The sequence below is a fragment of the Pseudomonas sp. NPDC087342 genome (assembly GCF_044744265.1).
In the GTDB taxonomy this organism is placed as follows: domain Bacteria; phylum Pseudomonadota; class Gammaproteobacteria; order Pseudomonadales; family Pseudomonadaceae; genus Aquipseudomonas; species Aquipseudomonas nunensis.
Genome location: NZ_JBIUXZ010000003.1, coordinates 227,004 through 284,674, shown reverse-complemented (window position 1 = coordinate 284,674; position 57,671 = coordinate 227,004). Strand labels below are relative to the sequence as shown.

At 49.1% G+C, this 57,671-nt stretch carries 44 protein-coding genes and 4 pseudogenes (2 of these 48 cut by a window edge); 36 read left to right on the top strand and 12 right to left on the bottom strand.

What is annotated here, in order from left to right; genetic code table 11:
- The 3 genes from ACIOYV_RS11675 to sfnG form a co-directional block, all read left to right on the top strand.
- Window positions 1-161, top strand: partial view of a MetQ/NlpA family ABC transporter substrate-binding protein gene (locus tag ACIOYV_RS11675; RefSeq protein WP_401323817.1) — the final stretch only. 655 nt of this gene lie to the left of the window's left edge; 161 of the gene's 816 nt are visible here — the last part of the coding sequence; its start codon lies off the left edge, out of view; its stop codon occupies window positions 159-161.
- A gap of 55 nt (window positions 162-216) precedes the next feature.
- Window positions 217-1,311 carry a methionine ABC transporter ATP-binding protein gene (locus ACIOYV_RS11670; protein ID WP_401323816.1) on the top strand — a complete coding sequence of 365 codons (1,095 nt, stop codon included), beginning with the start codon at window positions 217-219 and terminating at the stop codon, window positions 1,309-1,311.
- A gap of 155 nt (window positions 1,312-1,466) precedes the next feature.
- On the top strand, window positions 1,467-2,549 hold the full coding sequence (sfnG, locus tag ACIOYV_RS11665; protein WP_401323815.1) for a dimethylsulfone monooxygenase SfnG: 1,083 nt from the start codon (window positions 1,467-1,469) through the stop codon (window positions 2,547-2,549).
- A 159-nt stretch (window positions 2,550-2,708) separates the two neighbouring features.
- On the opposite strand, the gene ACIOYV_RS11660 is transcribed toward sfnG, so the two are convergent.
- From ACIOYV_RS11660 to ACIOYV_RS11650, 3 genes are all read right to left on the bottom strand, one after another.
- A complete protein-coding gene (locus ACIOYV_RS11660; RefSeq protein WP_401323813.1) occupies window positions 2,709-3,761 on the bottom strand; it encodes a DJ-1/PfpI family protein in 1,053 nt (350 codons plus the stop codon).
- A 133-nt stretch (window positions 3,762-3,894) separates the two neighbouring features.
- A complete protein-coding gene (locus tag ACIOYV_RS11655; protein ID WP_401323811.1) occupies window positions 3,895-5,097 on the bottom strand; it encodes a multidrug effflux MFS transporter in 1,203 nt (400 codons plus the stop codon).
- 236 nt (window positions 5,098-5,333) lie between these two features.
- Window positions 5,334-6,044, bottom strand: a complete 711-nt coding sequence (locus ACIOYV_RS11650) for a DJ-1/PfpI family protein (protein WP_401323809.1) — start codon at window positions 6,042-6,044, stop codon at window positions 5,334-5,336.
- Between the two features lie 73 nt (window positions 6,045-6,117).
- Between ACIOYV_RS11650 and ACIOYV_RS11645 the strand changes: the two genes are divergently transcribed.
- Window positions 6,118-6,720, top strand: a complete 603-nt coding sequence (locus ACIOYV_RS11645; protein WP_401323807.1) for a TetR/AcrR family transcriptional regulator — start codon at window positions 6,118-6,120, stop codon at window positions 6,718-6,720.
- 381 nt (window positions 6,721-7,101) lie between these two features.
- Here ACIOYV_RS11645 and ACIOYV_RS11640 read toward each other — a convergent pair whose 3' ends face one another.
- Window positions 7,102-7,506 (bottom strand): DoxX family protein, encoded by a 405-nt coding sequence (locus ACIOYV_RS11640; protein WP_401323805.1) that lies wholly within the window; start codon window positions 7,504-7,506, stop codon window positions 7,102-7,104.
- A 77-nt stretch (window positions 7,507-7,583) separates the two neighbouring features.
- Here ACIOYV_RS11640 and ACIOYV_RS11635 point away from each other — a divergent pair, with 77 nt between their 5' ends.
- The 17 genes from ACIOYV_RS11635 to ACIOYV_RS11555 all read left to right on the top strand — a co-directional run bounded on the left by ACIOYV_RS11635 (window position 7,584) and on the right by ACIOYV_RS11555 (window position 27,155).
- Window positions 7,584-8,519 (top strand): LysR family transcriptional regulator, encoded by a 936-nt coding sequence (locus ACIOYV_RS11635; RefSeq protein WP_401323803.1) that lies wholly within the window; start codon window positions 7,584-7,586, stop codon window positions 8,517-8,519.
- A 927-nt stretch (window positions 8,520-9,446) separates the two neighbouring features.
- Window positions 9,447-10,238, top strand: coding sequence for a histidinol-phosphatase (hisN, locus tag ACIOYV_RS11630; RefSeq protein WP_401324025.1), 792 nt, complete (start codon window positions 9,447-9,449; stop codon window positions 10,236-10,238).
- Between the two features lie 395 nt (window positions 10,239-10,633).
- A complete protein-coding gene (locus ACIOYV_RS11625) occupies window positions 10,634-12,133 on the top strand; it encodes an aldehyde dehydrogenase family protein (RefSeq protein WP_401323801.1) in 1,500 nt (499 codons plus the stop codon).
- 158 nt (window positions 12,134-12,291) lie between these two features.
- On the top strand, window positions 12,292-13,041 hold the full coding sequence (locus ACIOYV_RS11620) for an electron transfer flavoprotein subunit beta/FixA family protein (RefSeq protein ID WP_401323799.1): 750 nt from the start codon (window positions 12,292-12,294) through the stop codon (window positions 13,039-13,041).
- Window positions 13,041-13,982 carry an electron transfer flavoprotein subunit alpha/FixB family protein gene (locus ACIOYV_RS11615; protein ID WP_401323798.1) on the top strand — a complete coding sequence of 314 codons (942 nt, stop codon included), beginning with the start codon at window positions 13,041-13,043 and terminating at the stop codon, window positions 13,980-13,982. The genes ACIOYV_RS11620 and ACIOYV_RS11615 overlap by 1 nt, the downstream gene beginning before the upstream one ends.
- A 245-nt stretch (window positions 13,983-14,227) precedes the next feature.
- On the top strand, window positions 14,228-16,348 hold the full coding sequence (locus tag ACIOYV_RS11610; RefSeq protein WP_401323796.1) for a methyl-accepting chemotaxis protein: 2,121 nt from the start codon (window positions 14,228-14,230) through the stop codon (window positions 16,346-16,348).
- Window positions 16,349-16,436: 88 nt separating this feature from the next.
- Window positions 16,437-16,628, top strand: a complete 192-nt coding sequence (locus ACIOYV_RS11605) for a 4-oxalocrotonate tautomerase family protein (RefSeq protein ID WP_401323795.1) — start codon at window positions 16,437-16,439, stop codon at window positions 16,626-16,628.
- Window positions 16,629-16,703: 75 nt separating this feature from the next.
- On the top strand, window positions 16,704-17,051 hold the full coding sequence (locus ACIOYV_RS11600) for a RidA family protein (RefSeq protein WP_401323793.1): 348 nt from the start codon (window positions 16,704-16,706) through the stop codon (window positions 17,049-17,051).
- A gap of 685 nt (window positions 17,052-17,736) precedes the next feature.
- Window positions 17,737-19,353 (top strand): GMC family oxidoreductase, encoded by a 1,617-nt coding sequence (locus ACIOYV_RS11595; RefSeq protein WP_401323792.1) that lies wholly within the window; start codon window positions 17,737-17,739, stop codon window positions 19,351-19,353.
- The gene (locus ACIOYV_RS11590; protein ID WP_401323790.1) at window positions 19,350-19,787 is read left to right on the top strand and encodes a hypothetical protein; all 438 of its coding nucleotides are present in this window, start codon (window positions 19,350-19,352) and stop codon (window positions 19,785-19,787) included. Before ACIOYV_RS11595 ends, ACIOYV_RS11590 begins: the two co-directional genes overlap by 4 nt.
- A 63-nt stretch (window positions 19,788-19,850) precedes the next feature.
- Complete coding sequence (locus ACIOYV_RS11585; RefSeq protein WP_401323788.1) at window positions 19,851-21,602, top strand: dihydroxy-acid dehydratase; 1,752 nt, start codon at window positions 19,851-19,853, stop codon at window positions 21,600-21,602.
- Window positions 21,599-22,483 (top strand): dihydrodipicolinate synthase family protein, encoded by an 885-nt coding sequence (locus ACIOYV_RS11580; RefSeq protein ID WP_401323786.1) that lies wholly within the window; start codon window positions 21,599-21,601, stop codon window positions 22,481-22,483. The genes ACIOYV_RS11585 and ACIOYV_RS11580 overlap by 4 nt, the downstream gene beginning before the upstream one ends.
- A 72-nt stretch (window positions 22,484-22,555) precedes the next feature.
- A complete protein-coding gene (locus tag ACIOYV_RS11575; protein ID WP_401323785.1) occupies window positions 22,556-23,710 on the top strand; it encodes a PotD/PotF family extracellular solute-binding protein in 1,155 nt (384 codons plus the stop codon).
- A gap of 127 nt (window positions 23,711-23,837) precedes the next feature.
- A complete protein-coding gene (locus tag ACIOYV_RS11570; protein ID WP_401323783.1) occupies window positions 23,838-24,785 on the top strand; it encodes an ABC transporter permease in 948 nt (315 codons plus the stop codon).
- Window positions 24,786-24,788: 3 nt separating this feature from the next.
- Window positions 24,789-25,583 carry an ABC transporter permease gene (locus ACIOYV_RS11565; protein ID WP_401323781.1) on the top strand — a complete coding sequence of 265 codons (795 nt, stop codon included), beginning with the start codon at window positions 24,789-24,791 and terminating at the stop codon, window positions 25,581-25,583.
- A 1-nt stretch (window position 25,584) separates the two neighbouring features.
- Window positions 25,585-26,733: an ABC transporter ATP-binding protein gene (locus ACIOYV_RS11560; protein WP_401323779.1), complete on the top strand. Its 1,149-nt coding sequence runs from the start codon at window positions 25,585-25,587 to the stop codon at window positions 26,731-26,733.
- A gap of 77 nt (window positions 26,734-26,810) precedes the next feature.
- A complete protein-coding gene (locus ACIOYV_RS11555; RefSeq protein WP_401323777.1) occupies window positions 26,811-27,155 on the top strand; it encodes a cupin domain-containing protein in 345 nt (114 codons plus the stop codon).
- 71 nt (window positions 27,156-27,226) lie between these two features.
- Here ACIOYV_RS11555 and ACIOYV_RS11550 read toward each other — a convergent pair whose 3' ends face one another.
- On the bottom strand, window positions 27,227-28,150 hold the full coding sequence (locus tag ACIOYV_RS11550) for a LysR family transcriptional regulator (RefSeq protein ID WP_401323775.1): 924 nt from the start codon (window positions 28,148-28,150) through the stop codon (window positions 27,227-27,229).
- Between the two features lie 285 nt (window positions 28,151-28,435).
- Between ACIOYV_RS11550 and ACIOYV_RS11545 the strand changes: the two genes are divergently transcribed.
- A complete protein-coding gene (locus tag ACIOYV_RS11545) occupies window positions 28,436-28,999 on the top strand; it encodes a TetR/AcrR family transcriptional regulator (RefSeq protein ID WP_401323773.1) in 564 nt (187 codons plus the stop codon).
- A gap of 267 nt (window positions 29,000-29,266) precedes the next feature.
- On the opposite strand, the gene ACIOYV_RS11540 is transcribed toward ACIOYV_RS11545, so the two are convergent.
- The gene (locus ACIOYV_RS11540) at window positions 29,267-29,980 is read right to left on the bottom strand and encodes a FadR/GntR family transcriptional regulator (RefSeq protein ID WP_401323772.1); all 714 of its coding nucleotides are present in this window, start codon (window positions 29,978-29,980) and stop codon (window positions 29,267-29,269) included.
- A gap of 3 nt (window positions 29,981-29,983) precedes the next feature.
- Window positions 29,984-30,748 (bottom strand): SDR family NAD(P)-dependent oxidoreductase, encoded by a 765-nt coding sequence (locus ACIOYV_RS11535; RefSeq protein WP_401323770.1) that lies wholly within the window; start codon window positions 30,746-30,748, stop codon window positions 29,984-29,986.
- A gap of 707 nt (window positions 30,749-31,455) precedes the next feature.
- Between ACIOYV_RS11535 and ACIOYV_RS11530 the strand changes: the two genes are divergently transcribed.
- Window positions 31,456-32,955, top strand: a complete 1,500-nt coding sequence (locus ACIOYV_RS11530) for an aldehyde dehydrogenase family protein (RefSeq protein WP_401323769.1) — start codon at window positions 31,456-31,458, stop codon at window positions 32,953-32,955.
- A 114-nt stretch (window positions 32,956-33,069) separates the two neighbouring features.
- Window positions 33,070-34,833, top strand: coding sequence for an aconitase X (locus ACIOYV_RS11525; protein ID WP_401324023.1), 1,764 nt, complete (start codon window positions 33,070-33,072; stop codon window positions 34,831-34,833).
- A 113-nt stretch (window positions 34,834-34,946) separates the two neighbouring features.
- Here the strand turns inward: ACIOYV_RS11525 and ACIOYV_RS11520 are convergent, their stop codons facing one another.
- Window positions 34,947-35,921: an ornithine cyclodeaminase family protein gene (locus ACIOYV_RS11520; protein ID WP_401323767.1), complete on the bottom strand. Its 975-nt coding sequence runs from the start codon at window positions 35,919-35,921 to the stop codon at window positions 34,947-34,949.
- A gap of 105 nt (window positions 35,922-36,026) precedes the next feature.
- Between ACIOYV_RS11520 and ACIOYV_RS11515 the strand changes: the two genes are divergently transcribed.
- The 5 genes and pseudogenes from ACIOYV_RS11515 (at window position 36,027) to ACIOYV_RS11495 (ending at window position 43,160) form a co-directional block, all read left to right on the top strand.
- A complete protein-coding gene (locus ACIOYV_RS11515; protein ID WP_401323765.1) occupies window positions 36,027-36,803 on the top strand; it encodes an AraC family transcriptional regulator in 777 nt (258 codons plus the stop codon).
- A 286-nt stretch (window positions 36,804-37,089) separates the two neighbouring features.
- On the top strand, window positions 37,090-37,887 hold the full coding sequence (locus ACIOYV_RS11510) for an SDR family NAD(P)-dependent oxidoreductase (protein WP_401323763.1): 798 nt from the start codon (window positions 37,090-37,092) through the stop codon (window positions 37,885-37,887).
- Window positions 37,888-38,494: 607 nt separating this feature from the next.
- Entirely contained in the window at window positions 38,495-39,958 is a 1,464-nt protein-coding gene (locus tag ACIOYV_RS11505; protein ID WP_401323762.1) for an APC family permease, read from the top strand.
- A gap of 363 nt (window positions 39,959-40,321) precedes the next feature.
- Window positions 40,322-40,618 (top strand): annotated as a pseudogene (locus ACIOYV_RS11500) (SDR family NAD(P)-dependent oxidoreductase); the annotation flags it as partial.
- Window positions 40,619-41,003: 385 nt separating this feature from the next.
- Entirely contained in the window at window positions 41,004-43,160 is a 2,157-nt protein-coding gene (locus ACIOYV_RS11495) for a penicillin acylase family protein (protein ID WP_401323760.1), read from the top strand.
- A gap of 200 nt (window positions 43,161-43,360) precedes the next feature.
- Here ACIOYV_RS11495 and ACIOYV_RS11490 read toward each other — a convergent pair.
- Window positions 43,361-44,152, bottom strand: a pseudogene (locus ACIOYV_RS11490) (LysR substrate-binding domain-containing protein); the annotation flags it as partial.
- A 5-nt stretch (window positions 44,153-44,157) separates the two neighbouring features.
- Here ACIOYV_RS11490 and ACIOYV_RS11485 point away from each other — a divergent pair.
- Window positions 44,158-44,624: pseudogene (locus tag ACIOYV_RS11485) on the top strand (PLP-dependent transferase); the annotation flags it as partial.
- A gap of 167 nt (window positions 44,625-44,791) precedes the next feature.
- Here ACIOYV_RS11485 and ACIOYV_RS11480 read toward each other — a convergent pair.
- Complete coding sequence (locus ACIOYV_RS11480) at window positions 44,792-45,718, bottom strand: LysR substrate-binding domain-containing protein (protein ID WP_401323758.1); 927 nt, start codon at window positions 45,716-45,718, stop codon at window positions 44,792-44,794.
- A 354-nt stretch (window positions 45,719-46,072) separates the two neighbouring features.
- Between ACIOYV_RS11480 and ACIOYV_RS11475 the strand changes: the two genes are divergently transcribed.
- The 5 genes and pseudogenes from ACIOYV_RS11475 (at window position 46,073) to ACIOYV_RS11455 (ending at window position 54,300) form a co-directional block, all read left to right on the top strand.
- Window positions 46,073-46,237 carry a hypothetical protein gene (locus ACIOYV_RS11475; protein WP_401323756.1) on the top strand — a complete coding sequence of 55 codons (165 nt, stop codon included), beginning with the start codon at window positions 46,073-46,075 and terminating at the stop codon, window positions 46,235-46,237.
- A 256-nt stretch (window positions 46,238-46,493) separates the two neighbouring features.
- Entirely contained in the window at window positions 46,494-47,642 is a 1,149-nt protein-coding gene (locus ACIOYV_RS11470; protein ID WP_401323754.1) for an efflux RND transporter periplasmic adaptor subunit, read from the top strand.
- 10 nt (window positions 47,643-47,652) lie between these two features.
- Window positions 47,653-50,823, top strand: a complete 3,171-nt coding sequence (locus ACIOYV_RS11465) for an efflux RND transporter permease subunit (RefSeq protein WP_401323752.1) — start codon at window positions 47,653-47,655, stop codon at window positions 50,821-50,823.
- The gene (locus tag ACIOYV_RS11460) at window positions 50,820-52,244 is read left to right on the top strand and encodes an efflux transporter outer membrane subunit (RefSeq protein ID WP_401323750.1); all 1,425 of its coding nucleotides are present in this window, start codon (window positions 50,820-50,822) and stop codon (window positions 52,242-52,244) included. Before ACIOYV_RS11465 ends, ACIOYV_RS11460 begins: the two co-directional genes overlap by 4 nt.
- Window positions 52,245-53,453: 1,209 nt before the next feature.
- Window positions 53,454-54,300, top strand: a pseudogene (locus tag ACIOYV_RS11455) (GGDEF domain-containing protein).
- Between the two features lie 344 nt (window positions 54,301-54,644).
- On the opposite strand, the gene ACIOYV_RS11450 reads toward ACIOYV_RS11455, so the two are convergent.
- A complete protein-coding gene (locus tag ACIOYV_RS11450) occupies window positions 54,645-55,931 on the bottom strand; it encodes a CitMHS family transporter (protein ID WP_401323749.1) in 1,287 nt (428 codons plus the stop codon).
- 107 nt (window positions 55,932-56,038) lie between these two features.
- On the bottom strand, window positions 56,039-56,965 hold the full coding sequence (locus tag ACIOYV_RS11445) for an SMP-30/gluconolactonase/LRE family protein (RefSeq protein WP_401323747.1): 927 nt from the start codon (window positions 56,963-56,965) through the stop codon (window positions 56,039-56,041).
- 324 nt (window positions 56,966-57,289) lie between these two features.
- Between ACIOYV_RS11445 and ACIOYV_RS11440 the strand changes: the two genes are divergently transcribed.
- Window positions 57,290-57,671, top strand: the 5' end (the start) of a protein-coding gene (locus ACIOYV_RS11440) for a hydroxymethylglutaryl-CoA lyase (RefSeq protein ID WP_401324022.1). Its footprint extends 560 nt past the window's final position; 382 of the gene's 942 nt are visible here — the first part of the coding sequence; it begins with the start codon at window positions 57,290-57,292; the stop codon falls past the right edge of the window.

Genomic DNA, 57,671 nt, shown 5'->3' with positions numbered 1-57,671 from the left:
AGGGTCAGGACGGCAAAAATATTTGGGGCGAATACTTGGTCACCCGTCCTGAAAACGAGCATGACAAGGCAATTAAAATTGTTGCGGAAGCATTGAACAGTGATGCGACGCGAGATTTTATTAAGACGCGTTATCACGGTGCCATTTACCCTGCGTTCTGAGACGTAGGCTAATTGACCTGGTGAAGACGACTAATCACCTTTAAGAGCCCCCTGTATGGTCTATCCCCAAGAAGCCCAGCATCCTGAGGTTAAGATTCGCCTTAGAGGTGTGGGTAAGCGTTACCCCAATGGCGTCCGCGCATTACGCGATATCCAACTGGATATCTATCAAGGAGAGATATTCGGGATTATTGGGCGCAGCGGCGCGGGCAAATCTTCGCTGTTGCGGATGCTTAATCTACTGGAATCCCCTAGCGAGGGAGAAATAATAATAAGCGGGGAGGATATTAGTCACTTCGAACACAAGCGTCTGCGTTTACTGCGCCAACGCGTGTCGATGGTCTTCCAACACTTCAATCTCATGTCCTCGCGAACGGTCGCCGAAAACGTCGCCCTGCCTTTACGCATGATGGGGGTCTCCCATGGAGAGCGTCAGCGGCGCGTCGCCGAGCTTCTTCAGCTCGTCGGTCTAGAAGCGCGTAAAGATGCTTACCCGGCGCAATTGTCCGGAGGTCAAAAGCAGCGGGTTGGGATCGCTAGGGCCCTAGTACTACAACCGGAAATCCTGTTGTGTGATGAAGCAACATCCGCGTTAGACCCAGAGAGCACTCAGTCAATCCTGACCTTACTTGACGATATTAACCGCAGACTGGGTCTAACAATTGTCTTAATCACGCATGAAATGGGCGTAATCCGAGATATTTGCGACCGCGTGGCGGTTCTCGATGATGGGCAAGTGGTCGAGTCTGGTGAAGTCTGGCAAGTATTTGGAGCACCTAAGCACGCAGTGACTCACTCATTGCTCGGGGCGCTTGAACATGTACAAAAAGAGAATGGTTTACGTAAACGCGATGGCCTGACTCTAGATTTGTTCTTTAACGGCAGCGCCGGGCGAGAGCCTAGTCCTTATGCCATTGCTTCGGCACTAGGCAACGACGTTGTGCTTTTGCAAGGTTCGGTTGAGCGTATTCAAGGCCGCTCAATTGGCCGACTGCGATTCTGGACAGAGGCGGATCCGAGTCAATGGGACGCAATCGTCACCAGGGCAAAACGTGTTGCTGATGAAGTAGAGGTGAGGAATGCCTTTGACTCGCTCATGTATGAGAAGTCGGATGCGCGGATCACTTTGGATCGGATCGAAGTTGCTTGATCTACCTTTTCACAAAGACTCGGTAGTAGCGACTCTTTAAAGAAAATTAGTGGTTATCAATATTGGTATCTCTTGCCCTTAGGCGGATTAGCTGCTGCCTGAAGGTGTGACGTTTGCGTTAATGATTAATTGGCGGTCGGAGGGCTTTGACTAAAATGGCTATTGAATTCGGATATTGGGCTCCCAATCTAGGGACTTCGTTAGTGGCAACGCGCATTGTCAACAGAACGCGTTGCGACTTTGCCGGCAACCAGGATTACGCCCGCATAGCGGAGCAAAACGGCTTCAAATATACCTTGCTTGCTACACGTTTTGTGTCGTCACTAGAAGGAGACGAAGGCACATACGACTCGATTGTGATGGCTGCTGGTATTGCGGCAACCACCCAGTCACTAGTCCCCATCGTAGCTGTTGCGACCGGCCTAGCTCATCCGGCCGTGGTGGCCAAACAACTCATTACATTGGATGAAATCAGCCAAGGGCGCGCAGCGATCAACGTAGTCAGTGGTTGGCTTAAGGATGAATACACCGCTTTAGGGCAACTGTGGCTCGAGCATGGCGAAAGATATCGCCGTACCGAAGAGTTCATTCAGGTTCTCAGAGCGACCTGGGCCGAAAGCAATGCTAACTTTTCCGGTGACTTCTTCCGCATCAGAAATGCTGATTTTCGTCCCAAGCCTACCACTAAGGGGGCTATTTCAATCTTTCAAGGCGGTAACTCTGAAGCTGCTCGGCAGATGGCCGCTCGCCATAGCGACTATTACTTTATGAACGGAGCTTCGTTAGCCTCCATCTCCGAGCATATTGCAGAGGTTCGTGCGCTAGCGGATGAGCAGGGACGTACAGTGAAGTTCGCAGTCAATGCGTTTGTTATTTCTCGCCCAACGGAACAGGAGGCCCGTAAGGTACTGGAAGATATTATCGAGAATGCTGATGTCGATGTGGTCGAACGCTTTCGGAAGTACGTCCGCCAAGCAGGGCAGTCAACGTCTGATAAAAAAGGTATGTGGGTCGACTCCAGCTTTGAGGATTTGATTCAGTTTAACGATGGCTTCAAAACTGGCCTCATTGGGACACCTGATCAAATTGTCAAACGGATTTGTGAATTGCAAGCCGTCGGTGTGGACATGGTGCTTGCAGGCTTCCTGCACTATGACGACGAGCTAATTGATTTTGGTCGTCAGATCATCCCGCTGGTTCGTGAGCTTGAAAGTAACGTTGTGATTGAAAATGCTTAAACTTAATCGCTCTCAAGACCTCAACCGCGGATGAAAATGGAGATCCACAGATTTTAATCAGAAAATGCCCATGCGTAAGGCATGCAGGCATTTTCTGTATTCATGGAAAATAAAGGGCATGAGTGGCTTTTGTACAAGTTTTGTGATCTCGTCCTTGTGCTAGTTTATTATTCTCTTTCCTAGTAGTTTGGATGCTGGTAGTAAGCCAGCTTTTACAGTTCCGGTCATATCATTAAGCTTTACGCGAACTGCGAATTTAAGATTCAGTTTCATGGGCTTGGTAATCTGTTGAGTCCAACGTAGTTGGTCATCTGAAAAATAGATTTCGTTAAAAGGAATTACTTCATTCTCATGACTGGCAGTGCCTTGGATGGTGCCGTTTTTTATAGCAATAAAAAGTTTTATTTTTAGTGCGCCAACAGGTGTATTAATTACGGTATCCCAATCGCCAGAATATTTTGAAATCGAGTCTATGGCGCTGGGTAATGTAATAGCCTTTACTCGCAAATCGTTACGTTCTTTTTCATTCTCCGGTTCTGCCAAAGCGGGCAACATCCCTAGTGCGCGCCAAGGCGTACCCCGTCGTTCATATTCGAATAAGCGTTCGATATCGTGTGCGATACGAGGTCCTAAGAAGCGTTCAACCAGATACAATGCCAAATCTAAGCCTGAAGTAACGCCGCCACTGCTAATCAAGTCTCCGTCATCCACTACTCTTGCGGTTATCGGGTAGACCCCTAAGGATTCTAATACGGGCATTCCTAAGTGATGAGTCACAGCATTACGTTTTTCTATAAGCCCGGCCATCGCCAAGACCAATGAACCACCGCAGACCGTTGCAACAGTAATGTCGGGGTGAGCAAGTGCTTCACGCATGATCGAATTGATATCTGTCTGCGCTGCTTGATTTAGTAAAAAAGGAATAGATTCGGAACTACTACCTGATGTTTTTCCTGCCGCCCCTGGCAGCAGAACGATATCTGCACTGTCGAGTGACAGTACGCCTTCTGCTGGAATTAATAATTTGCTAATGCCACATGGAACCTCTCGTGCTCCCTCCGCTGTAACAAAACTTACTCGCAAAGCACCTTCAGTCGCATCCGCTGCAGCAAGGAATACTTCGTAAGGCGCGATAGCATCTAATAAATCAAAGCCGTTAAATAACACGATTTGTATGCGAAGAGGTGATACGGGTGAAAATAATGTAATCACTGTTATGGCTCCATCTGTAAAGTTCGTAAAGGACGACTGGAATAAAGAGTTTCACTTCGGGGGCAGATGTTTGACATCGATGGGACTCATCTCAAAGCGGTCATACGCTCTCATACGGCGTAAGACGGTTATATTATTCAAGAAGAGCCCGTCGCCTTAACATTGGCAGACAGTGACTGACTGTAGCGAGTAATGCGCATCCGCTGATAACGGCCGCGAGTGGTTTAGCGCTTTCATCCGCGAGTTGACTAAGTAGAACGCCTGCAAACGCTCCAGCGCCGAATTGAATTGATCCCATAAGCGCGGATGCTGCGCCAGCTGCATTCGGATGATTATTGACCGCCTGCATTGCCGTGATGGGCGCGATTGATCCAAGGCATGTGGTGATAAAGAAGAGAAGTGTGACCGTGACTATTAGCCCGTCAGCTTGCAACAACGTTGTCGCCAATAGAGTCATTGACAGCATTAAATAAACCGTCGTTGCAACGCCGATGATGCGGTCTGCAGCGAATCGGCGTAGCAGGGGGGCGGTAAACTGTGCCGAACCTATGAGTGCTAAGGCATTCAATCCAAATAACGTGCTGTAGATAGTTGGCGAAAGGCCGTGTAGCGAGATGAATACTTGGGGAGAGCCCGCGATGTAAGCGAAAAATCCAGCTTGTGCGAATGCTCCAGTCATGACTGCTCGCAGGTAAGTCTGGTCGGCGAGTATTCGCGGATACATATTGAATGCGGAAGTTAGGTTCGCCGCGCGATAAGTAGGGGAGAGCGTTTCCTTCATTAGCAGCGCGATAACAAGCAAAGCGATGATTGCAAAGCCCGCCATAAACCAGAAGGTGATAGGCCACGGCGATAGGGAGATGAGACCAGCGCCCATACTGGGAGCGAGTATCGGAGATACGCCAAGAACCAATACAATCAACGAAAACAGGCGTGCTGCCCTTACTCCCGATTCCAAATCACGCGCTATTGAACTGGCAATGACCATTCCAGCGCAGGAGCCGAGTCCCTGGAGGAAGCGCCATCCGATTAAAGCCTCTATTGATTGAGAGAGTGCAGCCCCTGCTGATGCGACGAAAAATATTGTGAATCCGATAGCCAGAGGGCCACGTCTTCCAAATCGATCGCTGAGCGGTCCGTAAAAGAGTTGACCCAGTGCCAGGGCTACAAAGTAGCTGACAAGGCTGATCTGGATTCCGTTTGCACCAGTCGCAAGTGCCTCTTGTATTTCCGGAAAAGCTGGAAGATAAAGGTCTATGCCGATAGGCCCTGCCGCCGTAAATAGCCCTAAAAGCAGAGCAGTTCGTGCGAGCGATGGAAGGGGTGTCCTGCGCATTTTTGAAACACCGGTTAGGCTGGAAAAATTTTGCCAGCCCCTTAGCGGCTCGCGTTCTTTGTCTTAAACATCATTTACACCGTGCAGGTCGTCGCGCGCTTTGTATTGCCCACAAACTTGCCAGTGGTACGAAGCTCGCGATGGACACATGCCTCTTTTGCACCCAAGGAATCCTCCCATTTCCCGAGCACATTTCAGAAACCACTCAGTTGATGGGCCTGGATCTCAACATGAGTTCAAACCGCAGCCAGATGCCGGTCCTTAAATTTTTTGATAATGCTTAGGCCCTCGGCATTTGGCGCTTCTAATATCCTATTAACGGTCGCCACAATTTCGAGGTCTGCAACGTTAGGCGTGCCACAGTTGAAGGGAGGCTTAGGGTCGTACTCCATCATCAGCTGCGAGCATTTCGCCGCGGTCTCACCGCGCAATTTCGCGAGCAGAGTCAGTCCAAAGTCGATGCCCGCCGTCACACCACCGCCGGAAATTCTGTTGCGGTCTATTACGACGCGCTCATTCACGACTTCTATCCCCAATGCCTCTAGCATCGACACGGTAGCCCAGTGTGTAGTCGCCTTGTATCCATCCAATAAGCCGGCTGCGGCAAGCAGAATTGAACCAGTGCAAACCGAGGTAATGTACTTAGCAGTTTCGCCATGCTTCTGTAGGAAGCTGATAATTTTTGGATCCTCAATCGCGTCAAAGGCTCCACTGCCACCTGGAACGAACAAGATATCGAGGTTTGTTGGGCACTCTTCGAAGGTGAGCGTCGGCAGGATTGCTATGCCGGAATCGCTCATGACTGGCCGAAGGGTTTCTGATAGCAAGTGGATTGGCCCGTGCCCGAACAACGCCAGCTGGGGGCCGGCAAGGTCGAGCAACGTCATACCAGGGAAAATCACCATACCGATTTGCAAAGGTGCGATTTCGTTCTCGTGCTCTCTCATGCTGCTCTCCCGGTGGATAAGTGATTTATGGTTTGAGGTTGAATAAAAGCACGATCGGTCGTATTATTCAAGAATGAAAAAAACATCGCAGAAAACGTACGACCGTATCCTCAACGAGGGGCTCAACATGCTGACGGTGACAGGCTTGTCAGGCGTTACCTTCGGGGCATTGGCTGAGGCCCTGGGCATGTCAAAGAGCGGCTTATTTGCCCATTTCCGCTCCAAGGACGACATTCAATTACGCCTGCTAGAGCATGCCGATTCGCTCGCCGCGTCTGAGGTGATAGCGCCTGCAATGTTGGAGCCGCCTGGTCTCCCACGCCTAGATGCGTTGATGCGTAACTGGCTGGGGTGGACGCGGCGAATTGGGTTGCGAGGGGGGTGTCCCATTGCTTCTGCGTTCTTCGAACTTGACGATCTAGAGGGGGGCGTTCGAGAGCATGTTCGTAAGGCGGAGGCGGGGGCGCAGGCTTTGCTGTCCAGTCTTGTCAGCGAGGCCATAGCTGAAGGGACGCTGCGAAACGATGTTGATGTTGATCAGATGGTCTGGGAGCTGCGCAGCATTTATCTTGGTCATCACGTATCAAGTCGCTTTCTCTATGAGCCGCTTGCCGACGAGCGTGCCATGTTCGCATTCAAAGCTCTCGTGGATCGGTATCGCCGATCTCCCGAATAGTGTCCGTCTTAGGGTGCACAATTAAGGCGCCGCGTGACGCTATCCATCGTTGAGATCTTTCGGCTTCACATGGTGTGCATCTAGCAACTCCTCTGCCCGCGTTCATGTAGAAATCATCACTGGCAGTCCCACAGGAGCTTGCTTTAAAACACCAGGTGAAAGCTACCTTCCGTAGCGGAGGATGTATAAGCAGTGTCTTGGTTTAGGGAAAAAACAGCACCAACTGGCGGTTAGCTAGCTCGTACAGGCCTAGGACAAAAGGCACTGGTACCTACATCAAGCCAATCGTCTGTCAACCGTACGAGATTTCCGCAGCGATAACGTCCCATTTTCGCCTATGGGACGTAACTCGTGAATGACTACGAACGAGAGGGCTAGCGATTAGATTCTTCTGTTCGGGGCAGTTCGCTTGTCGCTAGTTTTTATAGCTGTTGTATTTGTCCGCAGCCTGAAGGCAATAAACCAGCACAGGCCGCCGAGCAAAATTGCCGGTGCCGGGGATCCTCCGATGACTAATAGGTGGGTTATTACCGCGCAAGTCATTGTAGATCCGAGTAGTAGAGCGCCGAAAAAACCAGTGGTGGGTATTAGTAGAAGTAGCGCACCGACAAGCTCTATGCATGCCGTCAAATAGCGAAACCACTGCCCGATGCCAATCTGCTCGAACACCGCGACCATGGGTGCAAAGCCTGCAATTTTTGCAGTGGCCGCGGCCACGAAGGCTATGGCAACGAAGATACGAACTGCCCATACGATACGGTTCGTTGTAGTTACGGAAAGTGTCATCCAGCACCTTGTTCAAATTGGAAAAGATGCTCAAGGATAATCAGGAACGTGTGCTTTGATTAGTCGCTAGAGATGGCTTGAACTCCTCCATTATTGGAAGCAATACCGTGCTGGATCTAAATGAAATCGCTATGTTCATCCAAGTGGTGCACGAGGGTAGTTTTGCCGGCGCAGCGCGGCGAATGGGAATCCCGGCCAACACTCTAAGTCGCCGTATCGGTCAATTGGAAGAGCAGCTAAGTGTTCGTTTGTTGCAGCGCTCCACGCGAAAATTGGCACTTACCGACGCCGGACGTTCCCTTTATGACCTTAGCGCGGCCCAAGTCAATGATTTAATAGATGTAGGCCGCTATTTGGTAAGTGAAAATCTTGCGCCATCTGGCGCCGTGCGGGTCGCAGCTCCGGCGGATTTTTTTGATGTATATATGATGGAATGGATCGCCGACTTCCTCAGGCAGTATCCTGGTATCCAATTGGATTTTCTACTCAGCGATAGCCGAGATGATTTGATTGATAAAGGCATCGACGTCGCGTTCAGAGGTGGTGAATTACCAGATTCAAATCTGATCGCACGTAAAGTTGGCACGGAGTTTCAGATATTAGCGGCGAGCCCCGACTATCTGCAAAATTATGGAAGCCCTCAGTCTGTGGAGGAACTTACCTCACACCAATGTATTCGTCATACTAGAACTGTAGGTAATACTAAATGGGTACTCGATGGGCCGACAGGCCTACATGAAGTTGAAGTTACCGGCCGTTTTTGCGCTAACACGGCACAATCTCAACTAAAGGCCGCATTGGCCGGTTTGGGAATTTGTCTCCTGCCGCTGCGATTTTTGAATGATCACCTGCAAAGCGGCCGTCTAACTCATATTCTGCCTGAAATAGGACGTTTCAATGTCGAATTTTACATCGTTTATCCGAGTCGTCGTCAGGTACCTCTAGCAGTTGCCTGTTTTGTTGAGAAAATTGTTGAGCATCTGCAACACAAGACTACAACATCCTCTCGATGACCCATCATGCCATTGCCAGATAACTCTGTAAATTTTGCAGATCCGAGTGTAGGGTGCAGAAAGTTGAATGATATGCCGATCTGAACCGAATCCAACCGTAAAAATTTTTCTGAATGAAAGATCGGCGTTTTGATAGCTTTCACGTTGAGACGTTGCACCTTAGGTCGCTCTCTAGCGCACCGCATTCACTCACTCCGCCTCAGGAGAGTTTCACGAACACCAGTGCCACCTGCTGGGTGGCCGATGGCCAATTTTCCAGCATCAACATCCCGAATTGCGGCTGGAGCTGTCAATCGCCGATCACAACGAGAAATTACTAGCTCGTGAAGCCGGTGTGACGATCCGCATGTTTGCTCCCCCACAGACCGCCTTGTTAGCGCAGAGGCTATGTCATAGCCCGTTGAGCTTATACGCCCACGTCGATACCTGGCACAGAATGGTACGCCACTCAATCGCGAGGACTTAGACAATCATCGTCTGATCGGTTATGACCGAGATCTTGCTCCACGTGCAAATTGGAAGACACAAGGTTTCACGCTACCCAATGAAGAGTTAGCATTCCTTTCTGACTACGCAATGACCCGCTTGGCAGCTTCGCGCAGCGGCATGGGAATCGGCTTATGCTACGCAGCTCCGGCAGGTCGCGAGCCTGAATTATGTGCCCTGTCAAGAGGTGCTGCTAAGCCTTGATCTAGGATTATGGATCGTTATTCACAGCGTCCAACGTCAGCAGCAAAATCTACGCCATCTGTTTGACTACTTGTTCTTCGTTTTGCTAACGGCGTTGCAGTTGCCGCATAGTTGTAATTCGGAGCACTCATGCCTTCCTTTGCCAGGCAAAGCATAATTTGGTTCGACGGCAGTGTCGGAACGTTTTGGTGGGTACTTTTTAGATCAGTCAAATTCTCCACAAGCTTAGGGAACACCATGTCTATGACCGCTGATGAAATTGCAGAATACTTAGCTTTTGCCGAACAACTCGCCGATGCTGCAGCGTCGGCCATCAAGCCGTTCTTCCGCGCGCAATTGGACGTAGAGGATAAGGGGGGGCGTCTCTTCGATCCGGTAACGTTGGCTGACAAAGCTGCAGAGAGGGTGATGCGAGAGCAGATTTTGGCGCGATACCCCGAGCATGGTGTATTAGGGGAAGAGGAAGGCACTACGCTAGGAAAGAGTCGTTTGACTTGGGTGCTCGATCCTATAGATGGCACACGAGCATTTATTACCGGCTTGCCGCTTTGGGGAACGTTAATTGCCCTGAACGATGGTTACCGACCAGTCGTTGGCGTTATGAACCAGCCATTCACCGGTGAGCGTTACCTCGGAAGTCACCTTGGTTCCTGGTGCAATGGTGCCCAGCTAAAAACACGTAATTGCCATAGTCTCGCCTCGGCCACGCTAATGTGCACCACGCCAGACATGTTCGACACGCCCGAAAAATCAGCTGCATTTAAGTCTATCTCTTCAAAAGCGCAACTGGTGCGATTTGGCGGTGACTGCTACGCGTATTGCATGCTGGCCTCAGGATTTGTCGATGTGATCGTTGAGGCTAGTCTGCAATCCTACGACGTCCAGGCGCTAATACCTATCATTGAGGGAGCTGGCGGGATAATTACCACCTGGGATGGTAGCTCTGCACAAGATGGGGGCAGCATCGTCGCATGCGGTGATCCTAGCCTACATGCCGAAATTGTTGATCTACTTAAGCACGCCAATTGACTCGGAGCTGACCAAGGCTGATCACGGAGCTAATAACGGAACAGCGCGCTCGGTTTGCTCTCTAATTTAAATCTCGATTCGGTTATAACCAAAAGCCCTCGAATGAGGTTTAATAGATTAATCAACGAGACGCTTTTCCGCCCTGTTGTTTCCCTTGCAAAAACGCTTGGCGACATCTGCCTTTTGAGCCAACCTATGCCATTTTTCAATATCTGAAAGCCCATATGGGTGTTTGTCGTTATTTCTGCTGTCCCGGTAAATTGCTGACCAATCGCTATTGAGGGGATTCTCCCGCGCAAAGCGAACGGCTTCGTCGATTGTCTTCAGGGCTCTACCAAAGGCCCTTCTGAGGCAATCGATGTACTTGCTCAAACCGGAAGATCGCAGGAGTCAGCATGAGTGTTTCAATTGAAGAGAAAAAAAATGCCCAATTACTGGCGCGCGTAGCCGACATCGCTCGCAGTGTAACGTTTGGCCACGTTATTGACGGGGTTAGCGAAGATAACGGTCCAGGAAAAAACATTGATGTCCTGAACCCAGCTAATGGCGAATGCATTGCTCGAATCGTAAGTGGCACTGCCGAAGACGTGGATAGGGCCGTAAGCGCCGCTCGAGCAGCGTTCCCCAAGTGGAAAGGGTTGCAGCCTTCTGACCGCGCTAAGGTGCTCAATTCCGTAGCGGATGCCCTAGACGCAAATGTCGACGATCTCGCTGCTCTGGAGTCATTGAATGCCGGAAAACCTTGGATGGTTTCGCGTGCAGAAACACAAATGGGAGGTGAAGTATTCCGCTTCCTCGCCGGCGCGGCCCGCGCGCTGCAAGCACCCGCTACCGAAGAGTACGTAAGTGGTTACGTCTCGATGATTCGACGCGAACCCGTCGGCGTTGTCGGAGCGATCACACCCTGGAACTATCCTCTCCTGACTGCGGTGTTCAAAATCGCTGGTGCACTTGCTGCTGGCAACACCATGGTTCTGAAACCGTCCGAGCTGACACCACTGACAACCGTGTATTTCATGCGGCTTGTGGCTGATATTTTGCCACCTGGTGTCTTGAACATTGTCTTGGGGGCAGGTTCCGTTGTCGGGTCGGCAATCTCCCAGCATCCTGATATTGATCTGGTTTCCATCACAGGCAGCGTCGTTAGCGGACAGCGCGTCGTAATCGATTCAGCTAAATCGCTCAAACCCACGCACCTGGAGCTTGGTGGTAAGGCGCCTGTTGTTGTGTTTGAAGATGCAGATTTAGACAAGGTTGTAGAAGCCATCCGAACGGGAGGATTTTGGAACTCTGGTCAAGAGTGTGGAGCTGCAACACGGGTAATCTGCGCAGCATCTATCAAAGATCTTTTGACAGCTCGTCTTGTAGAGCGCATCTCGACCATCCAAACGGGGGCTGTGACGGACGGTGAACAGATTGAGATGGGGCCACTGATCAGTAGACGCCATCTGGATTCCGTTGCCGGCATCGTGTCCCGAGCGAAGCAAGACGGAGCGACGATTGCTTTGGGTGGCGAACCTACACATGGCCCGGGTTACTTTTTCCCCCCAACCGTGATCACTGATATCAAATACGGAAGTGAGATCACTCGAGAAGAAGTCTTCGGCCCTGTCATCACGATTGAGACGTTTGATGATGAAGCAGACGCAATCAAAAAATCGAACGACGTGGCATATGGGTTGTGTGCGTCTGTTTGGACACAAAATGTTGGGCGCTCTCTTCGTATGACAAGCGCATTGAATTTCGGAACTGTCTGGATTAACACTCATTTGGTCTTGCCAGTCGAAATGCCTTGGGGTGGGTTCAATGCGTCAGGACATGGCCGAGAGCTGTCGACGCTTTCATTGGATGACTTTTCTCGAACAAAACACGTCATGATTTCAATGTCCTCATGAGTGCGTGTTTTTTCGTGAGATTCGTTGTAAGAAATCGCATGTAATAGAAAGTAAAGCATCAGAGCTGATGTGCGCTGATATAGAAAGCAGTGCACATCTCTCTTTGCGTTACCTGAAGTAATTATTCTAAAAAAAAGCGATATATTCGGGAGAATTTCTTGAAAATATTAGTGCCGATAAAACGTGTAGTCGACTTTAACGTTAAGGTGCGTGTTAAAGCTGATTGTAGTGATGTTGATCTTACGAATGTTAAAATGTCGCTCAACCCGTTCTGTGAGGTAGCGATTGAAGAGGCTCTGCGTTTAAAGGAAGCTGGATCTGTAACAGAAGTAGTTGCGGTTTCGATTGGGCCAGACTGCGTGCAGGACCAGATCCGTACGGCTCTTGCCATGGGCGCGGATAGGGGTATTCATATAAAAACAGATGAAACTCCGGAGTCCTTTTCTGTCGCTAAATTACTCGCAAGTTTGGTAGGCGTGGAGCAGCCTGATATTGTCATATTGGGTAAGCAGGCAATTGATTCTGATAATAATCAAACCGGCCAAATGTTAGCGGGTCTGGTGGGTTTCTCACAAGGCGCATTCGCGTCGAACGTTACGGTGATTTCCAACGAAGTCAAAGTTGATCGTGAAGTGGATGGCGGGCAACAGACGGTGTACTTGAAGTTGCCAGCTGTTCTGACAGCAGATTTAGCTCTCAATATCCCAAGATATGCATCCTTACCAAATATCATGAAGGCTAGAAAGAAACCTTTGGTGACAGTCACGCCTTCTGAACTGGGTGTAGAGCTAATAATTCATCAAAAGCTTTTGCGCGTGGATATTCCAAGCGAACGGGCATCCGGAAAAATTGTGTCATCGGTGGATGAGCTGATTAACCAACTTAGAAACGCAGAGAAGGTGATCTAATGGCGATCCTGATTTTTGCTGATCATAACAATACTCACCTAAAGTCTACGACCTATAACGCCGTAGGTGCGGCGGCTATTATCGCGCAAATGACTGGTGGTAATTTAGAGGTCGTTGTGAGTGGTAGCAATTGCGGTGATGCTGCGAAGGAAGCTGCGGCAATCAAAGGCGTTTCCAAGGTATGGGTGTTAGACGAAATTTTTTTCGAGGGGCAACTCCCGGAAAACGTAGCTCCAGTTCTCGCCAACCTGGCACGGAGCTACACACACTTGGTCGGCTCCTCAAGTTCGAATAGCAAAAATATTTTGCCCCGAACAGCGGCACTGCTCGGCGTTGCACAGATTTCGGAAATAATCAGTGTAGAGGCGCAAGATACGTTCAAGCGCCCAATATATGCCGGCAATGCCATTGCTACTGTTAAATCGCTTGATCCAATCAAAGTGATTACGGTGCGTACCACTGCATTTGCCCCTACTACTGCTACCGGAGGATCAGCTGAAATTGCTACGGTGGAGGAGGGAGTAGATAGAGCCTTGTCTCGATTCGCTGAAGAGCGGAGTGCAATTTCTGATCGTCCAGAACTTCAATCGGCTAAAGTGATCGTATCCGGAGGGCTCGGTGTAGGCAGTAGTAGTAACTTTTCTCTAATTGAAAAACTTGCTGATAAGTTTGAGGGTGCTGTTGGGGCATCACGAGCGGCAGTAGATGCTGGTTTTGCGCCAAATACGCTTCAAATCGGGCAAACAGGAAAAGTTGTCGCCCCCGAGCTTTATTTTGCAGTCGGTATTTCCGGGGCTATTCAGCATCTGGCGGGTATGAAGGATTCCAAGATAATTGTCGCTATAAATAAGGATCCAGAAGCTCCGATTTTCAAAGTAGCAGATTATGGACTTGTGGGCGACTTGTTTGAAGTTTTACCAGAACTTGAGAAAAAGCTCTAGATTGCAAACCAAAAGATTTTGAGGCTTTTATTTAGTTTTTGCTTTCTGAAATTCATTAATTAAGTTGCCTTGCGACACCTCACGAATTTCAGAAGTTGGTTCTTGCTACTATTGAAATGGCATCAGCAAAATGATTTTGCCAAATGTGGTGGTTGAGTCCACGGATTGTTTTTGATTACTAAGCTTTTGATAGGTGATGATGGTCGTCATTGAGTTCGTTGATTTTTGCATTTTAAGGGGGAGTAATGCGCTTATCAAATTTATCTATAAAAACGAGAATCACTGTACTCGCTGGCCTTTGCATGATTGGAGTTGTATCAGCTATTGTATATGCTTCGGTAATAAAAATTCAATCAGTGTCTGACGTAACTGAAGTGTCTAGTTCAAAAGAACTAAAAAAACAAGCAATTGACCATTTGCATAAAGTCAGCGAGGCAGAGGCAGGAACTATAAGTCGGCGTTTTTCTGAAAGCACTATTTTTTTGGAAACGTTGGGCAGACAGATTATGTCTACTCGTAAGCAGTCGTTGGCGTCGAGTGAAGATCTGACAGTGTTACGAAAAAAGATCTTCAACATGATTCTAGAACAGGTATCTGCTAACTCTAATGTATTTGGGGTAGGCGTGACATTCGAACCTAATGCATTTGACGGACACGATAAGGACTTCATCAGCAAAAGTTTTCAGACCGGTAATGAGATCGGTCGTTACGCTTTCTACGCGTCGCCACAATCTAAAAGTAACACAGTGCCAGAGTCCGAGATAATCGATAATGGGTTACCAGGTACTTATTGGTATAGTTGTCCTTTAAAAGAAAAGCGACTATGCGTCGTGGATCCTTATACATATACAGATCCTGCCGGTAATGCGACTCTGATGACGACAATTTCTACTCCACTTTTTGATGGAGATAAGTTGGTTGGGGTGATCGGGTTGGATCTTGCGCTGAGCAGCTTGCAATCTTTAGCGCAGAAAGCTAGTGATGAACTTTATAAGGGTGCTGCTCAGGTTACATTCGTGAGTTCGGAAGGTAGTGTTGCTGCCCGGAGTAATGACGCCAAGGTATTAGGAACAAGCCTGAAGCTAATTGAACCTGAGGCTTCTGAAGAGATTATCTCAAGACCTCAGAAAAATAACGCTACCATCCTCGACAACGGTTCTGAAATTTCAGTTATTTTCCCTTTTTTGCCCGTCCAAGAGGGTAGGAACTGGAGCGTTCTAATTCAGGTGCCGACTGATATTCTTTTAGCGTCGGTACATGAATTAAAAGGAAAATTGAGCGAGATGAAGACATCAGCAACGATAGATTTGTTAGCTGTCGGTTGTATGGCGGGCTTTGCAGGACTAATTTTGATCTGGCTTATGTCTTTTACCGTTACTCGCCCTATACTTCAAGTGGCTAAAATGCTTGAGGATATTGCTAGCGGAGAAGGGGACCTGACAAAACGTTTAAACTATGTAGGGAAAGATGAAGTTGGTCGGTTGGCGGGCTGGTTCAATAGGTTCCTTGATAAGCTACAACCTATAATAATTGAAATTGGGGAGTCGATTAGAAATACTAGGCTTACAGCGGGCCAGGCTTCAGACATTGCTAACGAAACAAGTAGAGGGATGCAGGAACAGTTCAAAGAAGTAGATCAAGTTGCCACCGCTTCACAAGAAATGAGCGCTACATCGCAAGACGTTGCCAGAAACGCAGCGCTGGCAGCTGATGCCGCTCGGAACGTTGATAGGGCCGCGCAGGCAGGAATGGACACTATCGTTAGAACAACTGAGTCCATAAATGCGCTAGCTGCTCAGATGAAGAGTGTGATGGTTGAGGTCAGTCAGCTAGAAAAAAACAGTGAAAAAATAGGAAATGTTCTAGAGGTCATTCGTTCGGTAGCCGAGCAAACAAACCTTTTAGCGCTGAACGCGGCGATCGAAGCGGCTAGGGCAGGTGAGTCAGGTCGTGGATTTGCGGTCGTAGCCGATGAAGTAAGGAACCTTGCCAGGCGGACGCAAGATTCTGTAGTGGAAATTCAGGAAGTAATTGAAACCTTACAGTTACGTACAAAAAGTGTAATTAAGTCTATACAAGCTAGTCATGTGCAGGCTGATGGAAGTGTTCTGCAGGTAGATCAAGCCGTCCAATCGCTGCAAGCTATCAATGAAGCTGTTGAGGTCATACGTTTGATGAACTTGCAAATTGCAAGTGCAGCCGAGGAACAAAGCGCCGTATCAGAAGAGGTAAATCGTAACGTATCAACAATCCGGGATGTCACCGAAAGGCTCACTCTGCGTTCAGAGGATTCTGCCAGCGTCAGTGAAACATTGAATACACTAGCTAACAAGCAGCAGTCGCTAATGAATAATTTTCTTGTTTAATTGCTCTGCTTGCGTAGTGTAAAGGTTAGTGAGCGCCTCTAATAATACGGCGCATATAAATTTATGACCATCTTACGAGATATAAACTATGCCGATAGTTACGATTCAATTGTTGGAAGGACGGTCAGCGGCGATTAAAGAAAAAATAGCACGCGAAGTCGTCAAAGTTTTCGAACTAGAGTTACACCTAGCCCCTAATGACACTACTGTTGTTTTTCAAGATGTGAAGGCTGAGGACTGGTTCGCTAACGGCGCGTCCTTGAAAAAAGGTAGCAGTTGAATTGATGAGTTTCATCAATTTTACGTAAGCTTATTCTTAAGCTTCGGTTCAAAACATATAACGGAGGTTTTATTTGTGAGTATTATACGCAAGCAAATTGGTGAAAGAATGAGCCAGGCTGCCATTTACAATAGAGTTGTTTATTTGGCGGGACAGGTGGGGAATCCGGAAGGTTCGATCTCCGAACAAACCGGTGAAGCACTATCAAGAATCGATTCATTATTGAGCGAGTCTGGTTCCAGCAGAAATAGCATTCTTAGTGCAACCATTTTTTTGGCTGATATTTCAGATTTTAAGTTAATGAACGATGTGTGGGACGAGTGGATTCGCCCAGGGTTTACTCCTGCCCGTGCTTGTGCTGAAGCGAAGCTTGCACATCCTTATCTAAAGGTTGAAATAATTGTGATTGCAGCTGTTGAATAGTTATAAGTTTTTAAGTCTCAAAGGCCGATGACGTCGTGCTTTTGAGACTTAATAATAAGATAGGTTTATCAGAGAAATTACGGTGGAAGGCAAGTCTGATGTATTGCTGGTTTGTGTATTCATGTTAAACAAGCGCGGAACAATTAAACATCGTCAATAAATCTTCGCGAAGTCACCTCTTTTGATTTTCAGCGAAGCATTTAGCATCGATATCGTTGCCATGCTTTCTAGCAGTCATTCCCACCCCCCCATAGCCAGCTCGCCCCCCTCATGTCTCCTGCTATTTATTGCTACCAACCTCTAGCCCATGCATGGAGCAGTAGACATCTTCATAACGCGAAACCCGGCCAAATTCATCGTGGCGTAAGCCCATGACGATGGAGAAACAAGCGAGTGGTCGGAGCTGCTAAATTTTCTGTGATTCGGTCCCTGTATGAAAATTTAAGCTGCGCTGTCGGGGCCCGGAAGAGAGAATTTTCTCCGTTGATTTTATCATTAGGAGGCTCTAAAGCGGGCCTTTGAGCGGATTCTGCAGATGTAGTTCTGGAGAGAAAATTTGAGTCTGGTGGTATAACAAAATTCGATAACTGCATGTCCATATGGGTGTTTGTCGGGATCGCTCGCGAGCGAGTAGATTGGGCCATGCGCTTCATTTCTACTGTGAATTTAATGCGAGACGCTTTCAATGACCCATTCATATGATGATGTTGATGTGGTGATCGTCGGAGCTGGCCCGTCAGGAGCCGTATCTGCCCACACCCTAGCGAGTAAAGGGTTCAAAGTGCTTTGTTTAGAGCAAGGCGATTGGGTCAGCCCGGCCGACTATCCTGGAAATAAGCCTGAGTTTGAACTTCTCCTACAAAAAAAATGGAGTTGGAATCCGAATAAACGTGAGCGGCCTGAAGACTATCCAATGAACCTCGATGGGACGGATGTCACTCCTATTATGTTTGCCGGAGTCGGTGGGTCTAGTCTCTTGTACGGCGCTCAATGGTTGCGTTTGTTGCCATCGGATTTTCGCGTAAAAACTCTTGATGGAATTTGTGATGACTGGCCGATTGATTACTACGACCTTGAACCTTACTACAATCGCGTCGATGCGTTTTTGGGTGTGGCGGGTCTAGGAGGAGATCCTGCCTACCCGCCGCAGGATTATGAAATGCCTCCACACCCATTGGGCAAGGGTGGAATGGTGGCTGCGAAGGGATTGAACAAACTTGGCTGGCATTGGTGGCCTGGTACTCAAGCAATCCCGACTTGGAAATTCAAGGCGATGGAGAAATGCGTTCGCTGGGGTGTCTGTGAAACAGGATGCCCAGCGGGTGCCAAGGCTTCATTCGACCTTGGTTATTGGCCGCATGCGACGGCTGCCGGCGCACAGCTAGTGACCGGAGCACGCGTACGTAAGATCACCACTAATGACCAAGGTCTCGCAGATTCGGTTATCTGGATCGATCGAGAAGGTGTCGAACACACCCAGCGAGCAAAGATCGTCATCATGGCAGCCAACGGTATTGGTACTGCTCGACTATTGTTGCTTTCGGCTTCCAATGCGTTTCCTGATGGGCTTGCTAACTCCTCCGGACTTGTTGGCAAAAACTTGATGTTGCACCCCAATAATGAGGTGCTTGGCTTATATGATGAAGATATCGAAAGTTGGAAAGGTCCAGCTGGCCAGCTAATTTACTCTCTTGAATTTTATGAAACGGATAAAAGTCGCGGCTTCTATCGTGGATCTAAAATGAATTTGATGCCGGTTCCAGGTGTTTTGCGACTTGTATCTACTCACGAAAATCTTCCGTTCGAAGAGCGGTGGGGATCTGCGCTGCATGACATCACCAAATATGCAGGTCACGCGTTGAGTTGGGCAGGGAACATCGAGGATTTACCTGAGGAAACCAACCGGGTGATTCTGGACCCAGTTTTAAAAGACAGTGATGGTATTCCTGCTCCTCGTATTGAATATAAAATTTCTGAGAATACGCAGAAAAACCTTGATTTTGCTCTTGAGCGAATGGCTGAAATGCACTTGGCTGCCGGGGCCAAAAAGATCTTTAAAACACCACTGTGGCGGGAGGCCCCGGGGCATATTTTAGGCACTGCACGTATGGGGGACGATCCCAAGGCATCTGTTGTAAATAAGTATGGACGGAGCCACGACGTTAAGAATCTATTTATTGTTGACGGAAGCGTTATGGTTACCAGCGGTGCAGTCAATCCAACTGCGACCATTGCAGCGCTCGCGCTGAGAACTGCTGAGCATATTATCGACACGGCTGCTGAAATGGGGGTGACTGTATGAGTCGCGTATCTATCAGCTCCGAAGCCACAAATGCTTTAACTAGTTTGGCAAAAGTTTTAATTCCGGGTACTGATACAATGCCTGCAATCGATCAGTTACCAATGTTTGAAAGTTTAATTCAGGTAGCTGTGAAGTCTTGCGGCTATACTGATGAGCAGATTGAGCTAGCCATTTCTAACATTCCAGGCGATGTTGATTGGGTAAGTGCTAAAAAATACTCCGAGGAAATGCCGGAAAGTTTTAATATCGCGGCAACGTTAGCATCTGCCGCATACCTGATGGCACCTCCTGTGCTCGAAGGTCTCAAATTTCCTACTGATCGTCGGCATCCAGCCGATGTGGAGGATTTCCTTCAAGAATACGATACGGGAATTCTTGAAGAGGTTACTAACCGCGGCCCGAGATTTAGGCACACAGAGCGAACGCCTAAGTAATTGATTGTAATCTTTAATTAAATGACTTTCCATCCAGTAGCTCGTGATTAGTAGGTTGGTGCTATGTCTAATTCAGATGATAAAACTAATAAAAAAACGCTGCGTAGTCGTGCGTGGCACGAATCAACGGGAGTGGAGGGCTTTCTCCAGCGATCTTCTCTGAAGGTTCAAGGCTTGCGAGAAAAGGATTATCAAAAGCCAATTATTGGTATTTGTAATAATACCAGCGACTTTAACCGTTGCCATACGCATTTTGGTGGAATGGTTGAGGGCATCAAGGAGTCAATCCTCCAGAGTGGTGGCTTGCCACGTATTTTTAATACGATGACCATGGGCGCGGATAATACAATGCCGCTCGGTTCTTCGTTCATGCACCGAAACTTGCTGGCAATGGAGATTGAGCAAACAGCTGATATTTACTCCATCGATGGGCTCGTCATGCTGGGTGCTTGTGACGAAACGATACCAGCTATGTTGATGGCTGCTGCATCTATAGACCTTCCTACTATTCTATTGCCAGGCGGCCCATCATTCAGTGGATTCTGGAGGGGGCGTGATGTCGGCTCGGGTACCGATTTCCACAAAGCATTGGAAGCTGTAAAGCGCGGTGAGTTGGACCTTAAGGACATCACATCCCTCGAAAATTCATTGGAGCGTAGTCCTGGTCACTGCAGCACTATGGGAACCGCCGCGACCATGGCAGTCATCGCTGAAGCAATTGGAATGGCACCTTCGGGAAGTTGCGCTATCCCAGCTGTGGACTCCCGTCGCATCGCTATGGCGCGTGATGTTGGCGAATACATCATGCAGTTGGTGGCTGATGACCTTCGGCCATCTCAAATTATGACCGCTGAGGCATTCGATAACGCTATCCGAGCGTTGGCTACCGTAGACGGTTCAAGCGCTGCCGTAATGCATTTGTTAGCAATTGCTGGGCGCCTTGGCATTGATCTGCAGTTAGAGCAGTTTGATCGTATTTCCACCTCTACCCCGGTGCTGCTCAACTTGCGGCCGGCGGGGGAGTACTACATGAACGACTTCTTTAATGCTGGCGGCGTCCCTGCGATGCTCAACGCGTTAGGACCGCTAATCCACAAAGATGTTATTACCGTAACCGGTAGGACTTTGGGGGAGGAGATCGCCGGCGCTCAAATTGAAGATCCTCGTGTTATCGGGACTTTAGATAAACCAATCTCTGAACCGCGCGGCATCTCTGTACTGCACGGGAATATCGCACCAGATGGAGCGATCATTCGTGCTGGTGTGGCCTCTCCAGACCTTCTCGTACATCGTGGTAGGGCGCTGGTGTTTGAAGGAAAGGCTGATCTTGATGATCGTCTCTATCACCCAGATTTTGATGTGCGCCCTGGAGACATCATCGTTCTAAGGGGCGAAGGACCTAAGGGTTCTGGTATGCCGGAATCAGGCCGTATCGCTGTACCCGAAAAGTTACTCCTTCAAGGGATTAGCGACATGATTCGAATCACGGATTCCCGTTTGGGCGGCACCGTGAAACAAACCGCGATCTTGCACGTAGCACCAGAATCAGCGGCGGGTGGTCCTTTGGGACTGATCGAAACTGGAGACATGATCCAAGTCGATGTCCCTAACCGTCAGTTCAACGTTGAGGTTTCGGACGAGGAACTGGCCGCGCGGCGCCAACGCAAAGGCCCGTCTGTTGTTCCACCGAGAGCAACTCGCGGGTATGCAAAGCTAGTGCTGGATAGCGTTATGCAGGCCAACAAAGGCTGTGATTTGGACTTCCTCGCACTCCCTATTTCTAAATCAAAAACAACAAATGAGGCAGCTAAATGACCACTAATATTTGGCCACAAGGTTTGATCACCGCATTGGTTACGCCATTGCACGATGACGCCGTAGATCTTAAGTCCCTGGCTCAGCTCGTTGAGTATCAAATTGATTCTGGCGTGGGTGGACTTGTTGTTACGGGCGGCACTGGGGAGCACGGTGCACTATCAGTAGACGAGCGAGCGCTCTTGATCCGCGAGGTGGTCAAGTTTGTAGCAGGTCGTGTTCCTGTTATCGCTGCAACCGGCTGCTTCACTACCGCCCAGACCATCGAATTGAGCCGCGTGGCAAAACAAGCTGGCGTGGCGGGGCTACTGCTTGCCTCCCCATTCGGTGAGCCGATCAGTTGGGCAGAGCGGTACGCTTTTTATCAAGCGGTTACCTCAACTGTTGAGTTACCCGTGATGATCTACAACACGCCTCCTGCCGGGGTATTAAACCTCGACCAAATCAAGCAACTGGCTGAGCTTCCTAATATTAGCGCGGTGAAAGACAGCTCTGGTGATCCAGAATTGATGGGTGATGTGGTCGCCTGGGCCAAGAACATCGGCTTCGGCGTGTACGTAGGCAAAGACTCATTTCTGTGCGAGGCGCTTGTAAGCGGTGCTCAGGGAGTAGTTTTCGGAGTTTCGAACTTCATTCCTCGTGAGTTAGTAGATTTCATCTCACGCATTCGCACCGAAGGTGCAACGCCAGCTAATCTCCAAGTATGGAGTGGCCTGCGGCCGTTCCTGAGGTTCATGGAAGGCTCCTCTAACTACGTAGCGTTTTGTAAGATCGGTTGCAAAGCTCGCGGAATTGACGTTGGCAACGTAAGAGCACCATACCTGATGCCAGAAACTGACGAGAAAAGCCGCTTCAGCGAGTTGTTAAACACGCTGAAGTAATTACCAAAGCGTCGATGCTCACGGCGCATTCACAATGCGCCACCTGCCTTTTCTATTATGTGGAGTTATCCTATGAAAGAGCCTTGGTCAATCGATGATATCCGTAACGTCATCGACGGTAAGCCTACACGTCGGCAGGTTTTGGGTGGCGCAGCTGTTTTAGCTGGTGGCGCGTTCATGGCCCCCTATTTCCCAGTTATGGCGGCAGAGGTCGGCGGCAAGCTACGTCTATTGGGCTGGGAAGGTGAAACATTTGATGATCAGCTGGCGGAATTTGTTAAGTCTAAGAAAATCGACTTGAAAATTTCGTCCATTGCTAACCAGGATGACGTGCAAATTCAGTTGGTAGGAAAAACTCCAACTGTAATCGACATCACTGCGTACAACGAAGGTTACGCGAATTATTATGGAAAACAGCTGAAGATTCTTTCGCCTTTAGACGAGTCTAAATTACCTAATTATAGTTCTGATTTGATCTTCGACCAGTTCTACAAAAAGCCATTTTGGTATTGGGATGATCAGCTCTATGGAGTAGTGGTAGCTTGGGGGCTTAATGTCTTGATTTATAACCCTGCTTTGGTACCTGAACCGAAATCTTATTCGGATCTATTGAAGCCAGAATATAAAGGTTTGTTGACATTTACGGATGATATCCTAGCTACATGGCCAATGATCGCGAGGGTTACTGGCTTCGCAGATAAGTATCCAAATTTAACAAAAGACGAGCTTTCAAAAGCATTTGAAGCTATGGAGCCGTATCGAGCGCAAAGTAGAGTGTTCGCAGGTTCCATTGGCGACACTATCAACCTTTTTGTTAACAAGGAAATTGGTGTCCTCTTTTCTGGCTGGACCGGGATCACGGGTGAAACCAAGCTTCAAGGCGTGGAAACTCGACTTGGAAACCCTGTGGAGGGTGGTGCCATTTGGAGTGATGCGTTCTGCATCCCGAAAACTGCACAAAATAGGGATACTGCACATGCGTATATCAACGCGGTGCTAACACCTGAAGTGCAGGCTGCAAATGCTAATAAAAGTGGTGTAGCAACAATTTGTAAAAAGGCAATTCCACTACTAGACGAAAAGGCTCGTAATGCAGTTAATTACGACAATTTGGATGAGGTGTTCCGTAACGCACCAATGCAAGGCGTTCCACCGCGGGTTTCAGATAAGTACGCGACTTTTGATCAATGGATTGAGGCCTGGGAAAACTTTAAAACTGGATTCTAGTGATTCAGAAAACGTCTCGGATAGTTTTGTCGAGACGTTTGAAAGGCTAATAATAAGAAGCGAATCAGCGTGTTTTGAATATTTGCAAAGCTGCTGCCATCAGTCGCGTTTTAATGAGTAGTACGCCATGTTAAGATACTTAAGCTCTTTGAAGGAAAATAAGCGAGAACGCACAGGCCTAGCTTTAGCTGCGCCAGTTGTAGTTTTCTTGTTTGTGTTTTTCATCATTCCAACCGGAATGTTGCTCGTTTATAGCTTCTGGCTCTCAGAATCTTTTGTTTTGATACCAAGTGCTACACTTGAAAATTATACCAATGCTTTGATGCGGCCTGCTGTTCAGGCTTCACTTTTGGCAGGAGTTACAATCGGGTTTTGGACCGCAATTATCTCAACGGTATTGAGCTACCCCGTTGCTTGGTACATCGCGTACCGGAGTCGAACTAATATTCTGCTTTATGCGGTGTTATTATCTTGGTTCTCCAGCTATCTAGTTCGAATCTTCGCCTGGCGGACGATTCTTGGTACCAATGGTTTGATAAATGAATCTCTCATGCATTTTGGGATGATTCAAGAACCACTAGAGTTTTTGATCTTTAGCCGTGTGTCAGTCACAATTACCTTAGTTCATGTGTTCGTTCCCTTCACGCTCTTATTGCTACTAAGTGCATTAAGGAATATTACCCCGGATTTTCTAGAGGCTGCCCGAGATCTAGGTGCGTCTCGAATGCAAGTATTTCTACGTGTGACTTTGCCGATTGCCTATAAAGGATTTTTCGGATCATTCATCTTTACGTTTATTCTCGCTGCCGGTGATTTTATCACTCCCCAGCTACTGGGTGGCCGAACTGGCATTACAACAGGCTTGCTAATTTCTGGACAATTCAGACAAACAGGGAATTGGCCATATGGTGCAGCAATGGCGTTTATTCTGCTGATGGTCTTTATGTTAACTTATGTCTTGCTGATTCAGTCGTCACGATGGCTGAAGTTAGCGCCTGGTTCTCGATTCCATCCATCCATGGAGCGCATGCGCGCCGAAGCTGGCGCTGCAGAATCAACGCAGCCGGGGGTGTAACAAATGCTACGTCTATATGTGTTAGCCTTTTTGGCATTCCTATTCTTGCCGATACTAGTGATCACGTTATTTGCGTTTCACTCAACCACCGCAATGAGCTTTCCATTTGAAGGGTTCAGCTTACGCTGGTTTGAAGTGATCCTCTCTGACGATAATTTTGTTAACTCGCTTAAGAACTCGGTGATTGTAGCAACCGCGTCGTCCATCGCGACGTGCTTGCTGGGTACTTTTGCCGCACTTGCGATCCCTCGTCTAAGCAAACGTCCGAAAGCTGCGTTTTCATTTCTCGCGTTTGCACCCATCGCGTTACCCGGCTTGTTCCTTGGGATCGGTCTGCTGGTATTGTTCGATATGCTAGGAGTTCACCGTTCCTTAGTGACTGTTACTATTGCTCATACTCTTTTTTGTCTCCCATTTTTTATTGAAACGGTTCGCTCTCGAGTAACCTTTTTTGATGCGGATTTAGAGTTGGCAGGTCGTGATCTAGGTGCAGGCCCGTTCGCCGCTTTCCGTCTCATAACTCTTCCTATTTTGGCTCCAACGTTGCTCGGCGGCACAATTCTATCCTTTGCGCTATCATTCGATGAAATCGTCATCACTGTTTTTGTGATCGGAGAACAAAGTACTCTTCCATTTTATATACTTTCTGCGATGAGACGTACTGTCAATCCGACCATAAATGCGGCATCTGTATTGGCGATGGGAATGACACTGGTCTTACTCCTTGTTGCAGGGGTAATACTAGGAATGCAGAAGCGTCGTGCAATACAACAACGTAGCGCGGACCGAGAAGAATAAGATGAACAGCATGATCACAGAATCTGTAAAAGCTAAAGAGTCGACAACATACGCGTTCAGCAATATCGTCACGATTAAAGGGCTTACCAAGCGTTATGGCGATATTACGGTACTAAACAAGCTTGACCTGGAAATCCGTAAAGGCGAAATTCTTACGTTTTTAGGGCCGTCGGGCTGTGGCAAATCAACACTCATGCGTTTAATAGCAGGATTTGATACTCCAACGGAGGGATCTCTTTCTCTGCATGATCAAGATATGACACGCATGCCCCCTGAGCGGCGTCCGGTCAATATGGTATTCCAGAGATACGCGTTGTTTCCCCATCTGGATGTCTTTGACAATATTGCTTTCGGTCTGAGATTGAAGAAGCTACCGAAAGCAATTATTCGAGACAAAGTTTTAAAGATTATGGAACTGGTTCAGCTAGAGAAAATGGCCAGCCGTTGGATTACTGAATTGAGCGGTGGCCAGTGTCAGCGAGTCGCTTTAGCTCGAGCTTTGGTGAACGAGCCTGAGGTTTTGCTGCTCGATGAGCCGCTCGCGGCGCTAGATTTAAAGATACGCCAACACATGCTTGTTGAGTTAAAGCGGATTCAAGATGTTACAGGCACAACTTTTGTGTATGTTACTCATGACCAAGATGAAGCCATGATTTTATCGTCGCGTATAGTGCTGATGAACCAAGGCTGCATCGAGCAGATTGCGACACCGGATGATCTGTACTTCAGACCGAAATCACTTTTTGCTGCAAAATTTTTAGGCGAAACAAACGTAATATCAGGCATTGTAACCGCGCGAAGCGGTAACGAAATGTCGGCCGCATTTGCTGGAGGGACTGTTCGTTCAACCCAATATGACGCTAAAGTAACTGTTGGCTCCAAAATTCATATCTTGGTTCGTCCCGAGTCTGTACACATTACGCCGGTTCTCGAGCCTTATATTGATGATCCTCAGGCGTCAAATTCTTGTGTTGCAACATTAAAGTCGATTCTACCTATCGGTGGCAGGGTGATACTTGTTGCCGAGCTTCCAGATGGGACGGCAATAAAAGCGCAACAAATAAGAACAGGTGAGCCTTCAGCGTTCTATGTCGGACAGTCAGTTCACTTAAGTTGGAGGTCTGACGTAATGGCAATGCTCATTGAGTGACTTGGCTGTTAAAAATTTAATTTCCAATACAAAAATCACAGTCCAGGCTGTCTGGGCTGGGCAAAAGGAGAGTTGTAATGTCAGATTCTAACTTGGCGCCACACTTTAACGTGCACACGACAAATTTTGAGCCGCTCCCCGAGTTTGGTGGGTCGAAAGCTATTTTGTACCACTCTCCCGACGGTACCAGGCTTGCTGGTAGCTTCCGAGAGTCAGGGACTCATCAATTTGTTATGCCGTTTGACGAGTTCATTTACGTCGTTGCTGGCGGGGTGAAGATCACGATCACGGATGGCGAATCTTTTTATCTAGGTGTAGGAGATACTTGCTACCTGAAACAAGGGCAAGATGTATTGTTTGAGATGACCGACGACTTCCATGATGTAACTGTACTGATCTCTGATAAGCGGATTGACGTCTGACGGTTTATGATTTATGTAAGTCCCTCGGTGCTGTAGTTGAAACTACAGTCGAGGGACTGCTATATAACGACTCATTCGATGACTCGTGCGCCGGTCCAAATTCCTTGGTCAATAAGATCTGAGGATGTAGCAATGATTCTTTGACCAACGTAAGTTGCGAGCCGCGATATTGGTCGATCTGCTGGGTAGGATAGTTCAAGTCTTCTTAAAGGAGTTGGATTGATAAGGGGGGCTGCTGTCATCTTGCCCTCTGCAATTTCCTGTCGCACCGAAGTGATAGGGATAATTGAGACTCCATTGTCGTTAATAACAAGTTGTTTTAACACTGAAAAGGAGTCTACATCGATTTTGACGTTTAGATGAATCCCGCACATATGGGCGGCCTCATCGGCTATCTGTCTAGTACTGTGTCGAGCACTAGGCAGTAGAATGTCAAATTGTGACAAGCTAGAAAAGTCTAGCGGATTTTTGTAGCTGAAGTTCTGAGCTTTCGAACCAACGATGTAAAGATCCTCTTCTAAAAAGGGGGTGGACTTCAGAGACCTGATCGATAGGGGGTCATAAAGCACGGCTACGTCCAGATCACCGCTGTGGACACGCTCAAGCAGATCAAGTGAATACCCACTCACTATTCTGCACGTCGCGTAAGGATGTGATGTTCGAATTGCTTCAATGAGCGGTACTGTAAGAACGTCCGTAACAGAGGAAAGTAGTCCGATGGAAACATGACCGCGAAGAGCTTCGTCAGCTAGGCTGGATTTGATTTCGTCCATTTCGGCCATAATACGCCGAGCGTGCTGTAGAACGCGTTGGCCTTGCGCCGTGATAATCATCCCTCTGCCGTGCCGCTCGAACAGTTTTGCGTCAAGTTCGTCTTCAAGCATTGCCATCCGTCTACTTAGCGCCGGCTGCGCAGTGCAGAGTCGATCTGCTGCTTTTGAAAGGCTTCCAAGTTCTGCGACCTGGATTAACGTGCGAAGCTGGTTGATATCCATTTTTAATGGCGCTCTAGTTTGGTAACCGTATGCAAATTGTACCTCATTTCTCAGTCAGGCAAAGGGGGTGAAAGCAGTCTCTTTTAAGTGTTTAAATGTTAAGTGTAGCTCTGCAAAATATACAGCCATTGTCTGGATGATTCAGAGGGTGAAAGCCCTTTGACTATAAATTATATGGGGCTTGTGGTTATAAAGCTTCTGGATTTTAGGGCGGTTACTGGTTTTATAAATCCCTCCCTTTATATTTGCGTGCACCACATTACGGGCGGGCGTTGAGGATTTCTTATGTCTGCAGTTTACGATCTGTCATTGATCCTTGAGCGAAAAATTAAAATGATGACCTCTGTGTTAGATGTAATAGCAGAGGAAGGAATGGCAGGGGCAACTTATAGGCGGATCGCCAAGAGGGCAGGTGTAACACTCGGCTCATTAATATACAAATTTGACAGTATAGAACAGTTAATAGAATCGTCGTTTATATATTTCGCCGAGGCAAATCCATCTCTGTACTTGGATGTCTTAGAAGACTCAGCAACTGATGATCAGGTCTTAGGTCGCCTGGTTGATATGTGTTGTTGCAAATGCGATTGTTCGATAATTAGGCGTACGATTTCGATTTCTTATGAGTTGAGCGCGTACGCGAGTAAAAACTCAGCCATGGTTGGCACGGTTGGTATTTGGAGACGAAGAAACCAAGAAGGTTTATCTCGCAGGTTTGGTCTGCTTGCTAGTAAATTGATCGACGCTCTCCTAGAGGGCTTTTTACTAGAAAAAATGGGCGGTCAACCTTCTATTAGGCATTCAGATCTCGATCATATGCTCAGCTTACTTGTAAAAAACGTTAGATGACACACTTTCTACCGGGGCGGAATTTAAATTTTTCGCTGGATTTTTGTTCACATGCGGCCGTATGGATGGAAAAGTCTATATTGAATTTATAGGGTTTCAGTTTTGCTGAAGCGAAAAGTTAGTTGGTTCTTTAGTAAGGTTTTTTGGTTTTTAGGGGCCGAAAGCTAGCCCCCGATAAAGCATGATCATATGATGTAAAGTGTCCAAGTATTATCCTGAAGGTGTAATCTCTACCCAGCAAATAATACATTTTACAGTAAGCGCGATCTACGCAATTTCTGCTTTTCTAGCGGTGAGGGCCGATTTATATCTGTCTGCGTATAGGGTGGTGATGAGATTCATTTGACGTTCTGCAACTTCGTGGTCGTTATTTCTAATCGCAATAATTAGCTCATGAATCATTTCAGTTGGTAGCAATTCTGCGTGTGATGGAGGATCTATAAAGGGAAGAAATGAAGCGGCAAGAGAGTCATGTACAGAGGTCATTAACCATGTATTACTTGCTGCAGCAGCTACTGATAGAAATAGTTCGCTCTCTCCCTGTCTACGTTCATGATCAGCAGTAAAAGATTCTAGCGTTGCAAGAGTCGTCTGTAGGCGTTTTAGGTCTGCTGGTGTCCTCCTGGCGGCGGCGAGGCGAGCGCAAGCAATCTGATTAATGCGCCAATATTCCAACGCCCTGAAGCACGAAGCATGTGATTTGCTGAGATGTTCATGGGCGAGCAGTTTTAATTTGCTTTCCGGTGCAATGATGGCGCCGCCGCTTGCCCCTCGACGTATTTCTAAGTATCCCTCAGCCTCAAGCATTTTTAGTGCCTCGCGCAAGGTGATCCTCGCGACGCCAAGTTCTTCAGCGAATTTCCTTTCTGCCATCAATTTTGTATTTGGAGCAATAAGACCTAGAGTGATCTCTTGACGTAATCTTTCTGCGGTCGCTCCATAGGTCGCGATCGTCTTAATTGGTGTTATTCCAAATAGCATAATTTATATCGCGGTAAATGTGTTGTCGACCATGATCTCGGCACCATTTATAAAACTTGAGTCGTCTGTTGCTAAAAATAGAGCCACTGTCGCTACCTCTTCAGGCTCACAGATTCTTCCCTGCATCAGCGTTATGTCGTTCTCAGAAGCAAACACCCCATGCGAGCGTAATTGCTCAAGCTCCTCATAGGCATGCTTCGTCCTGACAAAACTGGGGACGATCAGGTTGCACCTAATCCCTGCATCACGAAACTCCACAGCAATAGCACGGCACAGTTGATGCATTGCACCCTTAGAAGCGCCATAGACGCTTTCGAAGCTTGTGACTGCTTTCACTGATGAGGAGGAGGTGTTGATAATGACCCCTTTGCCGTGTTCGAGCATGTGTGGAAGCACCGCACGGGTGATCATGAAAACACTTTTGGCATTGTTGTCGAACAACCATTCCCACTCTTCAAGTGTGTAATCCAAGAAAGCCTTAGCGACAATAACGCCCGCATGATTAAAAAGTACATCGATTCGACCTTCCGCTTGGATTGTCGTCACGACAGCTTCATTACACTGTAGATGGATACTCACATCGCAGGGCAAAAAAGTAACCCGGAGATTCTGTTTCTTCAATTCCGATACGAGTCTTTCGCCTGCAGAAAAGTCAGCATCCGCGAAGTAAACGATCCCCCCTTCTTTGGCAAAAAGCTCAACAGTTGCTTTGCCTATTCCATTGGCCCCGCCAGTGATGAAGCACACCTTTCCAGAAAGCTTGGACACGATTAGATCCTCTGTCTTGATTTCCAGATTGTCTCACGCTTCCAGCTGAAAATGATCTGTTTGTAGCCTTCGCGGTGCGCTGGGCCGCTTACGGCTTTTTTGGCCGATCTGAAACATCAATTTGAAGCGATTTTACCCAAAAACAGGCGATGGGATGTGATTTCACCAATACACTGACTGCGCGAGAAAATGGGCTATTACGGTACCTATAAGCGTGGGTCTCGTCGCGTAAAGAATGTTATTTTTCGATGATTTTTATCTATTATCGGCGCTAATTTCTGATTTTGATGCAAAAAAATAGAATATTTAGCTCATTGTCTTCTGATCTCTTTCATGAGCTTACCGCGGTTAATGAAGAAATAAAGGTATACAAAAAGCCCAAATGCTATTGCTTCAGCGCGTTTCGATAGCTTATCTTCCCTGAGTAGGGAGGGGTGTGGAGTTACTGGCTTTAGGCGTACGAGCCAGCGGAGGCGGCGAGTCGGTGACTGGGATGGCGGGATCCAGATCCCGTTCTTGGGGCGCCGTTGATTTCAGCCCTACAGTTTTCCAGGACATCTCGTTGGGCTAAAAACGACAGTGAGGACAATCGCCGGGCGCACGACGTTGCTGCTCATAAATACCTTTCCCATGCGCCCTAATTCGAGACTGCCTGCGTGCGGCTGCAGCTTAAGGCGATATTTTCCAACCTTTAGTGAGATGAAAAAATGTCAACAGATCTGGCTTCGTGGAACAAGAATTCACTTCGTGTTCGTATTTATGGCAATCATATTGATGGGGCGGCTCGTCCATCAGTGTCAGGCGAGCAAATAGAGCGTGTGAACCCTGCAACCGGTGAACTCGTTGCTACCTGGCCTAATAGCGTTGCGCAGGATGTTGACGACGCGGTTGATGCTGCTTTGGCTGCCTTTGAGGATGGACGTTGGTCTGATCTCACCGGTGCGCAACGGGCCGAGGTTCTGCATACCGTAGCCGGCAAGCTTCGCGAGAATACTGATGCCCTCGCGCTTATTGAATCCCTGGAAACTGGTAAGACCTTGGAGCAAGCACGAGAAGAAATTCCATGGGCGGCAGATATGTGGGATTACGCTGCGGGGCAAGCAAGAGGTATCCATGGTGATAGTCATTCGAATCTTGGGCCGGATAAATTGGCCGTCGTACTGAGAGAGCCCGTCGGGCCTGTTGGTTTGGTTACCCCATGGAATTACCCAGCTGTCGTCTTGAGCCAAAAACTGCCATACGCGCTGGCCGCGGGCTGCACAGTGGTAGTGAAACCCAGTGAGTTTACTTCTGGAACAACTCTGGAAATCGCGAAGCTTTTAGAAGAGGCAGGCCTTCCCAAGGGGGTCTTCAACGTTGTTACAGGCCTCGGGGCACGCGCGGGGCAACGCTTGGCAGATCACAAAGACATTCGACTAATTTCCTTCACTGGATCAACGGCTACTGCTCAAAAAATTGTCGTATCTGCTGCTGGAAATATGAAAAAAGTTGTTCTTGAGTTGGGCGGCAAAAATCCCACTGTTGTCTTTGCTGATGCGAATATCGAAGCAGCATTGGACAACGCTATCAAAGGCTTTGTCTACAATTCCGGAGCTGAGTGCTGCAGTGGAAGCCGTGTATTGGTCCAAGAGTCAATAGTAACAAGTTTTACTGAGCAGCTTTGTGAAAAGCTGAAGGGTATTACCGTTGGGGATCCGCTCGATCCAAGCACTAAAATGGGTGCCATTATCAATCAGGCCCAATTTGATAAAATCAATGGTTACATTGAAGAAGGTAAGAGTGTAGGCAGGCTGGCATACGGTGGAAGCGCACTCAAAGATTTGCCAGGCTATTTCATTGAGCCAACTGTTTTTACCGATGTGCCCTCAACGGCCAAAATTTCGCGAGAGGAAGTGTTTGGTCCAGTGATTGTGATTATTCCATTCTCTGACATGAAGCACGCGATCGAGCTGGCAAATGATACCGATTTCGGTCTTGCATCAAGTGTATGGACTAGCGATCTCAATACCGCTACGACCATGGCGCGTAAAATTCGATCTGGAATCGTCTGGGTTAACACCTTTCTTGACGTGGCTTCAGAAATTCCTATTGGTGGTAGCAAGCAGAGCGGGTACGGTCGGGAGAATGGCAGATACTCGATTGAAGAGTATACAAACTTAAAAACTATAGTTATTCAGAATCCAGCTACATCAGGGCGGTATTTGTAGTCTTCTTCCCTCGCATGGTGTCTATTGTCCGATGAAGCCAGGCGAGGTAGAGAAATGGCTACGTTCAGTGCCCGTCTGCTCGTAGCCATATCCAAGGTTTTGTGATGGTGAGCAATTATGAATGCTGAAAGTCTACAAGGTAAGCTAGTCGTACCAGGTTATGCCAGCGCCGATCTACTTTATTCCGATGTCGGATTAAGTTTTTGGGGCGGGGTTGATCCGCTTACTTCAGAAGTTATTGACCTCCACCATCCCCTTTGTGGCAGACAGCTGAAAGGGTGCATTTTGGCAATTCCTTCCGGCAGAGGATCCTGTACCGGAAGCAGCGTCCTGCTTGAGCTGATTCTCAGCGATCTAGCGCCTGCGGCGATCATTTTTAAGGAAGTCGACGAAATCTTGGCTTTAGGTGTGATTGTTGCTGAAGAACTTTTCAAACGCTCGGTACCGATACTGTGTTTGGGTGAACAATACGAGCGCATCTCAGAAGCCAAATTTGCGCAGTTGGTGGGTGACCAGCTCCATATTTCGGATTCATTTGTCGACAAAGCTCCCCAAGCGTTGATCGTCGACTCATTCGTCAATTTTCCGGAAATAGCGCTCACAGAATTTGACGAGCTTTTGCTTGGTGGCGCATATGGAGAGGCCGCCAAGGCGGCAATGAAGATAGTACTGCGTATGGCGCAAGTTCAGGGCGCTGACAGTTTCATTGATATTCACAGGGCTCATATTGACGGGTGCATTTATACCGGGCCCGGGGGATTGTTATTTGCTAATACCCTGCTTGCCCTAGGTGCCCAGGTACGAGTTCCCACAACACTGAATTCTATCTCGGTAGACGAGCGTAGGTGGAGGCTGCAGGGGATCCCTGATTCATTAGGTGTTCCTGCGGTGGAGCTTGCTCAGGCCTATCTAGCGATGGGAGCTGTAGCGACGTTCACATGCGCTCCCTATCTGCTAGAAGATACAGCAGTATTTGGTGAGCAAATAGTCTGGGCTGAATCGAATGCAGTGGTTTTTGCCAACAGTGTCTTGGGTGCGCGAACAAATAAATATGCTGATTTTATGGATATATGTACAGCTATTACTGGTCGTGCACCGCTGTCAGGTTGTCATATTGATAAAAACCGCTATGCAGAAATTTCCATCCATTGCGAGGTTCCCGACTCGTTAGATGACGCATTTTTTCCCGTGCTTGGATACCTCTGCGGCAAACTTAGCGGCTCGGCTATCCCAGTCGTTAGCGGCTTAGAGGCTGCGAGTGTGGATCGTGACGCGTTGAAAGCGTTCGGTGCGGCATTCGGAACGACGTCTGCTGCTCCCATGTTTCACATGGTTGGAGTAACGCCAGAAGCGGCTACTTTGGGGCGTGCAACTGGTGGGCTTGAACCGAAAGCTAGTCACGTAATTACGACTGCGCAATTACTTGAAGTATGGCGTGAATTGGACAGCAGCACCGAATCCAAAATTGATTTGGTCTCCCTTGGAAACCCTCATTTTTCGTTCGAAGAATTTCAGAAGCTGGCAATTTTATGCGAGGCAAAGGTTTCTAATGCGGAAACCAAGGTGATCGTTACCACCAGTCGCGCGGTATTTGAGCGGGCGAGCAACGCCGGATTGGTAGGGGTGATCGAAAAATTTGGCGCTCAGATAATCACCGACACATGTTGGTGTATGGTCAGCGAGCCGGTGATACCTCCCAATGCGAAAACGCTCATTACTAATTCGGGGAAGTATGCTCATTATGCGCCAGGCTTGGTGGGCAGGCAGGTCCGCTTCTCCAACCTCGAAGGATGCATTGCGGCGGCAGTTTCGGGATCCGTAATTTCAACTGTGCCTGCCTGGTTGGAACATATGGAGGAGGGGGAGATAAGCATCTGATGATGCGTGGCAAGATTTGGCGTTTAGGCCATGAGGTTTTGCCATCTTCGACAGGCTCGAGTAGGTGACGCGGTCTAAACCAAAAGAGCGACCGCGGCACCAAAACCTCTTTGCTATTGAGAGGGATTCTTTTTTTCCGCGGTACGCTTGTAGGCCAATACTGCTGCTGCTAGGTCCTCAATGGAAGCGCCAACGGATTTGAACATAGTGATGGCGAGTTCTGGATTCGGCAATGCGGAACGACCGGCGTGCCCTTTGCCACATAATTCACTAAATTCAGCGATTACATCATTTTCATTAATTACGCCGTTGCGGATAGGTTGGATCAAGTCTCCGGTCTCGGCTAGCGCACCTTCGCGGGTGTCTACGAATATTGAGCTGAGTGCCGCCACGTCATCATCAACCTCTCGCATGAGGGGAGTGAAGCTACCAACTAGGTCAAGGTGCACGCCTGGTTTCAGCCACTTACCTTTGATCACGGGATCGGTGGCAAGAGTTGCACAGCTGATGATGTCGGCGTCGGATGCTGCTTTTGGAAGCTCTTCTAGGGTCAAGGCCTTGGCGGAGATGCCCTGTGATGAAAGCTCATTAGCAAATGCGCTAGCTGATTCGAAGTTCAAGTCGTAAACATCTACTTCCTGAATGTCTCGAACAGAGCGATGTGCACTTACTAAGTAGCGACCCATGCGTCCAGCCCCCACCATCAGCAATCGAGCGGAGTCAGAGCGCGAAAGATATTTGGAGGCCATGGCCGAAGCGGCTGCAGTGCGACGAGCAGTCAGTTCATTCCCATCAAACTGACCTAGTGGTAGGCCTGTCTTTGCGCAACTCAGTAGGTAGTGACTACTGAGTCCAGGAAGGTTCCTGGCGTTGTTCCCGGGGAAAACGTTTACTTGCTTGACTCCAAGGTACTCCCCCTCGATCCATGCCGGCATAAGCAAAAGCATGGCCGAGGGCTCGCCGGGGACGTCGATTTTATGATGGTGGCGCACAGGTGAGTTCACGGGGCGAGTAAAAATATCAGACAGAGCCTCGATCAATGCGTCCCAAGGAAGCGCGTCTGCTAGCTGTTTGGCGTTTAGGTACATGAGTAAATACTCGATTCTATGGGGGCCTCATCCTAAAACGCTTAAGCAGGGATGCCTTGCCCATGACTATTGAGTTTTTGACTCAGGCTATTGGAAGGGTTGAATGTGGAAACGATACTACGAGCTAACAATATCGCCACCAGTCATGGCGAGCACAGTCATGAACACCCGCAAATTCTGATCGGGCACGGTGGAGTTATGGAGTGCGAGCTGCCGAGCAGAACCGGGGTGCTTGTTCGAGGCTCTATTGGTGTTTTACCTAGTGAGGTATTGCACCGGTACCGCGGAATAACTGATAAATGTAAATTGTTGGTAATCGATATAAATCCAAACGACGAATATATCAATGCGTTGGAACGTGTCTGCGGAACGTCGGTTAACGGTCGATTGCTCGATCGCACAGAGTTACTGAAACCCACCTTAAACTCGCTTAATCTCCTGAACTGGGTGGATACTCAGTTGCACCAAAATGCATCGCTGTATGGGCCAGCTTTTCAATATCAGATAATCAGTATGTTTCTCACAAGCTTAATGATGCATGATAATCATGTCGCTCATTTAGAATTTGCGGGCCATCGATTTGATACGGCTAGTTTAGACGGATATATTGACAAAAATATTCATCGCACCATCGATAATGATGAGTTAGCGAACTTGCTCTATGTCAGTACAAGTCATTTGTACGTAATGATGCGTCAACGAACCGGAATAAGTCCTCAGGAGTATGTGACTAGGCGACGGATGTCGAAAGCTAGATCATTGATCTTTACCAGAAAGTTTAGCATGGGGCTAATTGCTGAGATGGTAGGGTTTGCTGATGGGGCGAGTTTTAATCGTGCCTACCGACGTTACTTCGGTGAGGCTCCGAGTAAAACTCGCTGAAAAAAGCTTTTCATTCATTCCAATTCTGGTGATTTAAACAATGTTTTGTCCTCGCTGCCAATTGATAGGCTGCACAGTGGTTCCATTTTAACATCTGTGCGTTAGCTGTGCGCTTGGTCAAAAAGGTTCCATTTAGATACCATATTTCGTAATGAGACTGATTCGTCTGAAATGGAGCGGTTTTTGCCCTGGTTGCGCGCAGTTGGTGTTGCGCATAAGGATCTTGCATGATAAAAAAGAGGTCAATGGTTCCCAAATAGCCCAATAAAAAGGTAAGTGAGTTACGATGAATAATGTTCCGGTCCCGCGTGCCCAATACAAGTGCTTCGAAGGCACCCACGTACTCATTTCTGGTGGTGCCAAAGGTATGGGGCGCGCAGCCGCTCTTCTCTTTGCTCAACAAGGTGCGCGGTTGAGTATCCTCGATTTGGACTATGAAGCTGCTCAAGAGACCGTAGAGGTCATCCTGGAGTTAGGAGGGGCAGCCAAAGCGTGGGCGGTCGACGCCAGCATCGCGGCGCAGGTAGAGGGCGCTATCTCAGAGGCCGTCGAACATTTCGGCAAGATCGATCATCTGTTTAATCATGCCGGCATTGTCACGGTTGGCCCCCTTCACTCAATGAATGAGGAGGACTTCCAGAAAATTTTTGATATCAATGTGAAATCAGCATTCTTGGTTTGTCGGAATGTAGTCGCACGAATGAGTGAGTCGGGCGGGGGAACTATCGTAGTCACGTCTTCGATTTCGGGTGAGAGGGCTTTCGCACTTGAAGCGCTGTACAACATGACTAAAGCCGCAACGCTCATGCTGACTAAATCGTTGTGTGCCGAATACAGAGTCAAGAACATTCGCGCGAATGCAATCTGTCCTGCATTTGTCCGAACGCAGCACGGCTTGAAAGAAATAGAAGATTTCGCGGCCCTAGGGCACCCATGGGATGACTCAGCGCTGAAGGATACTCAATTGCGTATTTGCGAGCCTGAGGAGGCGGCTGAAGCGGTTTTATTTTTGGCATCTGATGCTGCGAGTTTCATCAACGGAGTAGGGCTAACAATCGATAATGGCTGGTGCGCAATCGGGTGACACCTTATGCGCCCTCTACCTTCGCAATTTGGGCTACCGTATGCCAACACTGGACGTTTTCCGGAGCGCCGCGCAGCAGCGCAAAGGGTGTAATGAAAAGATGTCCACTAGGAAGGTTAGCCTTGGTCCACATTCGAAGCTCAAAAATGTCCTAGCGGGACGCAGGCGGGTGAGCTGGTCAGCGAGTACTGTAATGCTCACATAAGGTTTTGGCAGGCGCACCCGAATTTTTGTTGCCTCACAGTATGGGCGCCCTGCGGTTCGTTTTTCATCAGATTCTCCATATAAATGGTATGGGTAATCTTCAGCGCCAACCTATGCTTTTTCTCAATACCTGAATGCCCATTTGAGTGTTTGTGGTTAATTCTACAAGGCCGGTAAATTAATCGTCAGAATGCTTAGGAAGTTCGGCATCATTTCGAAACGGTGGGTTTGTGAGGCTGCAATATCTCGAACCACAGTCCGATTGGTGAAGTGCTGGAAGGGATAGTGACGGAGTTGGAGACCATTTTTTCCTCACGAGCTGATCGATGAAAGCAATCCAACGTTGAAATAACCAAGCTGTGGAAAAATTTTATAAAAACAAGAGCTTCTTAAGGAGGCAAGCGTGGCACAGATCCAGGGCACTATGGATAGCACTTTATTGGGTGATATAGGCGCGTCCCACGTTCTCCCGCGTCGGCTAGGTACTTTTGGCCTGGTAATGCTAATTGTGGCCTTCAATTCCCCGGTCGCCACAGTGGCAGGCTTCATGCAACTCTCCATTGGATTCGGGAATGGCCTCGGGGCTCCGGTCTCCTTTCTTTTGGCTGGCCTTCTGCTATTGGTGTTTTCAGTCGGTTTCATCGGTATGAGCCAGCATGTCGATAATCCAGGCGCATTTTATAAGTTCATTGTTATCGGTGTCGGCAGGGAGCCCGGGCTCTCGGGGGCTTTTTTGGCCACATGCGCTTATCTTCTAATCGGTGCTGGTTCCTATCCTTACATGGGCTTGGTTGCTGTCGATTTCGTGAAGCATTTGACGGGGGAAAGCATTTTTTCTTGGCACGAATGGGCCCTAATATTTATGGCTATTTGCACTGTTCTCGGACTGCTAAGGATCGATATATCGGTAAAAGCATTGGGTGCGTTGGTGATCGTTGAATGTGTCTTGGTGGCTGCGTGGGAGATCGCGGTGTTTTTCCAAGGTGGCCCGGAAGGGTATCAGACGACATCATTCACATACCCTGCTTTTATTAGCAATTCTCCGGGGCTGGGAGTGTTGTTTGCGATGCTATGCATGGTGGGTATCGAGGCAGGCGCATGTTTTAGCGCAGAGACGCGAAACCCTGAGAGGTCTGTTAAGCGCGCGACGTACATCGCGATCGTTTTTCTGGCTGCATTTTATTCGATTGGTTCATGGGCATATATCATTAGCGAAGGCGGCTCAGGTGTAATTCAAGCCGCGATTTCAAATCCAGTTGGTTCTTTTTTTGCAAGCGTAGAGCGCAGTTTAGGTAAATTTGTTCTTACAGTGTTCTCGCTTACCGTCGTCACAAGTCAAATGATCGCAATTAATGCAATACAGGGATCCGCGTCACGTTACCTTTTTTCTCTTGGCAAGAGCCGTATTCTTCCGAAACAGCTTTCTTTGGTCCATGCTCGTTTGGAGTCGCCTTGGGTGGCAGTGCTATTGGTGACTGCATTCGGTTTCACCGTACTCGAGTTTATTGCCTGGTTTAAACTTGACCCGGTTGCTGCCTATGGTGGTATCACGGGCATGGGGATTTATTTCCTCTTGCCATTACTGATCGCCACAAGCTTCTCGATCATCGTTTTTTATCGAAAAAACATTCATATTAATGCAGGGATAGTTACGCGTTTGGTAGCGCCGGCTTTGTCCGTTATTGCGTTGAGTGTACTGTTCGTATTAACCTCATTAAATCTCAATATTCTCGTCGGTACGAAAACCATGGTTGTAACGTCGATGATTTTGGTTTTCGCAGTCGCGTCTATTGGATGGTTGCTGGCTGTTTACTTCCGAAAGTTCAAACCGGTTATCTTTGCTAAGATCGGTAGCGAAGATGTTTAGTCTGGTCTTGGTTGGTAACTTGTCTTGACAAAATAGTCGTATTTTGAGCTGGGTGTTGGTGCTTCTGCGGAACGTATTGCTCTGTAGCACGCCTTTAGTGGCGGATTGACTGCAGCCAATTACCCTTCGAGAGTAAGTGTATGGTGGGTTTAGCTTCGCGGCGTTTTGGTGCCTACTTACTAGTGTACGATCTGAAAATCGCTTTCGCTAGCTCCTGTTGTGTATGGCGTAGCGCTCGTTTCGGCTGTCGCTACTTGTATCGATGATGTTGTTTTTCTGAAGGTGCCCAATATTATTTTACTTTTCGCGCTAACCGAATTAGTAAATTACTGCGATACATCAAAGCTTAAACAAGGATCGTAGGTACATCCATTTGCGGGGGTTGCCTATGCAACCTCAAAAGCTGCACTCTCCGCGCTTACTCGTGAAATGGCATACGATTTTGGTCCGCATGGAGTGCGGGTGAATGCAATTGCCCCAGGCGAAATTGACACCGCAATTCTTTCACCTGGTACTTCGGAAATTGTCGAGCGTCTAGTGCCAATGAATCGATTGGGCAGGCCAGAAGAAGTGGCGTCATTGATATATTTTTTGTGCACCAGCGGCGCATCCTATGTAAACGGCGCAGAAATACATTTAAACGGTGGTCAGCATGTGTAACTTCGTATAGTCGTCGTTGTTTGAATACCTTAGCTTATCGTAAGGTGAGGCAGTGATTTACAAGATGTCTCAATATTGACTGAGGCATCAGTTTTGCGACAAAGAGCGATCTATATGAAGATTTCTTCTATAACTGATATTTCTGCGCTTCCCAACCGTTAAATCAACTGGACGGAGTTCAGTCGTATATTGCGGTCGGTCGGTCATGAATAGTATATCAAGCATTAGAAGTATTTTTGAAAATCGGTGCATGGCCGAATAACGGGCGGTCTTCAAGATTGATGGTACATACGGAATTTAGATTTTCATTAGGTTAACGCAAAAATGGCGTTAGCAAGGCTGCATGGTTATATAAACCTGACCCTTCATAATAAGAGGTAGTAAGATGCGTAATTTAGTCACATCTATGGTGCTCACCACCCTTTGTTTTTGCGCTGTAGAAGTCAGCGCGAGCGATGCCTCCCGATGGCAACAGCAGGCGAGTAACGTCAATATTATCCGTGATAAATGGGGCATTGCCCATGTTTACGGAAAAACGGACGCTGATGCGGTATTCGGCATGATCTATACACAGGCCGAAGACGATTTTAACCGTATAGAACAGAACTATCTCGTGAACCTGGGATGGCTGGCGCAGGCTGATGGAGAGTCGGGGATCTACAGTGATCTGCGCACGCGCCTATTCGTCGATACAGATGTTCTAAAGCATCAGTTCAGTGCCAGTCCAGTTTGGTTGCAAAAGTTGATGGTATCATGGGCTGATGGCTTGAATTACTACCTCGATCAGCATCCAGGTGTTAAACCGCGGTTTATCAAACACTTTGAACCGTGGATGGCCTTGGCTTTCACAGAAGGGAGCATTGGGGGTGATATTGAGGGCGTCGCGCTGGACAAGCTCGAAGCTTTCTACGGGCAGCATCCGCCAGCTCCGGTAGTGAAAGAGAAGCCAGACGGCGGCTCCAATGGGTTCGCGATTGCGCCGGCACTGAGTGCTTCGGGCCATGCCCTGCTGTACATAAATCCCCATACCTCTCACTACTTCCGTTCCGAGCTGCAGATGGTTAGCCAAGAGGGGCTTAATACTTATGGCGTGGCGACCTGGGGCCAGTTCTTCATCTATCAGGGATTCAATGATTACAATGGCTGGATGCACACATCCTATGGTGGCGACGCCATTGATGAGTATCAGGAAACAATTGTTGAGAAACCTGACGGGCCTTATTATAAATATGGCGACGGGCTGCGTAAGTTGAAAGTCAGCCAGATCAGCGTGCCCTTCAAAAAAGATGGCGTTTTAGCCCACCGCGACTTTACTGTTTACCACAGCCACCACGGACCGATTATTCGCGCCGAAAATGGAAAATGGATAGCCATTAAGTTGTTGCAGACACCAGTAACTGCGCTGGAGCAGTCCTTCCTCCGAACCAAGACCAAGGATTACAAGAGCTTTTATAAAACGCAGGAAATGCGTACCGATACTTCGAATAACACCGTCTATGCGGATCGCGACGGCACCATCGCATACTTCCACGGAAATTTCATTCCTAAACGTGATCCACAATTTGATTTCAGAAGCCCCGTTGACGGCAGCAATCCCAAGACCGAGTGGATGGGCCCGCACAAACTTGAGGACACCATCATGGTTAAAAATCCGAAGAGTGGCTGGGTTCAGAATACCAACGCCTGGCCGTTTTCGGCTGCCGGTGCGCAAAGTCCGCGCAAAGAGGACTTTCCGGCCTATATGTGGACAGCGGGGGAAAACCAGCGTGATATCCATGCCGTCGACCTCTTGGAGAAAGCGCATAACGTAACGTTAGACAGCCTTATCGCCTTGGGTTATGACAATAAACTCAACGGGTTCGATGTTTTGCTACCGCCGCTTTTTAATGCGTATGACCAATTGGCCGATGATGCTCCGTTGCGCGCTCGGCTGAAGGCTCCTATTGAAAGTTTAAGGGCTTGGGACCACCGTTCTGGGGTAGCGTCTGTTCCAACTACCTTGGCGAGCTTTTGGGGACAAGCGCTGGTTGATCTGCGGATTGCACAAGCGCGTGCCGCCAAGAAGCCTGTTTTCGACCTCGTGGCTGAGTCGACCTCAGACAGCGAACGACTGGCAGCTCTGGACACTGCAATCAGCAAACTTGAGCAAGACTTTGGTCGTTGGGACATGCCGTGGGGCGAGGTCAATCGTTTTCAGCGTATAACTGACGATATCGTCTCGCACTTTGACGACGCTAAACCAAGTTTCCCGGTTGCTTGGGGGTCGTCGGTTTGGGGTGCACTCGCCTCGTTCATCTCGCCAAGCCCTCGGTCGACCAAGAAGCTTTACGCAACAACTGGCAATAGCTTTATAGCCGCGATCGAGTTCGGCCCAAAAATCCATGCGAAGGCGCTAATGGCGGGAGGAGAAAGTGGCGACCCATCCTCGCCTCATTTCGCCGATCAGGCGGAAATGTTTAGCAAAGGGGAATTCCGCGATGTGTTGTTTTACAAGGCGGATATCGCCGCGAATACTGAGCGTAAATACCACCCTGGAGAGTGAAAGGTGACTAGATAGCTGGAGAGCGGCTTGCTATAGCCATCAGAGAGAGTTTTTCTGATGGCTGCATCGCGGTAGCGTATATTAACTAAGCCATAGATGTCGTAAATCGGCCTTCCATCTGCCTCTTGTCATTAGACTAAGATTTAGATCAATGACGTTTCCTTGGACTCTGGTTTTTCCGGGCGATGAGAATTTGATTGTCAGTGACGTCTGCTAGCTTTGATCAACTCGTAAGCCCTACGTACCAGTGGACTGATTGTATTCGGGCGAATCCATAAGTTATAAGTTACGTCCGGCAATCGCGGCAATCCGTCGTTCTCGCCTAACACTCGCATGTCGGGTCCTAGCATTTCCATGCTCCGCGGCGTCACCCCCAGACCTGCGCGAGTGGCCGCCTTTATACCTATCAAATTCGACGCCAGATAGGCTTGGCGCCACGGAATTTTTGCGCGCTCTAGGGCATCCAGTGCATAGCGTCGATAGATACTCGGTTCATCCACGAGAATAAGCGGAAGTGGTTCACTGCGGGTATGTATGTACTGCGCCGAACAGATCCATCAAACCGGCGAAGTACGTAGCGTAAAACCTTCAGGGCTTGATTTTCACGCGTGGAAATCACCATGTCGACGTTACCCCGGTGCAGATCCTCTATAAGGAACGGGCTACGCCCAACATCGATTTCCAGACGCAAACGCGGCGCCGAACGGGCGATGTGACTGAGGATTGGCGGGAGGACGGTGTCCGCGATGTCATGGGGGGGGGCCGATCCGCAACACTCCGCTCAGGCTGCTTTCTCGCAAGGAACTGATTGCATCGTCGTTTAGCGAGAGCATTTGCCTTGCATGCCGTAGCAGTTGCAGGCCTGATTCGGTCAGATGTTTTTGGCGACCTCGCTTCTCGAACAGACTCACGCCAACTTGTTGTTCCAATCTTTGCATATGATGAGTAACAGAAGCTTGCGTTCTCGACAGCTGTACGCCGGCGTCTACAAAACGCCGTCAGCCCCGACGACGCCTACTTGGTGCTGCGTGGCGCCCGGACCCTGGCGTCGCGCCTGGATGTCCATGAGCGCCAGGCCCTGGAAATTGCCCACTGGCTCCAGGCTCAATCCCAAGTGAAACGCGTGTTCCATCCGGCCTTGCCCGACCACCCCGGCCACGCTTTGTGGCGACGGGACTTCAAGGGCAGCAACGGGTTGCTCTCGTTCGAACTGCGTGAAGCCGATGAAGGTGATGTCGAGCGCTTCATTGATGCGCTGCAACTGTTTGGGCTGGCGCGTCGTGGGGTGGCTATGAAAGCCTGATCACTATCGCCGATCTCAAAGAGCGCGATAGTCCGAACGATCGCTTGTTGAATCCAGTTCTGCGTTTGCACTTAGGGTTGGAAGATGTCGAGGCCTTGATTGAGGATCTGGCGCGGGGATTCGCAGCATTGTCGAAGTCACTTCCCTACATCGAGAAGTAAGGCCACCAATTTTTGAGGTTGCAGCCATCGCCGCAGGCACAATGCTGGCGGTTATGGTTGCTGGTTACTAAGCGCAAGTCAGAATCTGTAGAGTGACCAAGCGGAATCAATGAGTATTCCCACTTACGCCGTTACTTGCGAATCACCGACATAAATAAAGGAGGACGTCATTGGGACGCATCTATTGTCCAAAGTGGGTCATTAGCCATAAGCTCTGCTGCCCAATCTGCAAAAACCCGCACTCTTGTGGAAAGATGACGTGTATACGGATAAACTAAGCTGATTGGTAAGCTTTCCAATTGCCAATCTGGCAGTATTTCTAAAAGCGCTCCGGTTAGCAGGAAAGACGCTGCTTCGGCGCGTGTAGCAAAACTGATCCCAAGTCCTGCCAGGCTGGCAGCCAATAACGCGCTTCCGTTGTTCAAATAGATCCAACCGGGTTTCTCGACTTTATGAACCTCTTGTCCTCTTCGAAGTGTCAAGGTGTATTGCTTGCCCGAAGTGGGGAACTTAAACGCCATATACCGATGAGAGTAAAGGTCCGTGGGCTGTACAATGGGTGGGGCCATAGAAAGATATTTAGGAGATGCAACAAGGCAAAAACGCATCTGGCCAATGGGGCGGCAAATTAAATCTTGGTCTTGAACGTCACCGCCTCGCAATGCGCAGTCCACACCCTCCTGCACGAGGTCAACAACTCGCTCAGTGCTGCCAATGTCTAGATTTATATCAGGATAAAGCGTCATGAAGTCAGGTAACGCGGGGATGACCAACTGAGTGCAGACCGGTGAGGGCATTTCTATTTTGACTCGCCCGCGAACGATGTTACGACTTTGGATAACGGAGGCCTCCAACTCATCCACATCTGCGAGTATCGCAAGCGCACGATCATAATATGCAGTCCCATCTGTCGTGGAAGAGACTTTTCTGGTCGTCCTGTGCAGAAGCTTGATCCCAAGCTGAGCTTCCAAGCTCTGAACATGACCAGATACTGTGGTTTTAGGCATTCCTAGCGAGTCAGCCGCAGCACTGAAACTCCCCACCTCGACGATTCGGCAGAATGCGCGCATTGCTTGCAACCGATCAAATGCCATGATTGTACCGTTTACCGTATAGTTAAAACGAATTTTGCCACTTTATCCCAGAAATCGGATGAGATAAAGTCGTATTAACTACTGATGCATCGATAAGCATTTGCATGAAGGAGTGATCTGGCGCATTGCTGCGATGCGAGAAAGTTCTGGTTTAGCACGATGTAGCAGTTCAAGCAAAGAAACGTTCGAGCATTTGGCGTCGGAGTCAAATATTAAGTCGACCACTGTTGCCAAGGGCTCGCCGTGCAATGATCGTTGGTTAGTCGTGAGTGAATTTTTGATGCCTTTAGTATTGCTTTAAGCAAGCTTTAGGGTCTCAGTTTGCTTGGATTTTTATTAATTACGAGGTGAAAAATGAAAATTATACTTGGCTTGATGTTGTCGGTGGCAACAGGTGTTGCTTTTGCGTTGCCTGCTGCAGAGCAGGAATTGCCGCAAGTAAAGAGCAATCAAAGCTCATATAGTAAAACCTTAGCTGCTGATGGAGCGGATCGCACTCCGCAAGGGCGGATGGCTTAAGTTCATATATCTAATGCGGCTTTAGTAAAAGAATTTTGCTGAAATCAATAAGAACAATGTATTGGTAAATATTTTTTTGTAGTTGCTATGGTCGCTTTTTTTGTTTTTGGTTTGCGCGGCGCGTCATTAGGTGGCTTCATTCGACTCGTTTCCCCTTGTTTTATTCGATGTCCGAATGCGCGCTCTTCGTAATACAAAGGAAAACGGTTCAATGAGAGCGCCAACCGATACTAGGGCAAAGTTTCACGAATTCGCTATGGTCTTCCTGCCTTCACATAATACTAGAAACACCTTCGGGGTTTTGCTGCTTGCTCTAGTTCTTTCGGGCTGTAATGAACATAAAGATCCTGCGGCAACTACTGTCGCAACCGAAGTGGATTTTGCCACGGTCACTCTGAGTCCTGTTCGGCAATGGGACGAGTTCAATGGAAGAATCAGCGCAGTCGACTCGGTTGAGGTGCGCCCGCGCGTGACAGGCTACGTCCAAAAAATCATGTTCAAGGAGGGGGATGAGGTTCGTAAGGGCGATTCACTATTCCAGATCGATCCCCGCAAATATCAAGCAGCGCTGAGCAGTGCTGTTGCTCGGCTGGAGCGGGCAAAAGCGTCCGTAGTGATGAATGAGGCTCAGGATCGGCGGGCCAAAGTCCTGGTCCAAAACAATGCCATCTCGAAGGAAGAAGCCGATACCCGACGGGCTAACTTCAATCAGAGCCAAGCGGATGTTCAAGATGCCGCCGCTGCTGTGGCTTTGGCCAAACTGGATCTCGAGTTTACTGAAGTCAGATCCCCAATCAACGGTCGGGTCAGTCGCGCAGCGTTAACGCCGGGTAACCTCGCTGTCGCGGATCAGACGCTGCTGACTTCGGTCGTATCCCAGAATCCGGTATACGTTTATTTCGACCCGGACGAACACAGCTATTTGCGTTATGGAGAACAAGCACGCAGTGCAAAAGGTAACGCCGATCAGCTAGGCGTACGCGTTGGGCTTGCCAATGAACAGGGTTTTCCCCATACGGGCAGCGTCGACTTTCAGGACAATCAGGTGGACCCGGCCACCGGTACCATTCGCCTGCGTGCGACCCTTTCCAATAAAAACCGGGTGTTCACACCAGGGCTTTTCGCCCGTGTGCAACTGGCTAGTAGCGTCGAAACCTCGACGATATTGATCGATGACAAGGCAGTACTGACCGATCAGGATCGGAAATATGTTTACGTCGTTGGGGCAGGCGACACGTCTGAGCGAAAAGACATTCAGTTGGGGCGTATGCACGATGGCTTGCGGATCGTCGAGTCAGGATTAGCACCTGGCGACAAAGTGGTGGTGGGTGGTATTCAGCGCATCTTTTACCCAGGCATGGCGCTTAAGCCCTCTGAAGTCGCCATGACCACCACGAAGAATTAAGGGGCCGACCATGGATTTTTCCAAGTTTTTCATTGAACGGCCGATTTTTGCGATCGTACTGGCGATCATCACCTTCGCCGTCGGCCTCATCGCCATTCCATTAATGCCCATCAGCGAATACCCGGAAGTCGTGCCGGCGAGTGTCGTGGTGAGAGCCACCTATCCTGGCGCCAATCCCAAGGAGATTGCCGAGTCCGTCGCAACGCCGCTTGAGGAAGCGATCAATGGCGTCGAAGGCATCATGTACTTGAAGTCGGTTGCCGGCTCAGACGGGAGCCTGCAAGTCGTGGTCACCTTCCTGCCCAATGTAGATCCAGACACTGCGGCCGTACGGGTTCAAAACCGCGTCAGCCAGGCGCTTTCGCGATTACCCGAGCAGGTACGTCAGTACGGTGTCACCACTCAGAAGCAATCGCCCACGCCGCTGATGTACGTCAGCCTTTATTCGCCCAATAACACTTACGACTCGCTGTACCTGCGCAATTACATGACGCTGCATGTGAAGGACGAATTGTCCCGTATTCGCGGGATCGGGGACGTCGGTTTGTACGGTGCAGGCGACTATGCGATGCGCCTTTGGCTCGACCCCGACAAGCTGGCGTCTCGCGGCCTCACCGCCAGTGATGCGCTGAACGCCGTGCGTGAGCAGAACGTCCAGGTGTCGTCCGGTCAACTCGGTGCGGAACCTTCACCGAAAGCCAATGATTCGCTGATTTCGATCAACGTTCGTGGGCGTTTACGCAGTGAGAAAGAATTCGCTGACATCGTGCTGAAAAAAGGCGCAGACGGCCAACTCGTCCGGCTGGGCGATGTCGCCCGGATTGAGCTTGGCGCTGGTGACTACACCATGCGTGCCTTGCAGGATCAACAAAATGCCACCACTGCCGGTATCTTTCTGTCTCCAGGTGCCAACGCTTTGGGCGTGGCCGATGAGGTCTACAAGAAATTTGATCAACTGGCAGCAGATTTCCCCAAAGATATTGCCTACAAAGCGGTATGGGATCCGACCGTATTCGTGCGCGAATCCATCACTTCCGTGCAGCACACGCTATTTGAAGCGGTCTTACTTGTGGTGTTGGTGGTAATACTGTTTCTGCAAAACTGGCGAGCTTCCATTATTCCGTTAATCGCGGTTCCAGTATCAGTGGTCGGTACTTTCGCGTTTCTCTATTTACTCGGTTACTCGATCAATACCTTGACCCTGTTTGGGTTGGTGCTGGCAATCGGCATTGTGGTCGACGATGCGATCGTAGTGGTGGAAAACGTCGAGCGCAATATTGAAGAAGGCTTGAATCCGCGAGACGCCGCGCATAAGGCGATGCGTGAAGTATCAGGGCCGATCATCGCCATTTCTCTAGTGCTGTGCGCTGTTTTCGTGCCAATGGCGTTCCTCAGCGGTGTCACGGGCGAGTTCTACAAACAGTTCGCGGTGACCATCGCTATCTCAACGGTCATTTCCGCAGTGAACTCGTTGACTCTATCGCCGGCCTTGGCAGCAAAATTGCTTCGTGGTCACGACGCGCCGAAGGACGGTTTGTCGCGGCTGATTGACACATCGCTCGGTTGGTTGTTCCGACCATTCAACAGGTTTTTCCTGCGTAGCTCTGAACGCTACACCGGCGCCGTCTCAAGGGCGTTGGGCCGCCGCGGATCTGTGTTTTTTGTCTACGCATTGTTGCTTGGCGCCACTGCGATGTTATTTCAGCAGGTGCCGGGCGGCTTCATTCCTACCCAGGACAAGCTCTACCTGTTCGGCGGCGCAAAATTGCCGGAGGGAGCTTCGCTATCTCGTACGGATGCTGTGACCCGGCAGATGATCGATATTGCCAAGGGGGTCGAAGGTGTCGATATGGTGCCCGCATATGCCGGATTGAATGCGCTGCAAAACGTCAATACTCCGAACCTCACGGCTTTGTACATCATCCTCAAACCGTTCGATGAGCGGACCCGCAGTGCTGCATCAATTAACGACGAACTCAACGCCAAGTTCGCGGCGATCAAGGATGGCGCGGCCTATGCACTGTTGCCGCCTCCGATCCAAGGGTTGGGCAACGGATCCGGGTATTCGCTGTATCTTAAAGATCGAGCGGGATTGGGGTATGGCGCGCTGCAAAATGCTCTGAACGCGTTTCTAGCGGAAGTCGCTCAGACCCCAGGCATGACTTACCCAGTCAGTTCCTATCAAGCAAACATTCCGCAATTGGAAGTCAGTGTCGATCGTTCCAAGGCCAAGGCCCAAGGTGTATCGCTGACCGATCTTTTCGACACGCTGCAAACCTATTTGGGCTCCGTCTACGTCAATGATTTCAACCAATTCGGCCGCGTCTATCGTGTTATGGCCCAAGCGGATACTACGCATCGCCAAACTGCTGAAGATATAGGCAACCTGCGGACCCGTAACGATCGCGGGGAAATGGTGCCCATCGGTTCGGTGGTGACCGTGCAGCCCACTTTTGGTCCGGATCCTGTGATTCGCTACAACGGCGTGGCAGCGGCCGACGTGATTGGGGATGCCGATCCTAAAGTATTTTCATCCGCGCAAGTCATTACCAAGCTCACCGAGATTGCCGAACGAGTTCTACCGCGTGGTATCGAGTTGGAATGGACCGACTTGAGCTACCAGCAGGTGAGCCAAAGCAATGCTGCACTGATCGTTTTCCCGCTAGCGGTGATGCTGGTCTTCCTTGTGCTCGCGTCTCTTTATGAAAGCTGGACGTTGCCGTTGGCGGTCATCTTGATCGTACCCGTGTGCATGTGCTCGGCACTGGTAGGGGTGTGGCTTACCGGAGGCGACAACAACGTGTTCGTTCAGGTTGGGCTAGTGGTACTTATGGGCTTGGCCTGTAAGAACGCCATCTTGATCGTCGAGTTCGCCCGAGAACTTGAAATGCAGGGCAAATCTATTGTGGAGGCGGCGCTGGAGGCCTGTCACTTGCGACTCCGCCCAATCATCATGACCTCCGTCGCATTCATTGCAGGCTCCGTTCCCCTGTTGATAGGCCATGGTGCAGGCAGTGAAGTCCGATCGGCTACGGGCGTTACCGTCTTTGCCGGCATGCTAGGGGTGACATTATTCGGCCTGTTCTTGACTCCGGTCTTCTATGTGGCACTACGCAAGCTGGCAACGCGCGGTGAACCGCGCAAAGCGGCCAAGGGTTTGGGGCTGGAGGTGCAACAATGAGTCTGAAAGCCGTTCTTCCGAGCCTTCTGGTGCTGGCCCTGAGCGCCTGCGCCGTCGGCCCGGATTACCAGACCCCAGCCACGGAGGCGGCCCACATCACGGCCGCTACCGATGGCGCCGCCGGGCAAAAGAACTTTGACCGTTCGCAGTTCGAAGGCATCTGGTGGCAGCAATTTGAAGACCCGACCCTCAACCAGTTGGTGACGCAGTCCCTGCAAGGCAACCGCGATTTGCGCGTCGCTTTCGCACGCTGGAAAGCGGCCCGGGCGATTCGCGATGACGTCAGCAATGACGCCATGCCGACCATCACCAGCCGCGCCAGCAGTGATCTCGGCAAAGGACAGATCCCCGGCCAGACCACCAAACGGGTCAATAGCGAACGCTACGACCTGGGTCTGGACATGGCCTCGGAAGTTGACCTGTTTGGCCGCATCCAGCGCAACCTGGAATCGGCCGACGCCGAACAGCAAGCGCTCGAAGCCGACCTGTATCAACTGCAGGTCAGCATGATTGCCGAATTGGTGGACGCCTACGGTCAACTGCGTGGCGCACAACTGCGCGAAAAGATTGCCCTGGCCAACCTGAAAAACCAGCAGGATTCGAGCAAGATCACTTTGAGCCTGCGTGATGCCGGCGTCGGCGATCAACTTGATGTGGTCCGCGCCGATGCACGCCTGGCGTCTGTTGAGGCCAGCGTGCCCCAATTGCAGGCTGAGCAGGTTCGGCAGAAAAACCGCATCGCCACCCTGCTGGGGGAGCGTCCGGACAAATTGACCGTTGACCTGAGTCCGAAAGACTTGCCGGCGATTGCCAAAGCGTTGCCCATTGGTGATCCAGGTGAACTGCTGCAACGTCGCCCGGACATTCTGAGCGCAGAACGCAAACTGGCTTCCGCCACGGCGCGGATCGGCGTGGCCAAGGCTGATTTGTTCCCGCGGGTCAGCCTCAGCGGCTTCCTCGGCTTCACGGCCGGGCGCGGTTCACAAATCGGTTCATCGGCGGCCAACGCTTGGGCACTGGGTCCGAGCATCACTTGGGCAGCGTTCGATCTTGGCAGTGTGCGAGCGCGTTTACGCGGCGCCGATGCCGATGTCGAAGGCGCACTGGCAACTTACGAGCAACAAGTGCTGCTGGCATTGGAAGAATCGGAAAACGCTTTCAGTGATTACGGCAAACGTCAGCAACGCCTGATCTCACTGATTCGCCAGAGTGAATCGAGCCGCAAGGCAGCTGATCTGGCTGAAATTCGCTATCGGGAAGGCACCACCGACTTTCTCGTGCTGCTCGATGCTCAGCGTGAACGGTTAATTGCAGAAGACAGCCAGGCCCTGGCTGAGGTCGATGTGTATCGTGGCATAGTGTCGATTTACAAGGCTCTGGGTGGGGGTTGGCAGCCGGAGGCGGTCGCAAGCAGCAAGTAATCGTTAGAAAATCTCCTTTGGTTGGGTTTGCCAACCTTTTTTAGCCTCGTGTCTCATTCGGTCGCGAGGCTTTTTTTGCTTGCTGGTTTTTGATTGTCATATTTATATCCTTCGTGGACTAGAAAAGACCCATGAGTTTAAATTTATCTAACTATTACATGTTTTTTAGTGCTTTGGATAAATTGCCAAAAGTACTGGCAATTGATGAAAGTTGAATCAGCTTCGAACTTCAGCTTTGCATTAAAGGGTTACAAATGTTTCAGTGCTTTGAAACGGTAGTGATGATTTTTAATTATTTTGCGTGTAAAATATTTATCTAGCTTATGTTCTTTGTCGAAAATTTTTCGTAAATAAAATTTTTCACTGAAGACATAGACCAGGCCGGTGAGGTGTAATTATTTAACCTGTGATCTACTTTTTTACGAAAGAAAAGCAGGTGTGATGGGTGTGTGATTTTCAATGAGTCTATTGATTTGCATGGGTGCTACTTTTATGAATACACGATTTCAATGGCCAGCATACAGGTTTATTTTTTCAGGAGGGTTGATTTTACTGGCAGGTAGTTCAATTCTCTGCGCATTAAGTGTGGTCTTTCCTAGGTGGCCAGCTTGATTTTTTAATAGTCGGATCCATTGCCATTCAGGCGTTGGTAGGCCTGCTATCGATTGCGTCAGCTCTCATTCAGCGACACCTGTTAACAGAGCAAGTGTTAACTGAGAGAGCAAAAACAGAAAAAGCAGTGGCGTCGAACGATAGGTTTGAGCGGTTATTTAAATTTGCAAGCCATATAGCCGTAATTACAACTGACAGTTTGGGAAGTTTGACCTCATTCAGTGAGGGGGCTAAAAAGTTGTTCGGCTTTGACGTCACTGATTTATTAGGCGAAGATTTCATACGAGCGCTCCACTTGGAACATAGGTCAGGTCAGGGGCAAGCCTGTGTTGAAGGGGGGATCTGAGCTTTCCATTGAAACAGTATATGAATTATGTAGCGCCAGCGAAGGATCTGTAGCAAGCGGACAATGGTACTTTAGGCACCTAGATGGTCGTTTAGTTATAGGAGATCTAAGGGGGACGTCCTCTTGCGATTCAAGAGGTGTTTTGGAAGAATATTTCTGGGTTGTCTTCGATGTCACAGAGCGCGAAGAAACCTATCAAAAATTGAAGCAGAGCAAAACTTTTGAAGTTGGTGACGCAGCGTATTCCCAATATGCTTTATCAGTATCAGATGAAGTCGTTCGGGAATGATGGCAGATTTACCTATTGTAGTGAGGGCATTCAGCGTGTGTTCGGTCTGGCTCCGGAGGATGTAGTGGGCCTCTCTTATGCCGATAGCCTTTTATTTAAGCTTGTGTATCCACCAGACATGGAGAAGATCATTTCAGCAACTGCTTCCTCAATGGTGGAGAGCGGTGCATCTTACTGTGACTTTCGTCTTTTACTCCCCGACAATTCATTGCGTTGGGTGCGCGGTGATTTTTTTACAGAGCGTCAACCGGATGAGAGTTACATTTGGTACGGCTCCTGTACTGATATTAATGAGCTGAAAGCCCGTGAGGAAGCTTTTCGTAACCAGGCAATTACAGATGAGCGGACAGGTATTTACAATCGGCGTTTTTTTATGGAGAGCCTATCGCGTCTAATATCACAAGCGCGTCGACATGAGGTAGGGCTCTCTTTGATTATGATCGACTTATCATTTCAAACAAATCAATGACCGCTGGGGACATGAGACAGGCGACCATGTACTGCGGCAGACGTGTGATTTGATCCGGGATCGGATACGTATAACTGATGTTTTTTGTCGCGTAGGTGGGGAAGAGTTTGCGATTTTATGTCCCCATACTGATGGTTCGAATGCCACCCATTTGGCTGAGCAACTGCGTCAAACCTTGGCTGGACTGCCTATCGCCGTTGTAGGATCTGTTACTGCAAGTTTTGGTGTGGCAAGCTGGGTTTATGATGAAAGCGAGAATGAGTTATTGCGAAAATCTGACTTAGCTACTTATAGGGCAAAGGCTAGCGGTCGTAACAGAGTCGAATTCAATCCGGAATGAATAGATAGCTATGAATTTGAAAAGACCAGGTGCGCCATAAAATGGGCACCATCGTCTTCTTCGACAGCACCACCAATTCGATCGCCTTTGGCGCTAAAGATTGCACTAGCCAGCGTGCAATCACGCACGTCCACTCTGGCTTACCGCCCGCTAGTAGCTATTCGAAATCTTCGCCGCTGGCATTCCGTTGAAAGGCCCGGCCAACAGTAAGTTATAGGTGCAAATGGCGGTCAATCTGCTTGCCTGTGCGAATAACGCGACTAACCAAGGCTCGTATAGAAATAAGTACAGCGACAATAAAATGCCCGTGTCAAAGGACATGGGCATTTTTATTTATCAGATTTTTAATAGATGACTTTGATCGCACCCACTCCGATAGCTGCCATAAGCATTATTAATACGGTTCCAAGCATCCATTTTAATGATACGCGTTGGTTGTCACCGTAATCAATGTCCAGCAATCCGCATAATAGGTAGGTTGATGCTACTAAAGGACTAAGTAAGTGAACTGGTTGACCTATTAGCGATGCAATTGCCATTTCTTGTGGGCCTATGCCGTAGTGAGCAGCTGATTGGGCGAGGATAGGTAAGACCCCGAAATAAAATGCATCGTTTGTCAGCACATAAGTAAAAGGCATACTGAGCAGGGCAGTGATCAAAGACATGTAATGACCAGCCTGTTCTGGCAATATCATGATTAGATTGTCAGAGATCGCCTTGATCATTCCAGTGCCACTCATGATTCCGACGAAAACGCCCGCGGCGAAAATTAGGAGTGTTACGGCCATGACATTGTCAGCATGCCTAGCGATGACCTCCTTCTGCTGTTTTAGGCTTGGATAATTGACCAAGCAGGCGAGCCCGAAAGCCAGCATGAATAGGATTGGTAATGGCATCAAACTGAGCATCATTCCCGTGATCAACGCGATCGTCAGTAAGGCGTTAAACAAAAACCGTGGATCTTTTAGGCGAATATGCGCATATCCCTGCAGCACTGCGTCTTCACTCACTGTGACTACACCCAGTCGACGATACTCCATACGACCCAGCCACCAAGCGGCGAGCACCACCCATGCCGCTCCCGCGATCATGATCGGAACCATTGCGATGAACAGTTCGGTGATGTCAACATGCATAGCACTAGCAGCGCGAGAAAATGGCCCTGCCCATGGCAGTATATTCATTACTCCGATGGCCATGAGTAGGACGGTCGCCATTACTTGCAGCCGAATGCCAGTCAGGCGATAAAGTGGCAAAAAGGCCGCCGTAGCGATTATGTAAGTTGTTGCGCCGTCACCATCAAGTCCTATACATAGTCCCAGAACAGCTGTTCCCACGACTATCTTGCGAGGATCCCCCTTCACCATACGTAGCAACACTTTAATCAAAGGATTGAAGAGCCCTGCGTCAGTCATTAGACAGAAATAAAGGATAGCAAACGTCAGCATGATGCCCGTGGGCGCGAGCATCTTCACGCCGTCGAACATCATTGTGCCAAGTTGGGTTGCAAAACCACCTAAGCATCCGAATGCAACGGGAACGAGTAGTAGGGCTACTAGGGGTGACAGGCGCTTGCTCATAATCAGATACATAAAACAAACGATCATCGCGTAGCTTAAAAATATTAACATGGGTATCCCTTTTATTAGTCTTGTAGGGCAGGCGCGGTGAGCGCGCGCCTTTCTCTGGCCGAATTAGCCCGGTGTACGTTGCACACAGACTTCAGTACTTAGTTGGGTCAGAGGTGGGAAAACATCGGTAGACCTACGTGTTTGAGATCAGCGATTAACACCGTGCTGGTTGATGAGTCTGTGATAAACAGTTGCTTATTGCTCTTACCGCCGAATGCCAGATTTGTGAGTGTGCGTCCTTCGGTACAGGACCGAATACGGTAGAGCGGAACGGCATGGGGATCAAATACCCATACACATGCATTTCCCGCATCACAGACATAAAGATTTCCGGCGCAGTCCATTGCCATTCCATCTGCGCCACTGACGCCCCCAGCCATGGCTGTGAAGATGCCCACTTTGCTGGTGCCACCATCTCGTTGTATCGGCAGGCGCCAAACTGCATTTCCGCGAGTCATTGCGACAAACAAAGCATTCTGCTGAAGATCCATAACCAAGCCATTCGGGCTAGGTCCGTTATCTATCAGTAGGGTCAGAATTTCTTTTTCCAGGTCGTAAGAAAATACTCGGCCGGTTGGATCTTGCTGGCCGGTCTGACCTTGATCCGTAAAGTAGAGTTTTCCTTGCCTATCAAAAAACAGATCGTTGACTCCCTTAAATCCTTCGCTGCGACTGTGCGTCAAAAAAGGCGTGATTGTGCTAGTGGCGGGATCAAGGACAAGAATTCCTTGTTTGTAGTCAGCGATGAAAATCCGACCGTCACGGTGGATCTTCAAACCGTTGGGCCAGCCGTCATATTCGGTGACAAGCTCCCAGTTTCCTTCCGGACTTATTCTAAAAATGCGGCCGTAAGGGATGTCGGTTACGTAGAGGTTCCCATGCACGTCGAAGGACGGCCCCTCGAGAAAGCTTTTGACCTCCTGCCCGGGTTTATTAGCGCGCACCCAATCGGAATCCCCGTCTCTCCAAAAGGCTTGCGGCAGCGTTGTAAACACTCGAGTCGGTAAATCGCTTGGCGGGGCATACAGGGTCACAGGATCAACTCCTACCAGGGCGGCGGAGAAAGTAGTCACCAAGCGCAGGTGTACTAATCTTTTCGCAGCATTGTTGTTGTTCTGCCAGACAGAATCATGTGTCCTCTGGCAGAACAAATGTCGATGCAATTTCATTTCTTGTCAACCCATCATCCACCGGAAGGCTTGCATCTGGTCGCTGAGCTGCACCCTTTCGCCTAACGCTCAAACGACGGTGTTCCCATCCAGAAGACATTGACACTAAGAAATCTTGCGCTCATGATTTAATTCAGAACGACATTCTGCTAGATGGAATGCATGGAATCAATTTCCGGAGAACCGGCGATGGGCGACAAAAAAAAAGCAGACATTTTGATCAGTGAAGTAGGCCCGCGTGACGGCCTGCAAAGCGTCAGTGCAACTATGCCTACCGAGTTGAAGCTGAAATGGCTGACCGCTTTGGCTGACTCCGGACTCGGCGAAATTGAGGTCGGCTCGTTTGTCTCACCAAAATTGCTTCCGCAAATGGCGGACGCAGCACAATTAGTCGCTCATTTGCGGAAAAGATCGGATGTTTTTGTGACCGCCCTAGTTCCGAACCTCAAGGGAGCCGAGGCAGCGTTCAAAGCAGGTGTGCAGAAAATCACGATGCCCATTTCAGTGAGCGAACCACACTCGTTAGCCAACATTCGCAAGACACATGAACAGGTTTACGAAGAGGTTCGAT

Coding starts and splice junctions, on each gene's coding strand:
- ACIOYV_RS11565 (WP_401323781.1), top strand. CDS start 24,789: ATGCTACGTCTATATGTGTTAGCCTTTTTGGCATTCCTATTCTTGCCG.
- ACIOYV_RS11475 (WP_401323756.1), top strand. CDS start 46,073: ATGAAAATTATACTTGGCTTGATGTTGTCGGTGGCAACAGGTGTTGCT.
- ACIOYV_RS11450 (WP_401323749.1), bottom strand. CDS start 55,931: ATGTTAATATTTTTAAGCTACGCGATGATCGTTTGTTTTATGTATCTG.
- ACIOYV_RS11650 (WP_401323809.1), bottom strand. CDS start 6,044: ATGAGAGAGCACGAGAACGAAATCGCACCTTTGCAAATCGGTATGGTG.
- ACIOYV_RS11465 (WP_401323752.1), top strand. CDS start 47,653: ATGGATTTTTCCAAGTTTTTCATTGAACGGCCGATTTTTGCGATCGTA.
- ACIOYV_RS11495 (WP_401323760.1), top strand. CDS start 41,004: ATGCGTAATTTAGTCACATCTATGGTGCTCACCACCCTTTGTTTTTGC.
- ACIOYV_RS11595 (WP_401323792.1), top strand. CDS start 17,737: ATGACCCATTCATATGATGATGTTGATGTGGTGATCGTCGGAGCTGGC.
- sfnG (WP_401323815.1), top strand. CDS start 1,467: ATGGCTATTGAATTCGGATATTGGGCTCCCAATCTAGGGACTTCGTTA.
- ACIOYV_RS11480 (WP_401323758.1), bottom strand. CDS start 45,718: ATGGCATTTGATCGGTTGCAAGCAATGCGCGCATTCTGCCGAATCGTC.
- ACIOYV_RS11470 (WP_401323754.1), top strand. CDS start 46,494: ATGGTCTTCCTGCCTTCACATAATACTAGAAACACCTTCGGGGTTTTG.
- ACIOYV_RS11575 (WP_401323785.1), top strand. CDS start 22,556: ATGAAAGAGCCTTGGTCAATCGATGATATCCGTAACGTCATCGACGGT.
- ACIOYV_RS11625 (WP_401323801.1), top strand. CDS start 10,634: ATGAGTGTTTCAATTGAAGAGAAAAAAAATGCCCAATTACTGGCGCGC.
- ACIOYV_RS11590 (WP_401323790.1), top strand. CDS start 19,350: ATGAGTCGCGTATCTATCAGCTCCGAAGCCACAAATGCTTTAACTAGT.
- ACIOYV_RS11550 (WP_401323775.1), bottom strand. CDS start 28,150: ATGGATATCAACCAGCTTCGCACGTTAATCCAGGTCGCAGAACTTGGA.
- ACIOYV_RS11460 (WP_401323750.1), top strand. CDS start 50,820: ATGAGTCTGAAAGCCGTTCTTCCGAGCCTTCTGGTGCTGGCCCTGAGC.
- ACIOYV_RS11610 (WP_401323796.1), top strand. CDS start 14,228: ATGCGCTTATCAAATTTATCTATAAAAACGAGAATCACTGTACTCGCT.
- ACIOYV_RS11510 (WP_401323763.1), top strand. CDS start 37,090: ATGAATAATGTTCCGGTCCCGCGTGCCCAATACAAGTGCTTCGAAGGC.
- ACIOYV_RS11670 (WP_401323816.1), top strand. CDS start 217: ATGGTCTATCCCCAAGAAGCCCAGCATCCTGAGGTTAAGATTCGCCTT.
- ACIOYV_RS11560 (WP_401323779.1), top strand. CDS start 25,585: ATGAACAGCATGATCACAGAATCTGTAAAAGCTAAAGAGTCGACAACA.
- ACIOYV_RS11555 (WP_401323777.1), top strand. CDS start 26,811: ATGTCAGATTCTAACTTGGCGCCACACTTTAACGTGCACACGACAAAT.
- ACIOYV_RS11645 (WP_401323807.1), top strand. CDS start 6,118: ATGAAAAAAACATCGCAGAAAACGTACGACCGTATCCTCAACGAGGGG.
- hisN (WP_401324025.1), top strand. CDS start 9,447: ATGTCTATGACCGCTGATGAAATTGCAGAATACTTAGCTTTTGCCGAA.
- ACIOYV_RS11530 (WP_401323769.1), top strand. CDS start 31,456: ATGTCAACAGATCTGGCTTCGTGGAACAAGAATTCACTTCGTGTTCGT.
- ACIOYV_RS11570 (WP_401323783.1), top strand. CDS start 23,838: ATGTTAAGATACTTAAGCTCTTTGAAGGAAAATAAGCGAGAACGCACA.
- ACIOYV_RS11545 (WP_401323773.1), top strand. CDS start 28,436: ATGTCTGCAGTTTACGATCTGTCATTGATCCTTGAGCGAAAAATTAAA.
- ACIOYV_RS11540 (WP_401323772.1), bottom strand. CDS start 29,980: ATGCTATTTGGAATAACACCAATTAAGACGATCGCGACCTATGGAGCG.
- ACIOYV_RS11655 (WP_401323811.1), bottom strand. CDS start 5,097: ATGCGCAGGACACCCCTTCCATCGCTCGCACGAACTGCTCTGCTTTTA.
- ACIOYV_RS11520 (WP_401323767.1), bottom strand. CDS start 35,921: ATGTACCTAAACGCCAAACAGCTAGCAGACGCGCTTCCTTGGGACGCA.
- ACIOYV_RS11605 (WP_401323795.1), top strand. CDS start 16,437: ATGCCGATAGTTACGATTCAATTGTTGGAAGGACGGTCAGCGGCGATT.
- ACIOYV_RS11585 (WP_401323788.1), top strand. CDS start 19,851: ATGTCTAATTCAGATGATAAAACTAATAAAAAAACGCTGCGTAGTCGT.
- ACIOYV_RS11615 (WP_401323798.1), top strand. CDS start 13,041: ATGGCGATCCTGATTTTTGCTGATCATAACAATACTCACCTAAAGTCT.
- ACIOYV_RS11640 (WP_401323805.1), bottom strand. CDS start 7,506: ATGACACTTTCCGTAACTACAACGAACCGTATCGTATGGGCAGTTCGT.
- ACIOYV_RS11580 (WP_401323786.1), top strand. CDS start 21,599: ATGACCACTAATATTTGGCCACAAGGTTTGATCACCGCATTGGTTACG.